This window comes from Microcoleus sp. Pol12B3, assembly GCF_036701355.1.
Lineage (GTDB): Bacteria > Cyanobacteriota > Cyanobacteriia > Cyanobacteriales > Microcoleaceae > Microcoleus.
In genome coordinates, this window is the sequence record NZ_JAUBQS010000018.1 from 57,672 (window position 1) to 115,342 (window position 57,671).

General features: G+C 47.4%; 39 protein-coding genes (1 of these 39 only partly in view). 23 read left to right on the forward strand and 16 right to left on the reverse strand.

The window, feature by feature from the left end:
• Window positions 1-159: 159 nt before the first annotated feature.
• Together QUA53_RS11615 and QUA53_RS11620 are read left to right on the forward strand one after the other, a co-directional pair.
• Complete coding sequence (locus tag QUA53_RS11615; RefSeq protein WP_333097240.1) at window positions 160-792, forward strand: transaldolase family protein; 633 nt, start codon at window positions 160-162, stop codon at window positions 790-792.
• A 71-nt stretch (window positions 793-863) separates the two neighbouring features.
• Window positions 864-2,549: a calcium-binding protein gene (locus QUA53_RS11620; protein ID WP_333097238.1), complete on the forward strand. Its 1,686-nt coding sequence runs from the start codon at window positions 864-866 to the stop codon at window positions 2,547-2,549.
• Between the two features lie 132 nt (window positions 2,550-2,681).
• On the opposite strand, the gene QUA53_RS11625 is transcribed toward QUA53_RS11620, so the two are convergent.
• Both QUA53_RS11625 and cax read right to left on the reverse strand, forming a co-directional pair.
• Window positions 2,682-4,751, reverse strand: a complete 2,070-nt coding sequence (locus QUA53_RS11625; RefSeq protein ID WP_333097236.1) for a serine/threonine-protein kinase — start codon at window positions 4,749-4,751, stop codon at window positions 2,682-2,684.
• A gap of 1,114 nt (window positions 4,752-5,865) precedes the next feature.
• A complete protein-coding gene (gene cax, locus QUA53_RS11630; RefSeq protein ID WP_333040146.1) occupies window positions 5,866-6,987 on the reverse strand; it encodes a calcium/proton exchanger in 1,122 nt (373 codons plus the stop codon).
• A 55-nt stretch (window positions 6,988-7,042) separates the two neighbouring features.
• Between cax and QUA53_RS11635 the strand changes: the two genes are divergently transcribed.
• From QUA53_RS11635 to QUA53_RS11670, 8 genes are all read left to right on the forward strand, one after another.
• On the forward strand, window positions 7,043-7,174 hold the full coding sequence (locus QUA53_RS11635) for a hypothetical protein (RefSeq protein ID WP_333097234.1): 132 nt from the start codon (window positions 7,043-7,045) through the stop codon (window positions 7,172-7,174).
• A gap of 128 nt (window positions 7,175-7,302) precedes the next feature.
• Window positions 7,303-8,097 carry an SDR family oxidoreductase gene (locus QUA53_RS11640; RefSeq protein ID WP_333097233.1) on the forward strand — a complete coding sequence of 265 codons (795 nt, stop codon included), beginning with the start codon at window positions 7,303-7,305 and terminating at the stop codon, window positions 8,095-8,097.
• A gap of 158 nt (window positions 8,098-8,255) precedes the next feature.
• Window positions 8,256-8,651 carry a hypothetical protein gene (locus QUA53_RS11645; RefSeq protein WP_333097232.1) on the forward strand — a complete coding sequence of 132 codons (396 nt, stop codon included), beginning with the start codon at window positions 8,256-8,258 and terminating at the stop codon, window positions 8,649-8,651.
• The gene (locus tag QUA53_RS11650; RefSeq protein ID WP_333097231.1) at window positions 8,648-9,862 is read left to right on the forward strand and encodes a divalent metal cation transporter; all 1,215 of its coding nucleotides are present in this window, start codon (window positions 8,648-8,650) and stop codon (window positions 9,860-9,862) included. Before QUA53_RS11645 ends, QUA53_RS11650 begins: the two co-directional genes overlap by 4 nt.
• 1 nt (window position 9,863) lies before the next feature.
• The gene (locus tag QUA53_RS11655; protein ID WP_333097229.1) at window positions 9,864-10,223 is read left to right on the forward strand and encodes a hypothetical protein; all 360 of its coding nucleotides are present in this window, start codon (window positions 9,864-9,866) and stop codon (window positions 10,221-10,223) included.
• The gene (locus tag QUA53_RS11660) at window positions 10,223-10,564 is read left to right on the forward strand and encodes a hypothetical protein (protein ID WP_333097228.1); all 342 of its coding nucleotides are present in this window, start codon (window positions 10,223-10,225) and stop codon (window positions 10,562-10,564) included. Before QUA53_RS11655 ends, QUA53_RS11660 begins: the two co-directional genes overlap by 1 nt.
• Window positions 10,565-10,905: 341 nt before the next feature.
• Window positions 10,906-12,105: an FAD-dependent monooxygenase gene (locus QUA53_RS11665; RefSeq protein WP_333097227.1), complete on the forward strand. Its 1,200-nt coding sequence runs from the start codon at window positions 10,906-10,908 to the stop codon at window positions 12,103-12,105.
• 254 nt (window positions 12,106-12,359) lie between these two features.
• Complete coding sequence (locus QUA53_RS11670; RefSeq protein ID WP_333097226.1) at window positions 12,360-13,175, forward strand: alpha/beta hydrolase; 816 nt, start codon at window positions 12,360-12,362, stop codon at window positions 13,173-13,175.
• Between the two features lie 297 nt (window positions 13,176-13,472).
• On the opposite strand, the gene QUA53_RS11675 is transcribed toward QUA53_RS11670, so the two are convergent.
• Window positions 13,473-13,625: a hypothetical protein gene (locus QUA53_RS11675; RefSeq protein ID WP_333152257.1), complete on the reverse strand. Its 153-nt coding sequence runs from the start codon at window positions 13,623-13,625 to the stop codon at window positions 13,473-13,475.
• Window positions 13,626-14,240: 615 nt separating this feature from the next.
• Here QUA53_RS11675 and QUA53_RS11680 point away from each other — a divergent pair.
• Both QUA53_RS11680 and QUA53_RS11685 read left to right on the forward strand, forming a co-directional pair.
• Window positions 14,241-17,009 carry a DUF3536 domain-containing protein gene (locus QUA53_RS11680; RefSeq protein ID WP_333097224.1) on the forward strand — a complete coding sequence of 923 codons (2,769 nt, stop codon included), beginning with the start codon at window positions 14,241-14,243 and terminating at the stop codon, window positions 17,007-17,009.
• A gap of 277 nt (window positions 17,010-17,286) precedes the next feature.
• Window positions 17,287-17,520 (forward strand): ferredoxin-thioredoxin reductase variable chain, encoded by a 234-nt coding sequence (locus tag QUA53_RS11685; RefSeq protein WP_006635793.1) that lies wholly within the window; start codon window positions 17,287-17,289, stop codon window positions 17,518-17,520.
• A 284-nt stretch (window positions 17,521-17,804) separates the two neighbouring features.
• Here the strand turns inward: QUA53_RS11685 and QUA53_RS11690 are convergent, their stop codons facing one another.
• The 4 genes from QUA53_RS11690 to QUA53_RS11705 all read right to left on the reverse strand — a co-directional run bounded on the left by QUA53_RS11690 (window position 17,805) and on the right by QUA53_RS11705 (window position 21,134).
• The gene (locus QUA53_RS11690; protein ID WP_333097222.1) at window positions 17,805-18,038 is read right to left on the reverse strand and encodes a hypothetical protein; all 234 of its coding nucleotides are present in this window, start codon (window positions 18,036-18,038) and stop codon (window positions 17,805-17,807) included.
• A gap of 141 nt (window positions 18,039-18,179) precedes the next feature.
• The gene (locus QUA53_RS11695; protein WP_333097221.1) at window positions 18,180-18,974 is read right to left on the reverse strand and encodes a YdcF family protein; all 795 of its coding nucleotides are present in this window, start codon (window positions 18,972-18,974) and stop codon (window positions 18,180-18,182) included.
• Between the two features lie 181 nt (window positions 18,975-19,155).
• Window positions 19,156-19,482, reverse strand: coding sequence for a hypothetical protein (locus tag QUA53_RS11700; RefSeq protein ID WP_333071845.1), 327 nt, complete (start codon window positions 19,480-19,482; stop codon window positions 19,156-19,158).
• Window positions 19,483-19,568: 86 nt separating this feature from the next.
• A complete protein-coding gene (locus QUA53_RS11705; protein WP_333097219.1) occupies window positions 19,569-21,134 on the reverse strand; it encodes an AAA family ATPase in 1,566 nt (521 codons plus the stop codon).
• 148 nt (window positions 21,135-21,282) lie between these two features.
• Between QUA53_RS11705 and QUA53_RS11710 the strand changes: the two genes are divergently transcribed.
• Together QUA53_RS11710 and QUA53_RS11715 are read left to right on the forward strand one after the other, a co-directional pair.
• Window positions 21,283-22,299 carry an adenosine kinase gene (locus QUA53_RS11710; RefSeq protein WP_333097217.1) on the forward strand — a complete coding sequence of 339 codons (1,017 nt, stop codon included), beginning with the start codon at window positions 21,283-21,285 and terminating at the stop codon, window positions 22,297-22,299.
• 468 nt (window positions 22,300-22,767) lie between these two features.
• Window positions 22,768-23,220, forward strand: a complete 453-nt coding sequence (locus QUA53_RS11715) for a hypothetical protein (RefSeq protein WP_333097215.1) — start codon at window positions 22,768-22,770, stop codon at window positions 23,218-23,220.
• 86 nt (window positions 23,221-23,306) lie between these two features.
• Here the strand turns inward: QUA53_RS11715 and QUA53_RS11720 are convergent, their stop codons facing one another.
• Complete coding sequence (locus QUA53_RS11720) at window positions 23,307-27,173, reverse strand: S8 family serine peptidase (RefSeq protein ID WP_333097213.1); 3,867 nt, start codon at window positions 27,171-27,173, stop codon at window positions 23,307-23,309.
• 573 nt (window positions 27,174-27,746) lie between these two features.
• The gene (locus QUA53_RS11725) at window positions 27,747-28,727 is read right to left on the reverse strand and encodes an ABC transporter ATP-binding protein (RefSeq protein WP_333097212.1); all 981 of its coding nucleotides are present in this window, start codon (window positions 28,725-28,727) and stop codon (window positions 27,747-27,749) included.
• Between the two features lie 110 nt (window positions 28,728-28,837).
• On the opposite strand from QUA53_RS11725, the gene QUA53_RS11730 reads away from it, so the two are divergent.
• Both QUA53_RS11730 and QUA53_RS11735 read left to right on the forward strand, forming a co-directional pair.
• The gene (locus QUA53_RS11730; RefSeq protein ID WP_333097210.1) at window positions 28,838-29,044 is read left to right on the forward strand and encodes a hypothetical protein; all 207 of its coding nucleotides are present in this window, start codon (window positions 28,838-28,840) and stop codon (window positions 29,042-29,044) included.
• Window positions 29,045-29,198: 154 nt separating this feature from the next.
• The gene (locus tag QUA53_RS11735) at window positions 29,199-29,711 is read left to right on the forward strand and encodes an ARC6/PARC6 family protein (RefSeq protein WP_333097208.1); all 513 of its coding nucleotides are present in this window, start codon (window positions 29,199-29,201) and stop codon (window positions 29,709-29,711) included.
• Window positions 29,712-29,814: 103 nt separating this feature from the next.
• Here QUA53_RS11735 and QUA53_RS11740 read toward each other — a convergent pair whose 3' ends face one another.
• The gene (locus QUA53_RS11740; protein ID WP_333097206.1) at window positions 29,815-30,744 is read right to left on the reverse strand and encodes a phosphoribulokinase; all 930 of its coding nucleotides are present in this window, start codon (window positions 30,742-30,744) and stop codon (window positions 29,815-29,817) included.
• 233 nt (window positions 30,745-30,977) lie between these two features.
• Entirely contained in the window at window positions 30,978-32,621 is a 1,644-nt protein-coding gene (locus QUA53_RS11745) for a GTP-binding protein (RefSeq protein WP_333097204.1), read from the reverse strand.
• Between the two features lie 585 nt (window positions 32,622-33,206).
• Here QUA53_RS11745 and QUA53_RS11750 point away from each other — a divergent pair.
• Window positions 33,207-35,132 carry an ATP-binding protein gene (locus QUA53_RS11750; RefSeq protein ID WP_333097202.1) on the forward strand — a complete coding sequence of 642 codons (1,926 nt, stop codon included), beginning with the start codon at window positions 33,207-33,209 and terminating at the stop codon, window positions 35,130-35,132.
• 252 nt (window positions 35,133-35,384) lie between these two features.
• Window positions 35,385-35,915 carry a hypothetical protein gene (locus QUA53_RS11755; protein ID WP_333097200.1) on the forward strand — a complete coding sequence of 177 codons (531 nt, stop codon included), beginning with the start codon at window positions 35,385-35,387 and terminating at the stop codon, window positions 35,913-35,915.
• 118 nt (window positions 35,916-36,033) lie between these two features.
• Here the strand turns inward: QUA53_RS11755 and ilvD are convergent, their stop codons facing one another.
• Window positions 36,034-37,719, reverse strand: coding sequence for a dihydroxy-acid dehydratase (ilvD, locus tag QUA53_RS11760; protein ID WP_333097198.1), 1,686 nt, complete (start codon window positions 37,717-37,719; stop codon window positions 36,034-36,036).
• Between the two features lie 413 nt (window positions 37,720-38,132).
• Between ilvD and QUA53_RS11765 the strand changes: the two genes are divergently transcribed.
• Both QUA53_RS11765 and QUA53_RS11770 read left to right on the forward strand, forming a co-directional pair.
• The gene (locus tag QUA53_RS11765) at window positions 38,133-38,975 is read left to right on the forward strand and encodes a pentapeptide repeat-containing protein (protein WP_333077249.1); all 843 of its coding nucleotides are present in this window, start codon (window positions 38,133-38,135) and stop codon (window positions 38,973-38,975) included.
• Window positions 38,976-39,055: 80 nt separating this feature from the next.
• Window positions 39,056-39,919 (forward strand): sulfite exporter TauE/SafE family protein, encoded by an 864-nt coding sequence (locus QUA53_RS11770; RefSeq protein WP_333097196.1) that lies wholly within the window; start codon window positions 39,056-39,058, stop codon window positions 39,917-39,919.
• Between the two features lie 83 nt (window positions 39,920-40,002).
• Here the strand turns inward: QUA53_RS11770 and QUA53_RS11775 are convergent, their stop codons facing one another.
• On the reverse strand, window positions 40,003-40,803 hold the full coding sequence (locus QUA53_RS11775) for a hypothetical protein (RefSeq protein WP_333097194.1): 801 nt from the start codon (window positions 40,801-40,803) through the stop codon (window positions 40,003-40,005).
• Window positions 40,804-41,033: 230 nt separating this feature from the next.
• Between QUA53_RS11775 and QUA53_RS11780 the strand changes: the two genes are divergently transcribed.
• Both QUA53_RS11780 and QUA53_RS11785 read left to right on the forward strand, forming a co-directional pair.
• Window positions 41,034-41,360, forward strand: a complete 327-nt coding sequence (locus QUA53_RS11780) for a hypothetical protein (RefSeq protein ID WP_333077206.1) — start codon at window positions 41,034-41,036, stop codon at window positions 41,358-41,360.
• 59 nt (window positions 41,361-41,419) lie between these two features.
• Entirely contained in the window at window positions 41,420-41,959 is a 540-nt protein-coding gene (locus tag QUA53_RS11785) for a GIY-YIG nuclease family protein (RefSeq protein WP_333097192.1), read from the forward strand.
• Window positions 41,960-42,213: 254 nt separating this feature from the next.
• On the opposite strand, the gene QUA53_RS11790 is transcribed toward QUA53_RS11785, so the two are convergent.
• From QUA53_RS11790 to QUA53_RS11800, 3 genes are all read right to left on the reverse strand, one after another.
• Entirely contained in the window at window positions 42,214-43,536 is a 1,323-nt protein-coding gene (locus tag QUA53_RS11790) for a response regulator (protein ID WP_333097190.1), read from the reverse strand.
• A 105-nt stretch (window positions 43,537-43,641) separates the two neighbouring features.
• On the reverse strand, window positions 43,642-47,829 hold the full coding sequence (locus QUA53_RS11795; protein WP_445304942.1) for an ATP-binding protein: 4,188 nt from the start codon (window positions 47,827-47,829) through the stop codon (window positions 43,642-43,644).
• A gap of 344 nt (window positions 47,830-48,173) precedes the next feature.
• Window positions 48,174-53,681: a PAS domain S-box protein gene (locus QUA53_RS11800; RefSeq protein ID WP_333097189.1), complete on the reverse strand. Its 5,508-nt coding sequence runs from the start codon at window positions 53,679-53,681 to the stop codon at window positions 48,174-48,176.
• A 229-nt stretch (window positions 53,682-53,910) separates the two neighbouring features.
• On the opposite strand from QUA53_RS11800, the gene QUA53_RS11805 reads away from it, so the two are divergent.
• Window positions 53,911-57,671, forward strand: partial view of a sugar-binding domain-containing protein gene (locus tag QUA53_RS11805; RefSeq protein WP_333097187.1) — the 5' portion only. 52 nt of this gene lie beyond the right edge of the window; only the first 3,761 of its 3,813 coding nucleotides appear in the window; it begins with the start codon at window positions 53,911-53,913; the stop codon falls past the right edge of the window.

Sequence of the window (57,671 nt, forward strand, 5' to 3'; positions counted from 1 at the left end):
ACTACCGATGATGCACATCACTGAAGTGTTATATTTACTTAACAGTAATATTTCCGAGATTCTAATATTGTTAAAGACTAACAATTAATTTCGCTCGGATTTATATCAATCTGCAAGCAACCGTCTGGAAATTATTAACAAACTGAAGGTGTAGAGCCGATGGCAATTTATGTTGATACTGCAATTGTAGCGGAAGCCGCACGGGCCAGCAAGTTCGGATGGATAGCGGGAATTACTACTAATCCGACACTTTTGGCAAAAAGCGAGTTATCTCCCGAGCAAACCCTTAAACAACTGGCACAACTTATTCCTGGGGAAGTGTATTATCAGCTAATGGCATCTGATGTTGATGGCATGGTAGCAGAAGGAAAAGCGGCTTTTGAATTAATTGGACAGCAAACAGTGTTGAAAGTTCCAGCAACGGCTGCGGGTTTCCAAGCAGTAGGGCATTTGTCACCGGAAATTCCTTGCGCGGTGACGGCGATATACAGCGCATCACAAGCAGTTGTCTCAGCAGAAGCGGGTGCCAAATATGCGATCGCCTATGTGAATCGCGCCACCAGATTGTTGGGAGACGGTTTTGCTTTAGTCCAAGATATGGCAGATGTCTTGAAAAAAACAAATACTGAAATTTTGGCAGCTAGTATTAAATCGCCCGAAGAAGCGGTAAAGACTTTATTAGCTGGCGCCCATCATTTGACATTGCCTTTTGACGTGTTGCAAGCAATGGCAGTTCACGAATTATCCCAGCAAACAGTTGATGAATTTGCCAAAAACGGGCGGGGAATATGAGCTTGCCTATCTTGTGTACTGTGAGTAACATTAGGAAATCTCCTTCCTTCTACTCTTAAATATGAGAGCTTATGACTATTACTCGCGTCTCTGTAGACTCAGCAGGCAATCCGGGGAACAGCTACTCGCTGTTCCCCTCCATCTCAGCCGACGGGCAGTTTGTGGCGTTTGGATCTATTTCCACCAACCTCGTGCCGGGGGATACTAACAATCAAACCGACATCTTCGTGCGGGACTTGTTAACCAATACCACCACCCGCGTCTCTGTAGACTCAGCAGGCAATCAGGGGAACGGATACTCTTTCTTACCCTCCATCTCAGCCGACGGGAGGTTTGTGGCGTTTTCTTCTGATGCCTCCAACCTCGTGCCGGGGGATACTAACAATCAAACCGACATCTTCGTGCGGGACTTGTTAACCAATACCACAACCCGCGTCTCTGTAGACTCAGCAGGCAATCCGGGGAACAATAAATCCGGTTCACCCTCCATCTCAGCCGACGGGCGGTTTGTGGCGTTTTTATCTAATTCCACCAACCTAGTACCGGGGGATACTAACAATAACGACGACATCTTCGTGCGGGACTTGTTAACCAATACCACCACCCGCGTCTCTGTAGACTCAGCAGGCAATTACGGGAACCGTGACTCGTATAACCCCTCCATCTCAGCCGACGGGCGGTTTGTGGCGTTTTTATCTAATTCCACCAACCTAGTACCGGGCGATACTAACGATAACGACGACATCTTCGTGCGCGACTTGTCCACCAATACCACCACCCGCGTCTCTGTAGACTCAGCAGGCAACCAGGCGAACCGCTACTCTTTCCCTCCCTCCATCTCAGCCGACGGGCGGTTTGTGGCGTTTTCTTCTGATGCCTCCAACATAGTGCCGGGGGATACTAACAATACCGGAGACATCTTCGTGCGGGACTTGTTAACCAATACCACCACCCGCGTCTCTGTAGACTCAGCAGGCAATCCGGGGAACAGCAACTCCTTCTCTCCCTCCATCTCAGCGGACGGGCGGTTTGTGGCGTTTTTATCTGATGCCACTAACCTCGTGCCGGGGGATACTAACAATCAAACCGACATCTTCGTGCGCGACTTGTTAACCAATACCACCACCCGCGCCTTTGTTGACTCAGCAGGCAATCAGGGGAACAACTTCTCCAATTACCCCTCTATCTCGGCCAACGGGCAGAAAGTGGCGTTTTCATCTTTGGCCGCCAATCTCGTGCCGGGAGATACCAACAACGGCCCAGACGTATTCGTTGCTGACATCGGCAACACTCCAGGCGGCATCAATAACTCTCCAAACGCCATCAACGGCACTCCAGGCAACGACAACCTGACAGGCACTCCAGGCAACGATCTCATCAACGGTTTGGCAGGCGATGACCTGCTGACTGGTTTGCGGGGCAATGATATCCTTAATGGCGGCGACGGCAGCGACTACCTGTCTGGTGGCAAAGGTTTTGACACCCTCAACGGCGGTTTGGGCGACGATAATCTTGTCGGCGGCGCGGGCAACGATGTATTTGTTTTAGGTGCGGGGTTGGGAGTTGATACAATCTCTGATTTCGGCAACTCTCAAGATACCATTCAATTAATTAATGGCTTGACTTTCGGACAACTATCAATTTCCGCTGGAACTAACGGCACATTAATTGGATTAGCTAGCAGCGGTGAAGTTTTAGCTGCTTTGACAGGCGTTGCTCCCAATCTCATGGGCACTGAAGATTTCATCTCTGTTTAGAGATAAAAGGAAATTTGAGAATACCCTTCGATTATATGATGGTTAAGTCACCGGAGATGATATAATTGCTACTTGGTTATTAGTTATTTGCACTCTTCTAATCACAAATAACCAATAACCAATAACTAATAATTATGGCATTCGCCAAATCTTAATAGTGCGATCGGGACTGCCGCTCACAAAAGTCTTGCTATCTCTGGCAATAGCAACAGAACTCACAAACTGACTGTGACCAGAAAGAGTGCTTCTTTCTTTTCCCGTCTTCAAATCCCAAACTATAATATCTCCGCCCCCGCTAATCAAAGTGCGACTGTCCGGGCTAAAGGCGATCGTCCTCACCGAACTCGAATGCCCTTTAAAAGTGCGGGTGCGCTTCCCGTCTTGGACGTTCGACAAGCGGATCGTATTGTCGGTGCTAGCGCTAGCCACAATTTTCCCGTTTGGGCTAAAAGCCACAGCATTAACCGCGCCCCCGTGACCTGTGATAATTCTTCTGACTTCTCCGGTGCCGAGATTCCACAAACGCACAGTCTTGTCATCGCTGCCGCTAGCCAGAGTTTTACCGTCCCGGCTCAAAGCGATCGCGTTTACTCCTCCGGTGTGGCCGCTCAAAGTCCGCAACCTGCTGCCTGTTTTGACATTCCACAAGCGAATAGTTTTGTCATCGCTGCCGCTAGCGAGAGTTTGACCGTCCCTGCTAAAAGCGATGGCGTTGACGGCGGCTTTGTGAGCGGGAATCGTCCGCATCCGCCGCCCCGTCTTCAAATCCCAGAGAATCACATTCTTGTCGCCGCCGCTGGCCAAAATCGAGCTGTCCGGGCTCACCGCCAGCGTGTTAACAGATGTTTTAGAAGGCACCGACTTGAGAGGCGGCACCAGGAGGCGTCCCGTCCTCACATTCCAAATTTTAATCGTCCCAATGCTGGCGCTGACCAAAGTTTGACCGTCGGGGGACAGGGCGATCGCATTTACACTCCCTTTATTATCCAAACTTCTTTGCAAAAACTGACTGCTAGGTAAACTAGAAAGCAGCCACACCGGGTTTGCCGGAAACACCCCGTAACGCAGCGAACCGTATATTTGAGACGCGCCAATACCCAGCATCAAAACAGCCGTGCCCGCCAGCAACTTCTGTTTCCAATCAAAAACATCTTTCTCGGTCTTGTTCAATCCCGAATTCAGAGGTCTGAGGCGGTTTACAGAAGTCTGCTTCTTCGCCCCACCCTCCCCGGCAGTTGCGCGAATTTTAGTTTGCCCCGTCGTCGGCAACTGAGTCGGCAACTGGCTTTCCGCGCCATCAAGATTAATTTCCTCCAAGCACTGCAAAACCATCTGCGGACTTTGAGGTCGATTTCCTGGAAAAGGTGCCATCAGATAATCGATTACATTAGCCACTGCGTCGGAAACCTGAGGAGCTCCTTTGCGCCACATTAATCTGCCCGTGCGCGGGTTCTCTGGAAAGGCAGTCGGCGGCTTTCCAGTCAGCAAATAAACAAAAGTGCGCCCCAGAGCAAAAAAATCTGACTGCGGAACAGCCTTGCCATTAGTTTGTTCGGGCGGCGTGTAGCCGGGGGAAACAATACCAGTCACATTTTGCCCCTGACCCACCTTAGCGAAATAAGTCGCCGACACTTCCCGAGCAGTCCCGAAGTCAATCAGCACTAACTGCCCGTTTGGCTTGCACATAATATTGTGCGGCTTGATATCCCGATGGAAATAGTTGAGGCGGTGAACTTGGTCTAAAATTTCCGACAGTTGTTTGAGCCAGTTCACAGCTTGTTCTTGACTGATGGGGCGGCCCCGATGTTTCAGCCAGTCTTGCAAATTGGCCCCAGCAATTTTCTCCATCACCAAACAGTGAAAAGACTCTGTGCTGTGAGCTGGCGTAAATGTAAAATAACCGTCGCGATCGACTTTTGGAATACCTGGATGTCTGAGCCTGACCAATACGTCGGCTTCTTGCTTAAACAGTTCTACAGCTTTGGGATGTTCTTTGAGCAGGACTTTGAGCACTCTTCGGGCGCCGTTGTCGTCCACTTCAAATGTTCTGCCAAAGCCGCCGCCTCCGAGAGGCGCGACGAGCCGATATCGACCTTGCAACAAAAGTTCAGACCCGCAGTGGATACACACGGATTTGCCAGAGTTGGCTGGATCGGAAGGATTCGGGCATTTGGGATTGAGGCAATAACTCACAGAAGCCACATAACCCTGATTGAGGTTGCTCTATCAAGTTTTACTTTGACACTGCTATACAAAACTTGGCTAAACTTATCTAAGCTTCACCATTCAACTAGAAGTATTTTCTAGAGGGTCTGATTCCTGCTTCTGCCAAGAGAGTCGGCTCTTACTTGTCCACAGGCGTAAATTCGGGTGGAGCAGCACCCTATTTTTGAAGTCTATACAACTATTTATTATTGTGGAAGCTTTTAGCCATTGTTTAACCATTATTTTCAACCAATTTAACGAATCGTGGTATCCCGTTCGACCTTTTTATAGGCTGGTTAGTTTTAAATCGACCGTCGTTTACGGCTACAGAAAACTTGGCTAAACTTATTTAAGCCTCACCATTCAATCAGAATTACTTCTGAAGGGTTTGTTTCCTGCTTCACCCAAGGGAGTCGGCTCTTTCTTGTCCACAGGCGTCAATTCGGATGTAGCCCACCCTAATTGAATTAATTTTAGTTGAAGCTTTTAGCCGTGAGTCATCCACTATTTTCAACCTATTTAACGAAACGCGGGCTCCCGTTCGACCTTGTGACAGGCTGGTCAGTTTTGACTTGCACGCTCGGTTTACTCTCCCAGATTATTAAGCCTTTTTTTCGGCATTGATTTAATCATACTGCCCAGAATGTTAATCAGTCAAGTTAAGTATGACTAACTTTGGTGAACTTTTTGGCTATTTAGTCCAACTCAATTGTCAACTTATGACGATCGTAGCACACCCAGTAAAAGACTCATGAGTACCCTTGATTTAAATCTTGCAGCGTCTATGAAGTCAAGGGAGGTTTTAGTCTCGCTTGACTTCAGCATCCCGTGTTTTTTTATAACCGGGGGCACTGCGATCTAACGATCGGGTTGAGGCCAAAGCTTTTGTTGTTTGTCATAGCCGATCGAGGTCACAAATCCCTGATGAGAGCACATAATGTACAAACACACCAGAACTAATAACTAGAGAGCAGCTACATTTCAATTGTACGATCGCAACCACCACTCTCGAAGAAAGAAGTGAGAGTAGGCGAGTGGAAGAGTGGGCGAGTGAAAAAATCTGCCTTCTTCTTGATTCCCTCTTCCCTCTCCTTCAGCAGAAGAAAGCCTTTTAAACAAGTCCCTCAATTACCGGATGGAAGTAGAACGCCAGCGCCAAAACCGTATAAGCTGCCAACAGCAAAGTACCTTCTAGCCAGTTAGAGTTGCCGTCAGAACTGATAGAATTGGCGATTAGCACCGACACAGCAACCGCTACAAGTTCAAACGGGTTGAAGTTCAAGTCCATCGGTTTGCCCAAGACAAAACCTGCCAAAACCAACACCGGGGCCACAAACAAAGCAATTTGCAAACTCGAACCCACGGCCACAGAAACCGACAAATCCATTTTATTTTTCATCGCCACCGTCACCGCCGTCGTATGTTCGGCAGCATTACCAATAATCGGCACTAAAATCACCCCGGTAAACAGTGATGTCAGCCCCAAACGCGCCGTCGCTTCTTCCAGAGTACCCACCAACAGTTCCGACTCGACAGCTACCATCAGGGTACAGGCCAACAGCACCCCAATCCACAGCGGCAGATTGACTTTGTGGTCAGGACTGTCTGGTGCTAAGTTACTTTCGGCTAATTCTTCAAGCATTTCTATTTCTGCTACCCCTGCATCGTACAGATAACTGTGGGTTTTCATCGAAAACAGCAGTGTCAGCACGTAGACAACAATCAGCACTACAGCAACAGCGCTAGAGAGGTTCTGCATAGTTGCCGGAGGGATGCCAATAGAGGTGGCATTAACAGCAGTTGGCACCAAAATGGCAATCACGGCTAAGTTCATCGCTGAAGCATTCAATCGGGCGACTGTCGGCTGAAAATCTTGTTCTTTGTAGCGCAAGCCCCCCAGCAGCATCGCCAATCCCATCACCAGCAGCAGGTTGCTCATAATTGAACCGGTGATGCTGGCCTTGACAACATCTATTAGTCCGGCGTTGAGGGCGACGATGCCGATAATCAGTTCCGTGGCATTTCCGAAGGTAGCGTTCAGCAAACCCCCCAAGTTGGCACCGAGGACGACGGCGATTTCTTCGGTTGCCGTCCCCATCCACGCGGCTAGGGGGATGATGGCTAAAGCCGACGTGATGAAAATTGTGGAGGATTCCCAGCCGAGAAAGTGTCCGGCGATGGAAACCGGGATAAATAACAGCAGACTGGAAATTATTGTATTTGTGTTTAGCATTTAAATTCTCAAAAGCTGCCAACCGTCAATCATAACCTGCGGGAAAATTTTAAAGATGGGTTGGGTTAGGGAATTGGGGGTGCTTCAATGCTGGGGGGCGATCGCCCGCTGGGGGGGCGATCGCTTTTGTTACGGACTGTGTGAGGTCAACGCCTGGTTAAAAATTCACTTTAAAACCACCCAATAGAATCCCGATGCTGCACAAACAAAGTCCGCCTCGGCAGACTAAAATACCTCTTAGACAACAACAAAAATTGAACTAAAACTATAAAGTCCGCCTCGGCAGACTAAAATACCTCTTAGAGAACAACAAAAATGGAACTAAAACTCTCTGGTAAAATTTCACTGGTAAGCGGCTCAACTGCCGGAATCGGGTTGGCAATTGCTACAGAACTCGCCAAAGAAGGTGCAACTGTTATCGTTAACGGACGGACTCAAGAGCGGGTAAAAATGGCTATCGACCAAATCAAAGAAATTGCTCCAAATGCCAAACTTCAAGGTGTCGCTGCCGATTTGGGAACGGCAACGGGAGCCGGCGAATTATTTCACCAAGTCCCGGAAGTTGACATTTTGGTAAACAATTTAGGAATTTATGGCGCTAAAGCATTTGAGGATATTTCCGATGGCGAATGGATGAATATTCTAGAAGTAAACGTCATGAGCGGGGTGCGGCTGGCTCGACAATATTTGCCATTAATGCTGAGCAAAAATTGGGGGCGGATTATTTTCATTTCTAGCGAATCGGCGCTCAACATTCCAGCAGAAATGATTCACTACGGAGTTACGAAAACGGCGCAGCTTTCTCTCGCGCGCGGTTTGGCAGAGACTACTGTTGGCACCAATGTGACTGTTAATTCTGTGCTGGCGGGACCGACGCGATCGGAAGGAGTAGAAGAGTTCATTCAAGGATTGGCAGAAAACCAAAAGGTGACTCGCGAACAAGTGGAGAAAGAGTTCTTTGAAAAGACTCGCCCTTCTTCGCTGATTCAGCGTTTTGCGGAGACTTCGGAGGTGGCTGCACTTGTCGCATTTATTGCCAGTCCGGTATCATCTGCTATAAACGGGGCTGCTTTGCGAGTGGATGGCGGTGTTGTGCGATCGATCGTTTAGCCGGATTTGTAAGATCGCGATCGTAAATCAGAACACCTTATTTTCTAGGACTAATGCCAATCTACCTAAAGAGATAAATCTCTCTAAGGATGCTGTTAAGTGTCGATTTGAAGCAGGAAAATATTAGTAAAACTGCTTAGAGGAGTCGAGCGCCACCCATGAAAAAAGCTTTACTCGCCAGTCTGCTGCTGGTGCTAGCTGGCTGTAGTCAGTCGTCCTCCCATCATAAGTTGGTCAAAACGCTGAAAACGGTTGAATCTTGGACAGCGACCGCTCGTATGGTGGGAGAGACTTGGCAACAGGGTAGCATTCCCGACCTCTACGCTCAACAGACCTTGGAAAAGAGCCAGCAGGAAATTGCCAAGGAAACTAAAGATTTGACTGACTCTGCTACTTTGCCAAGACAGATATACCAGTTACAGCAAACGCTTCAGCAGATGACAACGGCCGTCAAGCAGCACCGCAAAGCCGCGATCGCCACACCTCTAGCGCAGCTTGCAACTGAACAACAGCAGCTTGAAACATTGGTCAAAGCCCAGGGAGACCGGCCGTGAACAAGATTCGGGAAATTGCTTTGGGTATTGTCACCAGTATTGGCGGCTTCCTAGATGTGGGAGCGATCGCCACAGCCGCAGAAGCAGGCTCTAGCTTCGAGTTTCAGTTGATTTGGACGATCGTTCTAGGCACGATTTGTGTCATCGCTTTAGTCGAAATGTCAGGTCGCCTCGCGGCAGTCAGCAAACACACTTTGGCAGATGCCGTTCGCGAACGATTGGGCTTCAATTTCTTCATATTCCCGTTGATTGCCGAGGTCATCGTCGATTTTTTAGTGCTGGGTGCTGAAATTGGCGGCGTCTGCATTGCGCTGCAACTTGTAACAGGCATTAGCTTTCAATGGTGGGCGCTACCCGTTTCCTTTGCAATCTGGCTGTTGCTTTGGAAGGGCACTTTTAGCTTAATTGAAAACGGCGTTTCCTTCCTAGGACTGATTACACTGGCGTTTGTGGTGGCAACCTTCAAGCTTCGTCCAGCATTACCTGCGGTTGCTGAAGGACTTTTGCCAACTATACCCCAACAAGACACCGCCCATTATCTGTTTATTGCCGTCAGCATCCTCGGCGCATTAATTAGTCCCTATTTGTTTTACTTCTACTCCTCTGGTGCCGTTGAAGATAAATGGGACCGATCGCATCTCGGTGTAAATCGTGCAGTTGCTGGGCTAGGCATGGGGTTTGGTAGCCTCGTCTCGCTGGGAGTGCTGATTGTGGCGGCACAGGTATTGCACCCGCGAGGAATTCAAGTAGACAGCTACGAACAAGCAGCTTTGATGTTGACCCAACCTTTGGGATATTGGGGATTTGTGCTGTTTGCTGCATCGCTGGGCGTTGCTTGTTTTGGAGCGGCTTTGGAAGTTAGCTTAGATACGGCTTATATTGTGGCGCAGGCCTTTGGTTGGAACTGGGGTGAAAGTTTGCATCCCAAAGAGGCAGCCCGTTTCAGCTTTGTTTACACAGTGTTTGTATTTCTGGCATCACTGCTGATGGTGGTGGGAATCGATCCGTTGCAACTAACTTTATTTTCAATGGCATTGACTGCCGTAATTTTACCGCTGACGATTATCCCGTTCTTGGTGTTGATGAACGATCGCGAGTATGTGGGCGACCATTGCAACGGCTGGATCAGTAACAGTATTACCATTTTCACACTTGTTCTGACTTTTGTCCTAGCGATCGTCGCCATTCCATTAGAAGTGCTTGGAGGTTGATATGGATGTAATTCGAGATGTCCTAGATAATCAGATTGTCGATCGCAACCAACGCAAGATGGGCAAGGTTGATGGCATTGTTGTAGAAATCCTAGAGGGGCAACCGCCGCGACTGGCGTATCTTGAAACAGGAGTCACCACCTTAGCGCATCGACTTCATCCCCGTTGGGCGCGTTGGGTTGCCGCGATTGCCAGCAAGTGGGGTGCTCGACACACCGAACCGTTTCGCATTGCTTGGTCGAAGGTGCGAAACATCGGCATTGATGTGGAAGTGGATCTCGATGCCGAACAAACTCCCGCATTAGCCTACGAAGTTTGGCTGCGCGAACGGGTTATTAAACACATTCCAGGAGGAAGTTGATGGCAAGTCGCGAACTACATTTAGAACTGTTGCTGGGTAAATGCGTATTTGATTCAACGGGCAATCGCGTTGGACGCATTGAAGAGGTGCGTGCCCAGCAGCAAGGCGACGATTGGGTAATTGTAGAATATTTGGTGGGCATACCGGCGATCGTGGAGCGTTTGTCTGCCTGGAATTTAGGCGCAGGTTTGCTGCATCTTTTGGGTGCCAGCAATCTACATAAGGGATATCGTATTCCCTGGGAGCAACTCGATTTATTAGATCCAGAGCATCCCCGCTTAATTTGCACGATCGATGCGCTCAAAGAGATTTCCCAACAGTTAGAAAGAGATGCCCACTAGCCATAAATTTTTATGGTCAGTGTGGAGGCATTGGCGATAGATTTGAGGTTTAGCCTGCAATTTATCGGTTAGACAGCGGTTTGAATGTTTTCTGTGGCAGCCGAGGCATCATATCACTATCGATATAATGTTTGGTTGCCGATAGAACTTACGGGTTTCTCCAAAGATTCTGTAGTAAATGTATCTCAAGTTGTTACCGTTAATAAAACATTTTAGTCTAACAAATACTGTCTTTACTAGAATATTTTTCAGCAGAAGTGTATGAATAGTTGCGGGCAGTGCTTTATTTCTTAGGATGGAAATTAAACTGGAAATACATTAAAAAGCAATGGGGAATGGCAATGAGGCAAGTTGTAATTGTGGGATCGGGGCCAACTGGTGCGGCACTTGCCTTGCTGCTGGTGAAACGAGGTATTGCCACAACCTTGGTTGAGGCGGCAAAAGATTCCTACCGAATGTTTCGCGGTGAAGGGTTAATGCCCAGCGGATTGGATGCGATCGCCCAAATGGGCTTATCCAGTATGCTAGAAGGTGTTCCCCACCGACAAATTGATGCCTGGGAGTTCGTTGTGGGCGATCGGCAACTATTTCGAGTTGATGAGCCAATGGGGTCAAATCGACCTTGTACGCTGGTATCGCAACCGCCTTTGCTAGAAACACTAATTTCAGAAGCTCAGTTGCATCCAGAGTTTGAATTGATCTCAGGTATTCCCGTAAAAGATTTACTGTACAGGGACGATCGCATTGCGGGTGTAAAGCTAGGAGATGGGCGAGAGATTCCTGCTGCACTTGTGATTGGCACAGATGGTAGAAACTCGGTTGTACGACAACGTGCAGAATTAGAGTTAGTAAAACAGCAGAATAGTATAGATGTTCTGTGGTTTAAACTTGCCGCTCATCCTCGGTTTGTGGCGGATAATGTATTTTATTCCATCCTGAATGGCGGTAGCGGATTCAGTGTCTTTCATGGGGCAGAATCAGGAAAGCTTCATCTGGCTTGGGTGCTATCTGCAGATGACAAAACTGATCGGAAACACACAGACTGGGCAGAAACTTTCGCATCGCTATCTCCTGGGTGGATGGCAGAACATTTCCGCAACAGTGCCGATACGATCGAATCTCCGATGCGATTATCTGTTGTGGTTGGTCGCTGTCCGCGCTGGCATCGACCAGGAATCCTACTTTTGGGGGATGCGGCACATCCTATGTCTCCGGTTCGCGCTCAAGGAATTAACATGGCGTTACGCGATGTAATTGTTGCGGCCAATCACCTTGTACCTTTATTGAAAGCAGGGGCTAATTACGAGGATATTGACTTAGCATTATCGCGGATTCAGGCAGAACGCGAACCCGAAATTATTCGCGCCCAACAACTTCAAGCACAAGAAGCGTGGAAAGGCGAACAACTCCGAAACAATGTATTTATACGTTTATTAATGATGCAAACGGCTCCGTTTTTGGGTGAAAAAATTAAACAATTTTGGGTAAAAGGACAGTATGAATTGCGCCAAGGAGTAACAGAGGTAAAATTGGTTGTGTGAAAAGAGGAAATTGAAACCTGACTTACCCGTCCCAACCAAAGAAACCGGGTTTTTACCTTTTCTGCGATGCTCTAATATCAATTCCGGTTGTATCGGAATGATTAAACCACAGAGGGCACAGAGGACACAGAGAAAGAGAAGAGAGAGATAATAATTCCGATGTTAACGGATTTGATATCACCGAGTATTTTTGCGAAAAATCCGGTTTCTGACTACCCGTGGGTCCATGACTATCAAACTTAGGAGAAAATTTTATGCGATCGACAACTATCAAAGGACCGATCGGCACTATTCACATCATCGAAGCCAGCCCCCCTGTCACCGCTGCGGACTCGGAACTGCTGCCGGTGGTGTTCGTGCACGGTATGGCGGTTTCCGCGAGCATCTGGGAGGCGCAGCTTGCCCATGTCGCCCGTACCCGACGCGCGATCGCCCTTGATATGCGGGGACACGGCGATTCTGCACCGCCGGAGGACGGCAACTATGCGCCCGCCTCCTGTGCAGGGGATGTTGTGGCGGTACTGGATGGGCTGGGACTCGATCAAGTGGCGATCGTCGGGCACAGTTTCGGTGCCTGTATTGCCCTCGCCACAGCAGCTAGCGCACCGCACCGCATAGCGCAGTTGATTCTGGCAGATCCACCTGGAGATTTTACCAAGGTGCCTGCAGATGTGCGCGAGGAACGCATCGTTCCCTACCAGAGGGCTCTGGAGACGGATGATTGGCGGGCTGCTGTGGAAACCAGCTTCAATGAGGCGCTGACAGGAAGCAGGGCCCAGACGCGCGATCGGGTTCTCGCTTGGTTGGCGGCGACTCCACAGGATTGTCTGTCTGGAATGTCTCGCGGGATGTTTGCCTTTGAAGCAGTTGATGCTCTCGATCGCTACCTAGCAGCCCCTGGAACACGAGCCCACGCCATTATTGCTCCCTCAAACACTTTTCCCTTCAGCCTCCACATCCTCCGTCCCACACTGACGACAACTACGATCCCCGACACCGGACACTGGCTGATGCTGGATGCACCAGAGGCCTTTGCTAGGGAACTTGATATCTGTTTGGAAGGTGTTTAATATATATAGCAATCCTAAATCATTTGTGAATCTCTTACCATTAAACTGAGCCAGGTATCTCTTAAAATTGTTTGAAGTTAACATAATTAGGTTTCTGCTTCCCTTAATTAATTTATTGATTTAAGGCAAATTCCCCACTCAACTCTAGTAAAAAATCGCGGCTGCGATCGATTAAAGCTTTCTCTAATTCTCGCTATTGCGCTTCTTTGCCTAAAAAGTACTGCCCGCACTTGATATTGCACAATACCTTCCTTAAGTTCTCGCAAAAAATCATGATAATCTTCAGCAATTGACGAACTATCCGCCAGAACTCACCCTCGGCAGATTTTCCGGAATCATCGCCTCTAACTTGGCACTCTCGGCAAATTGCCTCTCCAACTTCGCCGTCAAATGCAGCATCTTCTCGTCCAAACCCTCCTCCTCCTGCTCCTCCTTCCCCTCCGCCCTCACATACCTCTCAGGAGTTAAAACCTAACACTTACCGTTTTGCTTTTTTGTTGCCTTTTGACTCCGCACAAGTGTTACAACTCTTCTGGAAAGTACATTTGCAGCAAATCTCCCCCGCCCTAACCCAACCGGCCTAACTTCTCCAGAACTTAGGTAAAAAGCACCTAAAGTATGATGCGAAACTCAGGCAAAACTCTTATTCTATAAATCGATCGGGCATTAAACCGATATCCACAACCGCCAAGATTTATTGCCAAAAATTAAATCTTTCCGGCGAAAACTTGCTATTTACTGAATAAGACTTTAAAATCCAGCTATGTAAATCAAAATCTCAATGAGCAGCCCTGCAAGCACGAACCCGAAATGGGTCGCAAGTGCCAAAAAGCAGCAAAAGCTACCTTTTTTAAGTCTTTCAACAGCAAAGCATTGGCAGAAAAACCCAGGGATCGACGGTTGGCATCTTGGAACGAATGCTTTGCTCGCAATACTACAAATGTATCAAAACTTGTCAGCCAAATTTAGCCCTAACAGATGCCTAGCTGTAACTCTTGCTGCGTAAGGTTTCAGTTTGTTATTAGGCTGGTTTTATTGTCTTTAACTACTTGAGGATTCGATCGCATGATTTCGATTTCTACAACTCAATCTGATGTGGTACCTTTGTCTTCGCCAACCGTAACTGCTGCAACCCAAAGCAGTGCGGCGGCTGCAACTGGGGTGTGCGTGACGGTTCACGGTCACTTTTACCAGCCGCCCCGGGAAAACCCTTACCTGGACGCGATCGAACGCCAAGCCAGCGCCTCTCCCGCCCACGACTGGAACGAACGGATTGACATCGAGTGCTACCGCCCCAACGCCTTTGCCCGCATACTCAACGATCGCGGGGAAGTCACGGGGATCGTTAACAACTACGAGTACATGAGCTTCAACATCGGGCCGACCCTGATGAGCTGGCTCGAACGCTACGACGCGGAAGTCTACCAGCGGATTCTGGAGGCAGATCGCAAAAGCTGTCAGCGCCTCAACGGTCACGGCAACGCGATCGCCCAAGTATACAATCACATCATCATGCCGCTGGCTAACGAGCGAGACAAATACACCCAAATTCGCTGGGGGATCGCAGATTTTCGCTCCCGGTTCGGTCGCGAGCCCGAAGGAATGTGGCTCGCCGAAACCGCCGTAGACTACGCCACCCTCGAAGTTTTAGTCGCTGAAGGCATCCGCTTCATTGTCTTAGCCCCCTCCCAAGCCGAACGCTGCCGCCCGCTAATCGGGCAAAACCACGAAGGAGAACCAGCGGAAAATTCCGAATGGCACGAAGTCGGCGGCGGTCAAATCGATCCGACTCGCCCGTACCGCTGCTATTTGAAACCAGAAATGCGGTTAATGGCTGACCACCAACTCTCGCCACTGAGCTCTCACCATTTTGGCCGCAGACACTTCCAAAATTCCGAAGCCCCACCTGCCAACACTCCCTACATTGATATCTTTTTTTACGACGGCCCCATCTCGCGGGATATGGGCTTCAATGACGTTCTCAGCAGCAGCCACCACTTGGCAGGCCGGTTGGGTCAAGCAGTACGGGGAGACCACCGACCGGCTCAATTAATCTGCGTGGCGACGGACGGCGAAACTTTCGGCCACCACAAAAACGGTACCGAAAAATGCCTCGCCTACGCCTTCACAGAAGAGTTCCCCCGCCGAGGCTGGACGGTGACGAATTTTGCTCATTATTTAAGTCAAAATCCGAGCGCTTGGGAAGTTGAACTCAAACCCGTAACGGCCTGGAGTTGCTCTCACGGGGTCGATCGCTGGCAAGATGATTGCGGCTGCGGTGGCGGCGGCGAGTGGAACCAAAAATGGCGCCGCCCTCTCCGGGATACTCTCAATTGGCTGCGCGATCGACTGATTCCGATTTACGAAGAAGCGGGGCGCAAGCTGTTGTGCGATCCCTGGAAAGCCAGAGATGAATATATTGAGGTCATCCGCGATCGATCGCCCACTAATGTTGACAGTTTCCTCGAACGCCATCAAGTGCGCCCCCTCGATGCCTCCGAACAGGTGGACGCCCTGCGACTGCTGGAAATGCAGCGCCACACCCTGTTAATGTTCACTAGCTGCGGCTGGTTTTTTGAAGAAATCTCCCGGCCAGAAGGCGTGCAAATTCTGCGCTACGCGGCCCGGGCGCTGGAATTGGCGGGCGAAGTTACCGGCGTGCAGCTAGAAAAGGATTTTGTCGATCGACTAGCCCTCGTACCCAGCAACGTTTACTGTTTCACAACAGGGGCCGAAGTTTACCGCCAACTGGTGGTGACAGCCCAAATTAGTCTCCGACAAGTGGCGGCCCACTACGCGATCAGTTCTCTGTTTGCCAAATATCCCCGCGAACAGCGAGTTTACTGCTATCAGGCCGAGCAGCAAGATTTCCAAATTCAGCGCATGGGATCGATGACTCTGGCAGTGGGTCAATTGCAGTTAACCTCGGAAATTACGCGGGAAACAGAGATTTTTGTGTTTGCTGCGCTGCACCTCGGCGGCTGGGACTTCCACTGCTGCATTCAGCCTTTTGGCAGCCGCCGGTCTTACACTATGCTCAAAGAGCGGTTGTTTGGAGTTATGCAAGAAGCTTCGGCGGCCCACGCGATTCTGGAAATGGTGCGGCTGTTTGGGGATCAGTCCTTTAGCTTGCGGGATTTATTCGCTGAGGAACGCCACCGGATCGTCCAGTTGCTGAGTCAGGAAAATTTGACTCGGTTGGATCAGCTTTACACTCAGGTTTACCGCGAAAATTACGGGGTGATGATGGCGTTCCACCGAGACGAGTTGCCGGTGCCGGTAGAGTTGCAGGTAGCTGCTGAGGTGGCTTTGGGACACCGCTGTTTGACGGCGGCCAAGGCCCTGGAAGTGGAAACGGAGGATCTGGAACCGCTGCTGGCCGAAATTGAGGCGATCGCCACTGAAAGCGGCCATCTCCGCTGTCGGTTGAACGTTCCCGAAGTCAAGGAAATTTTGGAAAAGCTGGTTTGGCGATCGCTTGACGCGCTGCTGCAGGCAGGATCGGGCGTGGATGAGCGCTCGCCTGTCAAGTTGGAAGCTGAGATATGCACGATCGAGCGTTTGATTGCGGTGGGCGATCGGCTGAGTCTGGGTTTGTGTTTGGACAAATCGCAGGAACTGTATTTCGATTCTCTGTACAGTCAAATTGTGCCTCTGTGTTTGGGCTGGCTGCAACGGCAAGATGCCTCGGCGGGCGAAACTGCGGGGGCTGCTGTTGCCTTGGAGATTGCACGTTCAGGCGGCGGCTGGGAGTTGTCTTCGATCCGGCAGTTGCTGGAGTTGGGTCAAACCTTGGCTGTTGATGTTGAGTGCTGGTTAAATCAGTTAAGTTAACAGTTTCCCGATTAGCCTGCATCTATTCCCGCCCATGAGAATCCGCCCGATCGAGCTTTAAAAGCCGATCGGGGCTGCGGGTTCAACCGAGAATGGATCGACATTTTAGCTGACGTGGATCGCGGCTGGGGATCGAAGCACCGACAGGGAACCGCCAACTTTGTTTAAGTTTTCGCTCTACTTGTGGGAAGATAAGAAAACTGTCGGCAAAGCCTATAAGTGTTAAGCACCCGTAAGCTTTGCAGAGTTTTGAAGAGAGAACACTAAATATAAGTCTATGAAAGTTGGCGATCGCGTTTGCATTAAAAACTCTGTTGTTGTCTACCACCATCCTGAAAATCGCAGTCAACCATTTGATATTAAGGGTATGGAAGGAGAAGTCGTGGCGATCGTTCACGAATGGCACGGCCGACCTGTCAGTGCTAATTGGCCGATTCTAGTACAATTTGACAAAAAATTTCGAGCTCACCTGAAAGAGGATGAGGTTGAATTGATATCTTCGGAAGTCTAGCTGTCTCAAAAGTTGAAGCCGGAGCCCAAAGACAATATCAAATCCCGTCAGTCGATTTTAGATTTTAGATTTTAGATTTACTCCACAGATGAATCTGGAAGCTTGAACTAGGGTCTAAAATTTTCCGCCGATAGCGACTCCTGTCGGAAAGCAAGTATCCATTTTTGGGCGGGAGTCATATAGCTGTTGTACAGTTTGTAGTTAGGACTTCAGGTTTTTCTGTGGCTTTTAGTCGATCTGCAGGGCTAAACTCCTTACTACAAACCATCTTTTTTATTTAACCCTTAATTTTTCGACCGTCCGCGGCTAAACCAACCTAAAATATTCCAATCTCCCTGCATTTTCTGCAATTCTTGCTGATGCTGCTTGGCTGTAGCGTAATACCACTGGCAGTGAAGTTCTAGTTCTTGACGGTACTTAATTTCATAGTAAAACTCGCGGACAATTTGGTGTCTCTGAAAAATTTCGGCCGCGGGAGTCGGTTCTGGGGCAATGTTTTGCAACTCGTGGGGCAGCATGATTGTTTGGGGGCGAGTGTGGCTAATATTGGCTGTATTGACTTTAAGCTAGCACACTGAATCAATTTTGGATTTGGGAAGTGACTTAACGGTTGAGACTACTTAAATTCTTCCACCCAAAATCCCAAATCTCAAATTATGTTAAAGCCATCCCCGCAGGCGATAAACGATTATGCCGATGTATTCTTTCAAAGCTTTAGTTGACTGGTTTAACTCATAGGTATCCGGCAATAAATTCAAGGCGACTGCTTGCCAATTTCTTTCGGATGCTGCGATATCCTGCTGGGTTATCTGAAAGTCTGTTGGCGCTGCAATTGCTTTTATTCCCTGACGCTGGAAAATTAAGAGCGATCGAGTCATGTGCATCGCCGATGTCACTAGCAAAACAGGTCCTTTTATGCCTTTAGCATTTAAAATTTTCCGCACGTTGACGGCATTTTGATAAGTGTTGTGTGAATCGGGGTCTTGCAGAATTGCTGATGCCGGTACACCCATTGTTTGGGCAATTTCTGCCATGTCTGCCGATTCTGGAGCCCCGCCGCCTTTCCAATCTACTCTACCGCCGCTGAGAATTAGCAGGGAAGCTTTGCCTTGCCGGTAAAGTCGGGAACCGTAGATTATTCGATCGCCCGCTTCCGCTAATTCTACCCAAGGACGGGGAGGTAAAGCTGCTTTGACACCGCCGCCCAAGACGATTATCGCTTCAGCTTGTGGGAGTTCGGCGGTTGGTAAGTTTTGCCATTCGAGCGCTCGAACTAACGATTTTGAAACCCAACCGCTACTTCCGAGGAGTAAAATAATTAGAGCCGCAGCAATTGGCGCCGCCGCCCATTTGGGACGCTTCCAAAGTGTGATTAAAGCCGCCATCATTAACAGGCAACTCAACCCCAAAGGATAAATAAACAGCGGCAGGAGTTTCGAGAGAAATACAAACATTAAGCAAGTAATTCAAATTGCTCGTTAGCGGTAATGGGTAATGGGTAATGAGCGATCGTTAGTCGCTAATCTGTAATTAGTAATTTAAGTGACGGGAGTGGTTAATTTTTAGTATAGAGTTGTGAATTATGAACTCTTTAACTTAAAGCTTACAACTCAATACTCAAAACTATTTTCGGTGCTAGCGACGATCCTCTGGTCCAGATAACCAGCCAAACAATGTAGCAGCATCACCCCTAGAGGTTTTGCTATATTTATGGCCCTCCCTTTGCACTACTTCTTTGTTGAGGATAGCATCGGAGGTTTTGTCCTTGGAATTCATATTCGGGTTGAGTAGTAATTCGTTGTGCCACCAAGCGACAATTAAACCTGCTGCCACGCCACCGATGACACCAAGGCCCAGACTCAGGGGCAGCGTACATCCTACTAAGCGAAACCCAACGGTAAACAACACAAACCATATCAACGCGGGGCTAAACCCCTTCGAGTCTCCGGTAAATTTTGGCATAAGCTGCAACTTTTTTTTGTAATAAAACAGAAAGATATTTACAATATTACCAGAGAATCAAATTGCCAAGGGCGATCGCTCTGCAACTACTGCCCACAAATCACGTTTAATTGTACCTCTAACTCTTGCGGGGTATCTACAATCGTTACAGAAATTTGCTCTAATTCCGTAAAAGGTTCAAAAGCTGATTGCTGCGAACTCAATAGTTCGGCTGTCGCGTCGGCAATATCGCCTCTGCGCTGTTGCAGTCGTTCTCGCAATACTTCAATTGGTGCGGTGCAGTAAATGATTTGCAGGGGCAACCCGTGGGATTGAGCCTGATTAATTGCATCGGTTCTCGCTTTTTGGCAATCGAACTTTGCATCTAAAATCACATTCCAACCTCGTTCAGCCAGAATTATCCCCAACTCTAACAATCTACCATAAGTCTGTGCCGTCATTTCATCCGAGTACAAATCTTCCCCCCCGCGTTCGTTTAAAGAAATTCCGCCTAAATGTTTGCGAACAGCATCGGATCTAATGTGAATTGCCCCTGTGCGGCGAGCTAAATATCGAGCTGCTGTACTCTTGCCAGAACCCGACAAACCCGACATCAAAGTTAACTTTCCCCGGTGTGGTTTTGTGTATTGCCAAGCCAGTTTATAGTAATGAGCGGCAGTTTGTGAAATCTCTGCTTTTTGGGCCGTTGAAATAGCGGCATCGTCCAACATTAACGAAGTTACTTTTGCTCTAACATAAGCTTGACGGCTCAAATACAGAGGCAACAGTTGCAGTCCTTCCCAATCCCCTGTTTGTTCGATGTAAGTATTGAGAAAAGCGTTGCCTAAGTCTCTGCGCCCGCGCGATTCCAAATCCATTACTGTAAAAGCCACATCGTACATGACATCAACAAAGCGGAAAGGCTCGTTAAATTCAATGCAGTCGAACAGTAATATTTTATCTTGCCAGAATGCTATATTCCGCAAGTGCAAATCTCCGTGGCACTCGCGAATTTTATTATGGGCAATCCGCAGGTTAAATAACTCTTGATTTTCTGCAAAAAACGCATCAGTATAATTTTTTGTTTCCTCATATTGTGTCTGAGTCTGCGGGTCGCCGATATATTTTTGGGAAATCAGGTAATTGTTTTCTATTGCTGTACGAATCTGACTGACTTTGCCAAATGTGCGAATGTAGCTGTTACTAACTGCCGTGCTGTGAAACTTTGCTACTTCCCGCCCTAAGTCTGCCATAATTTGCTCTGTTAACAGTCCCCTATCCAACAAACTAAGCAACAGCGACTCTTGAGGAAACTCCTGCATTTTTAATGCGTATTCTACAGCAACTTCAGCCGGAGTTATAGCAGGTAAGTTGCTGCCAAATTGAAACGAATCCCCAATTTTAATAAGGGGCAAAACTTCTATATAAATTTCCGGTGCAGTGCGTCGGTTCATCAGCAATTCTTGGGTGCAAAAATGCTGCCTTTTCTCCAAGGTTGAATAGTCTAAAAAACCAAAATTGACGGGTTTCTTGATTTTGTAAGTATAATCTCCTGTCAGCAAAACAAAGGAAGCATGAGTCTGAATTAGCTGCACTGGTTCTGTCACCCCGTGCGGGTAAAAGCCGGGCTGCAACATTTGCTGAATCAGAGGTGGGAGACAAGTATCAGTCATATCGATTTTATATTTTAGATTTTGGATTTTGGATTAAATCGATTTGGGCTTGTTGGGGATTTAGATAAAGATAACTTAAAGAAAATAGATGTTGAGTTGAATTCGATTTATTATAAAGTTGATAATTAGTGTAAACCAAAAATTACTGATGACAGAAAACAATCAAGATTCCCGTTCCGTGGATGTGTTTGGCGTGGGAAATGCCCTGGTAGACATCCTAGCATTGGTAGAAGATGAATTTGTACTCGGCCACGCGCTGAATCGCGGCGGGATGACGCTGATGAATTCGGAAACGCAGGGGGGGATTTTGCACGATTTAGAACACAATTCGCTGCAAATGCGATCGGGCGGTTCGGCGGCAAATACGATGATAGGTTTGGCTCAGAGCGGCGGTAAAGCGTATTATTCGGGGAAGGTTGCTAAGGATACTAACGGCGAATTTTACCGCCAAGATTTGCTGGCGGCGGGGATTGATTTTAACGTGCATCCTGCTGCTGAGTCGAACGGGCCTACGGGTACTTGTGTAGTGCTGACTACGCCGGATGCGGAACGCACGATGTGTACTAATTTGGGGGTTTCTACTACTCTGGCTGCGACTGATATTGATGTCGATCGACTGGCTCACTGCAAGTACAGTTATGTTGAGGGCTATCTTTGGGATGCTCCAGACCCTAGAAAGGCTAGCATTGAGACGATGGAACAGTCTAAGCGTCTGGGTGTGAAGGTGGCTTTTACTTTTTCGGATGGCTTTTTAGTCGATCGCTTTGCTGATGATTTTCACAAGGTGGTTTCGGAATATTGCGATGTAATTTTTTGCAATGCTGATGAAGTTCGGAGCTTTTTTAAGGAGGAATCTTTGGAAGAGTGCGCTCGGAAAATGAGCGAAATTTCGGATTTGGCTTTTATCACTAATGGGGATAAAGGCTGCATGGTGGTGGAGAACAAACAGATTGTTGATGTGGCTGGATTTCCGGTAAAGGCGATCGATACTGTGGGTGCTGGGGATGCTTTTGCGGGCGGTGTTTTGTTTGGAATTACTAACGGTTTGAGTTCTACACAAGCGGCTCGTTGGGGCAATTATTTGGCTTCTTTGGTGGTGCAGATTCACGGGCCGCGTCTGGAGGGTTCTCAGGCTCATCTTTTGAGTAAGGTGATTTCTGGTTAGCAATTGAAATAAAATGGGCGATCGCTCTTTTTTTGATAAAGAGCGATTCCCTACCCTACCCTACGGGGAAAGGGATAGCTTCGCTTCAGGCTCTTTTTTGAACCGCAGATGAAGGCAGATGAACGGAGATCAACGCCGATGGAGCAAGGGCGATCGTGTTAAAATCAGTGAAAGCTTAATTAACCGCACTTGAAATGCTAACAACTACATCGTTTACGGAGATAGTAAATAGGGATTGAATCACGAATCAATTGCTCTCATGATTGCCCATAACTTATTCAGTCAGACTTATTTTAGCTGTTTTTTTTTGCACTTGACCACCTTTTATGGGTCAGATAATCCATAGAGTGTTTACTTTTCCAACTTATTAAACCAGCCCTAAGTAGGTGTAATGTACACCGTGCGCCTTCTACAAATAGAGTTAGCACGTAATTCCTAAACCTTACTTAATCAGATAGGGAGGTTCAGATGACCAAAATCAATTCCGATCGCACTACTGCAACAATTGGGATCGACGTTTTCGCTCAATCAAATGGGCAGTATGTTTGTCAGATTTCATCATCTCTGAGCGATCGCCCCGACGATCGCATGAATTTTTACGGACAAACGAAAGAACACGCGATCGCGATTGCTTTAGAACATTTAGCCGACGAGTATCGGGAAAAAGCAGAAGAGTCTCAAAATATAGATTCGCTTGCGGTGGAAATTTCAGATTCTGGAGAACCAATTAATAAATATTATCATGTGATTGTACACTACGAAGAAATTTCGGAAGCAGAATCTAAATTTGAGGCAGTACACAATACAATGATGGGAAATACGATAGTTGAGAATGCCAGAATTGCAGCCATTGAGATTTCTCCCGATATTGAAATCGAGCCGTTAGAGCGATCGGGACTTACGCGCAGACACTATCTGTAAGATACGCACTGCGCGCCTTACCCTACACCTCAACGATCGAAACGGGAGTTAGTTTGAGGCTATCGACTAGAAGCGATCGCATAATTTCAAATACCCATTAATCCAGGTTTCGGAGGCAAATACGGACCGAATACCCCACCTACTACACCTATTGTTTGTGGTATTTTTCTGCTGTCTCCTGATAAAAGAGTTTTGCCCTTCACATTTAATTTAGACGAACCAGAACCATCTAGCATCATTACTTTATTAGCTCCAAAATTTTTGAGAGTATCACCAGCATTATTTTGAGTGGATTTGTCAGAAGTAAACAGTAAAACACTCTCATTAATCCCATCAGAACCATGAAGATCGCCAACACCGATGAATGTTCTTCCCTGTTCCGTATTCCGTGATGCTCCATACTCTATAGGATCGTAGCTGACCAGAATATTTTTGGCTGAAGATGAATCGAATAAATTCCGATCGTAGTCCTGGATAGTTGCCCGATTGCCGAACAATTCTAACATTAGTAAACTGTCTGCATCTTCTTGAGTTTTAGCGCCAGTGCTTACTACTTGTCCATCAATTTTTAGAGAGTGAATAACTTGAGCGCTTGTATCTCCGAAGAAGCCCCCGAACCCAAAATTATTCACTTTACTCAAAAATCCCTGATCGAAGTATTGACCATTTGTAACAGAGAAAGGCCGAGGATTTTTTCCGGAAAAATCCGACCAAGCTTCATCAATAGTTTGAGTCCTAAACTCAGGACTATTGCCCTCCTCAGTAATTTCTCCATGAAGGAACTTGACGGAGGCTCCCTTGCTTAGATCTACAATTTGTACGTAGTCAGAGCCTCTGCGATAAAAATCAATACCTATTGCACTAGACAAAGACTCGAAGCCATTGGGAATAGTTCGCGGTTTTTCAGGTTTTGTACCGCTTTCAGTGTTACCGCTGTTGCTATTTTCTCCAGGCTTGCTGTCGCCAGGATTGGATGGTTTACCAGGCTCTTGGTAAGCAGTCGCCTTACTGCCATTCCAATAGATGTGACCGCCTTCAAAGTATTGAATCTTATTACCGTTACCCCGATCGATCTCCCCGCTTCTCGGAACTCCCAACCTACCATCAAGCCCGCCTGTTTTCAAATATTCTTGACGGATCGCACCGTAAATCGGAAAAGTTCCTTTAGGACTGCTGACGATCGAACCGCGCTCGAATAGTTGATAGCTGACATTGCCTGAATAGTTGGTAACATCTGAATTAGGTTTGCCGAGCGTATTTTGATATTTGTCGTAAACCGGATAGAACTTGTCAGCAATGTTGTGACCGTTGATCGATCTTGAATTAGTTGAATTAGGTGACGGTTGCTCTGGCTTTTCGATCGAATTATCACCGCCATCAGATGCCGCTACTTCTACAGGAACCTCTATTTTTTGACCTTTAGAAATTACGTTGGGATTGGAAATGTTGTTGTGTTTGGCAATGAATTTGTAGTAATCGGGAGCAGCGCTTCCCATTGTTTCTCTGGCAATTTCGCTGAGACTATCTCCGGCTTGAATCGTGTAAGGTTGCCACTCATAAGATTTGCCGTTAAATCGATCTGCCGTAGCTCGTTCCATCGGTTTTACGAGCCCTTCGTAACCCCAAGTTTCAGGTGTTGCGAATTCTGCGCGAGTGCTTTCTTGCGGTGCTGTTTCCTTCGCTAACTGCACGGCTTTATCTAAATCCAACAATCCAAAACCTGTTTTCCGATCCCAACCCGGTAAATTGACATCGATCGCACTTTGTTTGAGAATATCAATTACTTGCCGATCGCTCAACTCTGGATTGCTTTCCCACACAACAGACGCCCTCCCAGTCGCTTTCGCTGCTGCAAAAGAAGTTCCCGTAAGCGAATCTAGATTGTTCTCCCCCTCGGCAACTACAGCATCCAAACCATAGCCGTAACTGGAATAGGACGATCGGCGCACTCCGTCAAACGCCCCAACAGTCATAATATTGTCAAACTCCTGGGAAGCTTGACCCAAAACCGACATCACACCGCCGTCGTTGCCAGCAGCAACCACCAGCAGCACTCCATTCTGACGAGCATATTCTAAAGCCGCCCGTTCTCTGGGCGTCAACTCGTAGCGAGTCGTCACGTTGCCCTCGCCGTTAACTTGAGTTAAGTCCAGGCTGAGGTTGACAATAGCATTCTGCTGCCCCCGTGCCTTAGCTTCATGCACGAAATCTGTCAGCGACAAGTCCCACTGCCCGGAACCGCTGGCGCGTCCCAGCCAAACAGGAGCGCGATCGTTAATACCGTCAATGCCAATATTATTACCTGCGCGAGCGCCAATCAAACTCCAAACAGCCGTGCCGTGTTCGTTTTCTGCATCAGACGACACTAAAGGGTTGTTGTCACCGTCAATGCGATCGCGCCCCAGTGTCACTTTAGAATAATCAAGATCCGGATTGTTGGCAGCAAACCCAGTATCGATAATCCCGATTAAAGGCAGGCTGGGCTTCTTTGGTTCTAGAGGCGGTGCAGGATCAGCAGGCGGTTGAGTTTCAGCCGGTAACTGGGTATCATCGATCGACGGCGGTGCAGGTGCAGGCGCAGGCGCTGGTGTTGGTGCAGGCGCTGGTAGCGGTGCAGGTGCAGGCGCTGGTGTTGGTGCAGGCGCTGGTAGCGGTGCAGGTGCAGGCGCTGGTGTTGGCACAGGCGCTGGTGTTGGTGCAGGTGCAGGCGCAGGTGTTGGTGCAGGTGCAGGCGCTGGTGTTGGTGCAGGCGCTGGTAGCGGTGCAGGTGCAGGCGCTGGTAGCGGTGCAGGCGCAGGCGCTGGTAGCGGTGCAGGCGCTGGTGTTGGTGCAGGCGCTGGTAGCGGTGCAGGTGCAGGTGTTGGTGCAGGTGCAGGCGCAGGTGTTGGTGCAGGTGCAGGCGATGGTGTTGGTGCGGGTGGAGGCGGTTCTGTATCCGCAGGCGGTTTGCGCTCATCAGGCAGTTTTGATTTGACATAATCGATTAATTTCTTACCGCCTTCAGATTTAGTCCAATCCTTAGCCGGAGTGATAACTTCTTTCACCTCCACCGCTTTGCCAGTCGCACCCGTCAAACGGAAAATCACATCATCGTAGTCGTAATCTGACAGCGGAGTAATCGATCGATCCTCGATCGCGAATGTCTTACCATCGCCAGTAATATCTGCCACCTGGCCCAACAGCCAACCATCATCCTCGTCACTGCTAGATAGCGAAAACAGCGGACTTTTGTTGCCGCCAATATCAGGCTTATCAAATACTTCCTTAACCGTGCCATCTGGCACCAGCATCACAGCAAATGCTTCTCCTGGGTTCATCGAAAACTTCTTCACACCTTTGTAGGAACCGGTGTTCAGATTTACCTTTCCTAAAGTGCCCCTGAATTGAGGATCTGTGCCTTCTGTAATATCAGAAATCACGACGTGACCTAACACCGAATTACTCAGAGCCCTTCTTGCAGCTTCTTTGATAAACTCCTCAGAGCCTGGAGTAAATTTCTCCATACCCTGCAAACTAAATATGGCTAATTGTCCTTTGAATCCGCCGCCATCATACAGGAAATCAAAGCCTACTTCACCGGCGCGATCGGGCGTAAAAAAACCGGAGTCAACCTTCAAACCCGTGAGCGGGTCAACTTTTTCGTTTACGGCCAGACTAATCTGATAGTTTGTGTCGGAGGAGATGGGAGAAACTTTGAGAGTATAGTCTCCTGCGCCCAAATTCTCGGTACTGAGAGTTCCGGGATTTTTGCCGCTAGTTGAGATCGTTTCGAGCGGCTTTCCTTGGCTGTCGAGCAGTTCCATTTTCAGACCGCCGCTATAACCTTCAGCCAAGACTTGGAAACTGCCCGAAGCAGGACGATTGAAACGATAAATGTCTGTGGAATCTAGCTTACCAACGAAATCGATATTGAAATAGTTATTCTTAAGACTGCCGAGTTGAATGTTAGACATTTTTTACCCTGCCAACAAACTTACTTGTATTTTAATCAGTCGGCATAATTGAGCGATCGACTTTCAATACATCTGGGCTGCTTCCCAGATCCGGTCTCTCCCCACAACACAGATATCCGCCCATTCAAAAATTTACGATTGTAAGCTGCTACCTATCTCTCGGAATTAAGTCTTACTTTTTTCCCTGCAAGGAAACTTTAGAGACATTACTTTTTAGGCAGAATATAGTATTAGTTTTGGTTAAAGATTTTTTGAAAGAAAGCTCATTACTACCTCCTCTCTGTTGACGATACTTTATGTGTGCAAAGTTGACAAGCAATCTGAACGATTACTAGCTTGGCGAATTTATATCTCAGTCAATGAGACAGGACTTACGCACAGCCTCTAAATATAGGATTTTGTAGGCCAATCCCCCCGCTGATGAAAGCCCCTACATCTAGATATGGTGCGTAAGTCCTGCTTGATGTGTTGTGGAATTGGCAGAAGAGCCCGTTTTCTTAGTCCGCGAAGGCGGACTTTGTATGTGTAGCCGCGGTTTCAACCGCCGAGTTTCAGCCGCCGATTTTATGGACTTCAACCACTAGAATAAATCCCTCTTTCTTGCAGTTGCTGCATAAAAAACTCTTCCAAACTAGGCTTAGCCAAATTCATACCAATTAGCTGCCCTCCGGTACCGCTCAGACTAGAAAGAAATTCCTTCGGATCGCCCTGCAAATGACCGTACCACAAATCATTATCAACTTCCATATCCGGCATCCATTTTTTCAGGATATTCAAGTGACCGCCCCTACCTTCAACCCGGTAAGTTTCAGTATTACCCAAGAGTTCGTCGATCGCACCAATGCAGATTAACTCACCCTTCGCCAAAATAGCCACTCGATCGCAAATCTTCTCCACATCAGACAATATATGCGAATTAAAAAAAATTGTTTTTCCTTGATTTTTCAGAGATAAAATTATCTCCCGCATCTGATAGCGTCCCATCGGATCTAAACCCGACATCGGCTCATCCAAAAATACCACATCTGGATTGTTAATCAAAGCTTGAGCCATGCCGATCCGTTGCAGCATTCCCTTAGAATACTGGCGCAACTGTTTTTTAATTGCCGCCGATTGAGATAAGCCAACTAAGTCTAGCAAATTCGGAATTCGCTGCCGCTGAATCGAGGGGGGAATTTGAAATAACCCCGCCGCAAATTGCAAGAATTCCCAGCCCGTGAGATAATCGTAAAAATAGGGATTTTCTGGCAAATAGCCGACTCGCTGCTTCACAGTGCGATCGCCCAAAGGTCTCCCCAAAAGCAGCGCCCGCCCAGAAGTGGGGCGCACTATACCCAGCAAAGTTTTCAGCAGCGTAGTTTTCCCCGCTCCATTTTGCCCTAACAACCCGAAAGTTTCCCCCTCAGAGACAGTCAGAGTGCAATTTTTGAGCGATTCAATTTTTTCATTCATCCAGAAGCCGGTACGGTAGAACTTCCCCAGATTAAATGTTTCCACTACTGGGGTAGCTCCTGGCATCTCGGTGGAAGTGGGCGCATCTATAAGAGGTTCCATTTTCGTAAGCGAAATAAGTAGCACCTGATTATATTCTATTGCATCAGTTAAGTAATAATTGCTCTTTTTAATGTTAAACTAATATTAGCTGTACTTAAAATATTCGGAATATGGATCGTTCAAAAATTATTGCTATTATCACTGGGGTGATTTCTATAATTTTAGCAGTTGCCTACCTGCTGCTCGTCACCCTCCTCGACTTCCGAGGCGAAATGCTGCCCGCACCTCAAAGTCAGTTGCCAGTCTCCATGCCACTTCAGCAATTAGGCACTGCCAACCCGACTTTGCGATCGCCCAGGATTTATTCTCAATCGTGAGAAAAATAATACAATTAAAATTCCGAAATTTCCCCAGCACATCATGTAGACAAAATTACCGATTAATTAACGATAGGTTGAGATAATCGGCTAATAATTCTCACCTATATTTTGGCTAAATAAAGTCAATTTAACATGATGGAGGACTTTAGATATGAAACCGATAATTTTAATCGCTATCTTAACTCCTTTGTTGTTGACTCCGCCCGCCAAAGCGGAAAATATTACTTGCACCAGACAACGGATTGCAACAAATTACTGCAAAGATCATATTAGTCAAGCTCAGAATATTACTCTCGGACAAGCTTCGGATTTAATTAGCAAGTGGTTGGAGGCCAAGCAGAAAATATTTGCTCCTCCATTCGATCGCCAATTGCTGGCTAAAATGACTACAGGTATTTTGTATGCCGATACAGTCAAAGGGATAGACTATCTGAGAAAAAGCAATTCTCAGTACAGATACGGTGTCCAAAAAGTTGAATCCGTCGAACGCTTTGCAGCATCTGGGAACAAAGCCACTATTGAAGTCAGAGTCACCGAAGATGCCACAGTTTACCGAAATGGTAAAGTCGATAGTAGCAGTTTCAATACTAAGCTAGTTCGCTATACCTTAGAGTATTGGGATGGCATCTGGAAAATTGCCGACTCTCAAATTATCAGCCATTAGTCATGAGTTAGTTGTTATTTGTTACTAATGAGAATTAGTAATTGCTAATGGTGAGTGGAACTAATCACCCAAAACCAATAAACAAATAACAACTAACAACTAACTAATAGACATGAATAGCTTTCATCATGTGATATGCAACTAGCAACTGCGTCAAAGCTAGGGGGTAACTTTGCAAAACTTCACCAGTTGTACCGATCAGTTTGCCAATTTCCGGGTTGCCTTGGGCGGAGCAAAATCCCCGCAGGTGGGGCAACTCGCTGCACAAAATCATTTCCAGTTCGTTTACTTGCTCGCTGGTAGCGTGCGAGTCTACTTCCAAAACGTCAACTGGTTTGCCCATATCCCGATCGAGTCCCAAGCGAATTGCAGGTTGAAAACTATCGCTGCCTCGACCTAAAATTTCAGTAAAATCAGGGTGAGGAATTGTCGGTCTGAGCACTAAACGGACGCTTAAATTCGATTGATTGTCAGCTTCTGGCGGGTAAAAACTAACTACAACGTCGGCCGATTTGCGCTGAGGACGAATGAAGTCTTCAGAGTCCGGTTCCCGTTTTCTTATTTCTGCAAGCACCTGTTCTTCAGTATAACCGCGCTTCATGATATCGCGCTTAACTTTCCACTGAGTCCGCAACTCTTCTGGGGGAGCGAGATACACTTTTACATCGTAAGAATCGCGGATTGTTCGGGTTGCGTAACCCAGCAAACCTTCAACTATGACAAATTTGCTGGGCTTGATGTATTCCGGCGGGTCGAATGTACCTGTGGTGTGGTTGTAGATGGGTTTGAGAATTGCTTGTCCGGTACGCAGCAGGCTGAGGTGCTGCTGCATGATGTCGAGGTAATTGCAGTCGGGATGCAATGCTGTAATTCCGATTTCGGCCCTCTGCTTTCTGTCGTAGCGATGATAGTCATCAGTGCAAATCACAGTGACATTTTCTGGCCCCAATACTTGGGCAATTCCCCGCGTCAGGGTGGTTTTGCCCGCTGCGCTGTCTCCGACAATACCGAGAATAATTGGTCGATCGCTCATTGTTTTTACCCGGACGCACAATAGCAAATTTTGTTATCAAGCTTAAATCTTATCAAAATTATGTTCCATCCGATCGCTCGGTTTGATTTGATCTCCCCGGAGTCTATCCGAGGTGTAAAATTATTGTAAAATTTCTTAATAAAATTCAACAAAGCATACTCAGGGAACATCTCATTGAACGATCGCAATTACCCAATTCTCAATTCCCTGTTTGCCCAATTCCCAATGCCTCATTACCAGTCATCCTTTCGTTTGTTGTTGTAAGTTTCCCAATCATCGTATTGCGGCTGTTGATACAATGCTTCTGGTTCTATTTCTGATTCTAATTCGGCTGACATTTCTAATTCTGGTTCCGATTCCTGCTGATAAATGTTTAGAGGTTCGACAACCCGGGCGATCGCATCTTTGACAAATGCTTTGACAAACTCGTCTTTACGATTTAACTGAAACTGCCTTTGCACGACTTCGGCGATGCCGCCGTCGCCCCAATCTTGGTCGTGGCGGAAATATTCAATAAAACTTTTACCAGCAATTCGGGTTAAATAAGCGGCACTGACTGCTTGAATTGCTTTGCCCAGTACAAACCCCGCTACGCTTAACTGCAGCGCCCTTGACACTACTTGAATTACACCTTCAACTATTCCCAAACTTGCTAGGGTTTTTGCTAGAGACAATGCCAATTCTTTGGCGCGATCGATATTTAATTCGCAGCCGTAAATCTTGGCAATTTCTACTACCATTTGAGCGTTAACTGCTGCTGTCGCTAACAAATCCACAACTGGCAAAGGGGTTACGGCAATTACTCCGGCTCCGATCCACTGAAATCGCTCTACTGCTTTATCAGCTTGCCGCCTTCTTTGAGCATCAATTAACTTGCGCGCTTGGTCTCCCAAGTGCTGAGATTGCAGCAAAATATTGTCCGCAATTAAGTCTTCGCCTTCGGCTCGCAAAATCGCAGCGACGCGCCGAATTAATGGCATAATATCCGGGTCTGGCTGAAAAATTGTGCCGTCTTCTAGTACAACTTTTTGCGGATTGGCGCTAATGGCTACTACATCCATTGCTGCTACAAAACCTTTGACTCGCTGCCGCAGTCTATCGAGAATTTCATCTCTGTCGGTGTCGGGATAAAGGTCAACTTTATTAAAAACCACGATCGACCTTTTGCCAATTTCCGCCAAAGTCCGCAGCGGTTCGTACTCGGATTTTCGCAAGTCGCCGTCCAAAACAAATAAGATTAAATCTGCCCGGGCCGCCAACTGCCTCGCCAATTCTTCTCTGTAAGTCCCCGCAACTCCCGCTTCCAAGATTCCTGGGGTATCAGTAATTGCTAATTCTCGATCGATTCCTTTCAATTTCAGAGTGTAAGTTTCGCCAACTTCCGTAGTTCCCATCGGCGCGCCCACCTGTCCCGCCATCCGCCCCACCAGGGCATTCACAGCGGAAGTTTTGCCCGCAGAACCTGTGCCGAAAACAACTACTCGAACGCTGCCGCGAGCCATGCTAGCTTCAATTTCGCGAGCTCTCAACAGCAAAGCTTGCCGCGCTACTTCATCTTGAATGCGATCGACTTGTTGCCGAATTGCTTTAAGGTTTTCCGAAGCTGCTTCACTTTTGACAACAGGAACCTTCGGAGTAATCGGCCGTTTTCCCTTAACTTTCTGAGGGCGTTGCAGCAGCCTAAAATAGTAAACAAGCGCAAAAATTAGGGTTCCCAAAAGTACAATTATTAGGAAAATCAACAAATTAGCCAGCAGCGGAGAAGCAGACCACGCAACTTGACTGTAAAGCCCTGTTAAGGAACTCACCAGCCCAATAATCAACCCCAGGGCGAGGCAGAAAGCAGCAATTAAGGTTAACAGGCGCGGCAAAGGCATGAGGGGAGTGGCAAATAAAAGGGTTATGCTTTGATTTTTACATTACGCCGATAGTCATCAGTCATTGCAAATCTAAAATCTCAAATCTAAAATGCCGCAGTGCCCGTTAGCGAAGCCCTCGAAGAGGATCGTACTGCGCGAACCCGCAAATCCCGATTATGTCGCACTGCGGGCGCGATTTACGGCGTTGTAGCGCCAGCAGGACGGACAAGTGCGATGGTCCTCTTGCTGCAATTGTAGCTTGCACGATAACTCAGCTACAGCCGCTCACCCGCTGGAACCGCAGGCTGGTTTATTTGCATCTACCTACTTATTTATTCGGTGATTTATTCGATCGCAAGTGGAGCCATACTTTTTTATTAAGAATAAAATATCACATGAAGTATCCAGAAAGCCGGTTTATTCAGGTCAGTGCCTCCTAGAATGTCCGAAAGCGGAAACGAAAAACCGGGTTTATTAGGCAGGGTAAAAGCATCCTAATTCACAAAAATTATCAAATTCAGTATCCATGCGGTACTCTCAAATCAGCCGCGAGTTAAGTTAGACTGAATTGTCAGTGCGTGAATAATTCACAGGTTAGCATCTATGCAGCTCAAACATCTGAATCAGCCTTCACAAGAACTCTCTACCTCTTGCGAGCATAAGATCAAAGAGAGCCAGCCACTAAAGCCCAATTATTTCGCTCACATAGCCCGTTCCTTGGGCAACCTCAGTATTCGCGACAAAATCAGCAGTGGGTACGCACTGGCTCTTTGTGTTGCGATTGCGGGAACGACTGTCGGGATGTTGGCGGGCAATCATTACTATCGCAGAACGAACAATCAAGTACATATCGATCGAGAAAGTCAGCTTTTAAATAAGTTGCAGGTGGCTTTACTGCGAATGCAAAACAGCCAAGAGGGGCTGATTTACTGGATCGAAAAACCGCAACTTTTTAACAGCAAATATGGACAGCTACAAAACAATATTTACAATTTGAAGTTGTTGCTCTCTGACGCTAAAAATCCTAAATACCTGGAAGATATAGAAGGCATAGAAAAATTTAGACAAACTTGCGATTTGTTATCTAATTATATAAATCGACTAGAAATAGTTAATAAAAAAATTAGTAAACTGCCAAATAACCCCGCTCAACAAAGTGTTAAACGTAAGTTACTGTCGAATTTAGATCGAGATAAAATAGGGTTGCAACTAGATAGGGCGGTCAATGATATAGCAGAAATTATCGATCGCGCCCAAGAGCAAGAAGATGCTGGGCGGGAGGCTCTGCTGCAAGCGCAGGCGCTGCGGGTGCAAATAATTTTGGGTAGCATGGCATTGTCGATCGTCGTTGCAGCATTGCTAGTGGCCTTGACCAGTCGGGCGATCGCCAAACCTCTCGCCGCTGTTACTAAAATTGCTCAGCGAGTAACTGAAGAATCTAATTTTCAGTTGCAAGTACCAGTTACCAGCAACGATGAAGTGGGAGTATTAGCAGCTTCGCTGAATCAACTGATTCAGAAAGTAAATCAGTTGCTAGAAGAATTGAAATCTGAACAACAAAGCCAGATACTTCAAAATGAAAAAATGGCAACTTTGGGGCGGATGTTAGCCGGTGTTGCTCACGAAGTTAACAACCCAATCAATTTTATCTATGCCAATATCGACCCGGCGAGACATTATGTTGAAGATATTTTAGATTTTCTCAAAACTTATGAAACAGAAATTCCCACCCCCCCTGCCGCAGTGCTGGCAAAAGGCGAAGAAATAGACATCGATTTTCTCAAAGAAGATTTGATCAAAATATTTGACTCGATGCAAGTAGGCGCTGAAAGAGCCAAAGCTATTATCTTAAGTTTGAAAGATTTTTCTCGTCTTGACGATGCAGCCCCTCATCCCGTCGATTTGCACGCCTGCATAGACAGCAGTTTGCTGATTCTCAACAGCCGCATCAAACAGGGCATTGAAGTGGTGCGAAATTACGGGAATATTCCGACTGTTGAAGGCTATATGGGTTTGCTTTACCAGGTATTTGTGAACCTTCTGAATAATGCACTAGATGCTGTGGAAGAGAAAGCAAAAAGTGAGAAATTCAGGTCTGATGAGGTGAAAAAACAATCGGCTTCGGAGTCACTCCAGGAAGCATCGAGTTTTACGCCGAGAATTGTGATTGCTACAGAATACTTGGACGACGATTCAGTAGTAGTGCGAATTTCTGATAACGGTATGGGAATAGCGCCAGAGAGTCAAGAAAAAATGTTTGAAACATTCTTTACTACTAAACCGAGAGGTGTAGGTACTGGTTTGGGATTGGCAATTGGTCGCGAAATTATCGTCAAGAAACACGGCGGAACAATTAACTGTTGGTCGGAGGTAGGAACGGGGACGGAGTTTTCGATCGCCCTGCCGATTAAGCAGGAGGATTCAATGCAAAATGCGCTCTTACAACCTCCAATTGCTCGTGAATATAATTCCCTCGGCAACGAGAACGTACCAACCAAGCCCGAAAAAAGAGGAACTGTAAAAACTTAAAAATTATTCGTTTTTATCCCTGTTTCAAAAAAGAATGCAACTCCAAGCAAGCTCGCCACTTTGATGTCAGAATTCATTCCCGATTTAACATCTAAAATCTAAAATTTAAAATGGTATGAGATTGGTTACTGACTGGCTGTCGCTCCCCCACTCAATGAGTGATAATACCCAAATCAAAACTATTTTCAGTAATCTTGAAAAACAGGAGTTGCTATAATTTAAAGTTGAGCAATCACTGTACGGAGCGAAATTATGGGACTATTTGACCAAATTTTGAGCGCGATCGACAATCCCAACCAACAAGCAAGTCCCAATCAGTTGGGCAACATTATCGGTGCGGTAGAGCAGTTGAGCGGCAACCAGGGCGTCGATGCGGGCACGACTCAGCTAGCAATGTCGGTTTTGGGCGGATATGTGCGATCGGCATTGCAAGACGTGCGATCGCAGTCAGGAGACGCACAAGCTCAACAACTTGTCAACCAATTTAGCGGCACAAATCCCAATCCCCAAGCAGTACAGAGTTTGTTCGGAGCAGGCCAACTGACGCAAATAGTAGCCGATATCGCCCAAAGAACCGGTTTGAATAACGCCACAGTGCAAGCGATGATACCTGTTTTGGTGCCGCTCGTACTGAATTTGCTACAAACCGGCGGCAATGCTCAAAATCCAGCCCTGGGGGGAAATCCCGTTTTGAATACGTTTTTAGATGGAGATGGAGACGGCGATGTAGATATTACTGACGCAATGTCGATGGCTAGCCGCTTTTTGAATCAGCGAAGTTAATTTGAGAATTTTGTAACTGCAGATATCAGCGGATGGACACAGATGAAAGGAGATTGGATTTTATCTGCGTTCCTCTGTGTTTATCTGCCTTCATCTGCAGTTACAAAAAATTCCAACTTTAACCCAAACCCAAATCAGTCACAGCACCGACACTGCTAGAAGAAACCAACTTAGCGTATTTAGCCAAAACGCCCTTAGTATAGCGAGGTTTAGGAGGCTGCCAAAGAGCGCGCCGCTGCTCCAATTCTGCATCAGAAACATTGAGCTGCAACAAGCGATTTTGAGCATCAATTGTAATCGAATCGCCCTCTTTTACCAAAGCAATTGTTCCGCCAACTTGTGCTTCGGGTGCAACGTGACCGACCACCATTCCGTAAGTTCCGCCAGAGAAGCGACCGTCAGTAATTAACCCGACAGAATCGCCCAAACCGGCGCCAATAATTGCCGAAGTTGGTGCTAACATTTCGCGCATTCCCGGCCCGCCTTTGGGCCCTTCGTAGCGGATGATAATCACATCTCCGGCTTGAATTTTGCCCGCTAAAATTGCCTCTAAACAATTTTCTTCAGATTCAAATACCCGCGCCGGGCCGGTAATTTGCGGTTTCTTAACGCCACTAATTTTAGCAACGGCTCCTTCGGTTGCCAGATTTCCTCTCAGAATTGCTAAATGTCCTTGGGCGTAAAGCGGGTTGTTCCAAGAACGGATGACATCTTGGTCGGTGCGGGGTTCGGCTGGAATATCTGCCAACACTTCAGCCACAGTTTGACCGGTAATTGTCAGCGCGTCTGGGTGCAGTAAACCCTTTTCTAGCAGCATTTTCATTACTTGGGGAATGCCGCCGGCTTTGTGCAAATCGGTTGCTACATATTTGCCGCTGGGTTTGAGGTCGCACAGCACCGGCACTTTCGCTCGAATAGTTTCAAAATCGTCGAGGGTCAGTTCAACGCCGATCGCATTGGAAATGGCCAATAAATGCAGCACAGCATTGGTTGAACCGCCGATCGCCATAATTACCGCGATCGCATTTTCAAAGGCCTTGCGAGTCAAAATTTGGCTCGGTAACAACTGTTTGCGGATCGCTTCCACCACAACTTTTGCAGATTCGGCAGCGCTGTCAGCTTTTTCGGCATCCTCAGCAGCCATTGTCGAAGAATAAGGCAAACTCATGCCCATCGCTTCAAAAGCACTCGACATCGTATTTGCTGTGAACATTCCGCCACAGGAACCCGCACCCGGACAAGCTTTCTCTTCCACTGCTTTGAGTTCTGTTTCGTCAATTTTGCCCGCGCTGAATTGACCGACTGCTTCAAAAGCGCTGACAACGGTTAAATCCTGTCCGTTGTGGTGTCCTGGTTTGATCGTGCCGCCGTAAACAAAAATAGCAGGAATGTTCATGCGGGCGATCGCAATCATCGCCCCCGGCATATTTTTATCGCAACCGCCGACAGCCAGCAACCCGTCCATACTTTGGCCGTTGCAAACAGTTTCGATGGAATCAGCAATTACATCTCTCGAAACCAGAGAATATTTCATCCCTTGAGTTCCCATCGAGATTCCGTCGCTGATAGTAATCGTACCGAACATCTGTGGCATCGCGCCGGCTTCCCTTGCACCCGCAATAGCCCGCAAAGCGAGGTCGTTCAATCCCATATTGCAGGGCGTAATCGTGCTGTACCCGTTGGCAATCCCCACAATCGGCTTAGTGAAATCGCCGTCACCAAAACCGACTGCCCGCAGCATTGCTCGGTTGGGCGCGCGCTGCACGCCCCCAGTCACAGCTTGGCTTCTCAAATTTTCAGGCATTTTAAAATTTCCTTTGTCTGTTGACAGTTGACAGTTGACAGTTGACAGTTGACAGTTGTCAACTGCCAGCTCGCCCAAAAACGAATACAAGTTTCCGATAATCGTCGTGGTGAGCCCATAATTTTAGACCAAAGTTCCGGCTCCCAGATGAATCTGTGGAGCAAATCTAAAAATCTAAAATCTAAACTCGACTGACTCAGTGCCGAGCGCCGAGAGTTTTACCCTATTGTTGATTTTCTCAGAAGCTTTGATATTTGTCAGACCTTTTAGGAGGCAGTGGCACAGCAGTGTCCCGAAAGCAGTGCAAAGATTCTACAGATAGTACAGCGTGCAGAGTGAATACCGTAGTTATCTGGGATGATGTGGTAACACCCATCACTCTAACGTTTAAAAAAAATTGCGAGGCGAATGACATGGAGGCCGATCGAATTCTGAGGCAATATGCGGCCGGAGAAAGAAATTTTCGAGAGATTAACCTCGTCGGGGCCGACTTAAAAGGGGTAAACCTCAGCGAGGCTAACTTTACCAGAGCGAATTTCCAAGACGCAAACCTCAAAGGCGCTAACCTGACGGGAGCGAACTTGCGTGAGGTGAAATTGGCAGGGGTGGATATGACGGAAGCCAACCTCAGCGAAGCAAATCTCATCGGTACCGATTTGAGCCGCGCCAATCTCAGCGGGGCTAACCTGATGGGAGCCAACCTGCGCGGCTCAATGGCAAGAGAAGTCAACATGACCAAGGCTAATTTGACCGAAGCTAACTTGACCGAAGCCAACTTTACCGAAGCGAATTTGTTTGCGGCCAACTTAACCGACGCTAGCATGATTCGCATTAATTTGATGAAGGCAAATTTGAGTTGGTCAACTCTCAAAGCGGTAAACCTGACAAATGCCATCCTCAGCGAGTCGCTTTTAGAAAGAGCTAACCTGAATCAGGCAATTCTCAGCGGGGCGATGGTGAGCGGGGCCAACTTGGCTGGTGCAGACTTGCGCCAAGTAACGATGGTGGGAGCTAATCTGAGCGAAGCTAATCTGAGCAATGCTAATTTGAGAGTTGCTAATGTGAGTTGGTCAACGCTGGCAAGAGCTAATTTGAGCGGAGCTAATTTGTACCGGGCCAAGCTGTGCTGGTCTAATTTTAGCGGGGCTGTTTTGGTGGAAGCGGTTTTGATTGACGCTAATCTCAATCGAACTAACTTCCGCGATGCAGATTTGAGGCGGGCAATTATGCCCGACGGCACGACTAATGATTCTTAAAATTTGATTGTTGACTGTTAACTGTTGACTGTTGACTGTTGACTGTTGACTGTTAACTGTTGACTACTGACTAATGACTAATGACTATCACTGAATTATTGATGTTGGGTGCGGCGGGAATTTTTGCCGGAATTCTAGCTGGATTTTTGGGTATTGGCGGCGGTACGGTGCTCGTGCCTTTGTTGGTAGCTCTCAAGTATGCCCCGGTACAAGCGGTTGCTACTAGCGGTTTGTCGATCGTCATTACAGCTATTTCTGGCAGCATCCAGAATTGGCGCATGGGCTACCTCAGCTTGAGCCAAGTCGCAGGCATCGGATTTCCCGCCGTCATTACAGCACAAATCGGTGCTTATTTGGCGGGAATATTTCCGCCTTACTTGCTGTTACTTACTTTTGGGTTGTTGCTGTGGCTCAATATTTATTTGATTGAAGTTCGCAAGCACCTGACAGCTAAGAAGAAAGCGGAAGCAGAACCAGAGGAACTAGGAGTAGAAGCCGGAGAAGGAGACAATGCTCAATTACCTATTACCAATCACGAATTACCAAATAATTCTAATATTTTATTCAATCCAACGTTTGCTAAAATTGCTACCGGCAGTGCGGCGGGTTTATTAGCGGGTTTGTTCGGCGTAGGCGGCGGGGTAATTATGGTTCCGCTGCAAATTTTGCTGTTAGGAGAAAGCATTAAAACCGCAATTCAAACCAGCTTGGGCGTCATCGTCATCACGGCAATTTCGGCGACGGCGGGACACGCGGCGCGCGGGAATGTTTTGTGGGTTGTGGGGTTAATTCTTGGCGGTGGCGGTTTGTTGGGCGCGCAGGTGAGCACGCGGTTTTTGCCGAGATTGCCCGATCGTATTGTTAGTTTAGCTTTTCGATCGCTCTTGGCAGTATTATCGATTTATGTTTTCTGGCAAGCTTGGCAAAAATTTAGTAATGGGTAATTGGTAATGTGCGCGCGCAGCACCCTACGAAAGAATCCGGGAAGGTACGCGCGCAGCACCCTACGAAAAACTAATAACTAAGGCTAATTTGCTGATAGTTTCTTCACGGCGCGAGTCAGACGCTGCAAATAAGGCTTGACAATTTCTTGATTTTGTCTCTGCAATTCGGAAACTTGCTGCTGCAACTGCTGAATCTCGGTTTGCAGCATCCCTGTGTCTATTGTGGGTCGATCGAGCAAGTCCTGCAATTGCTTGAGAGAACCTTGGATTGTATCGAAGTCTACTTCGTTCGATCGCTCCTGTAACTGAGCCGTAATAGTTTTAACTTCAGTTAACTTTTCGCCCATCAATAAAAATCGGACGTTGACATTTTCCCAATCATGCTCTCTGAGGGCGCTAGTTTCCAAAATGCGGAGTTTTTGCTGCAAATCGGACAGAGTGGTGTAGATTTCCTGAGAGTCAGCCGGCAGCGCCTGGGCTTGGCGTTCGAGGGAGGCTACGGCAGCTTGTACCTCGGCGATGGCGCCGGATTCCAAGCCCTGGAGTTTCTGCCGCAAGTCGGAGACGGCGGTGTAGAGTTCCGCAGGTTCTCCAGGTAGTATCTGAACTTGCTGCGAGCGACGTTCTACTGCAGCCTGTACGTCCGTAATCGCAGAATTTGCCTTTTGTTGCATTTGTTGCTCGAAACGCTGGCGATTGGCGAGATTCAGCGAAAGTGCTGCGGTTAAGGGGGCGGCAGCGTAGACAATTTGGCCAGACAATCCTGCAGCAATCGTGCCAATCGCTGAACCAGCAACAGAGGCGTATTCTACCAATTCTAGCCAGTCCGGCTGGTTCGGGGCACTTCTGGAAGCTGGGAATGATGCTTTTTCAATCTTCTGCATAGCCTTTTAGTCGTAGTCGGATAGATGGCGATACGGACATGATAAAAGCGATCGGCAAATAAATCAGGGCTATTTGTCAAAATTTCCTGATTGTGGTATTTTTATTGACCTCGTGCCGAATACCTTCTGCCTTCAAAACGGTCAGTGTCAGGTAAAATTCAAAATAAGTCGATCGCTCAAAACACTTAACCGATAACCATTCACCGCCGTCTGTCAGGAGTATAGAGAAAATGGGTCTTAAGATTATTGAAAGTTACGATAGCAGTTTTGTCCTCGAACCCGATGCTAAAACTGCACTGTTCGGTTTGTTAACCGGTGAAAGCTTTGTCAAACAAGTAGCGCTACAATTGCAATGCTCGCGCATTGAGTTTGCCGAGTTACTTTTTCAGCCAGTCCCTTACAGCAGCGAGACGCCGAAGGGAATGCCTGCGGAATTTGAAAAGTATCACGAATCGAGCGATTTTGCGATCGTCAACGTCCCGCCTAATTTCATGTTCCAAGCCAAAATATTTAAACCCAGCCGTCTCTGTGCAATTTATCGAGTTTTCAAGAGTTAAGTAAAGGCTGGTTAATCTGTGGTTTAATCTAAAATCTAAAATCTAAAATCTAAAATCGGATGACAGAAGACATTCAATCTCTCGCCAGCTTAGAATTCATTCCATACATAGACTCTGAGGGAAAATTACCCGATTTTGTCCACGGAAAAATCGGCGTTTACGCGATTTTTGACAGCGAGAAAGTCCTGCAATTTGTCGGCTATTCTCGCGACATTTACCTCAGCCTCAAACAGCATTTAGTACGCCAAACCCAATATTGCTACTGGCTGAAAGTCCAAACTATTGACAAGCCCAGCCGCACTATTCTAGAAAGCATTAGAGAAAGTTGGATTGCCGAAAACGGTTCCCAACCCCAGGGTAACGGTGCCGATGCTGCCAAGTGGAACGATCCCATCGACACCAAAACAGTAATGACCGCCCAAGAAACAGCAAATTATGAAGGTATCTTCGCCGATGAAATTGCTAAAGATAAATTGTTGAAAAATGTCGCGCGGCGCGTGGAAAATGAAATTTTATCGCTATTGAAAGATCGCGGCGTAACTGAAGAAATCCGGTTTAATCCCAAGCTAAAAACTAGCGGATTGCTGGATTTAAAGTAAATACCGCTCACCCGGCAGTGCGCCAGGGAATGAATTCCCTGACGGACTGGCGGAATATCGGTTTTACCTTAAGTGAATACCAATAAGCTGTTGCGGCATTGAAATTGTGTGTCAAAAAAATCAAAGTCTTGTGGGGTGTCCCGCCCGCCATGAATATACAATTTAAATGCACTACAGCTTAATGCCGTTTCCCTACAGATGCTCGCGTACAATCTATGTGATATATTCTCTGGGTTTGATTAAATTTTAAAAGGTTAAAATTTAACAGATATCGGAATCTGCAAAATTAACTCGGTTCCTCGACCCGGAGCAGAAATACAACTGATTTGACCTCGATGTTTTTCCACTACAATATCGTGACTGATTGCCAACCCTAATCCAGTACCCCGGCCTACAGGCTTCGTAGTAAAAAATGGGTCAAATATCTGGTGGCGCACTTCTTCACTCATCCCACAACCGTTATCGGCAATGTTAATCACAACGGATTGATTGTTTGGAGTGGCTAATATTGAATCGTGATTGTGCAGCGCAGCTTCTGACTCAAAACCTACTGAAGTGCTGATGGTAATTTTTCGGGGAGAAGGTTGAGTTTCCAGGGCATCAATAGCATTACTTAGCAGGTTCATGAACACCTGATTTAACTCACTGGCGTAACAAGTGACTCTTGGCAGTTGGCTGTAGTTTTTAATGACTTCTATCTCACCCGCTTTGTTTGCTCCCTTCAACCGATGCTGCAAAATAACTAAAGTATTGTCAATGCCTTCATGAATATCCACTGGTTTGTACTTTTGTTCGCCAAGGCGGGAGAAGTTCCGCAAAGACATGACAATTTCGCTAATCCGAGAAGCACCTTCTGTCATCGAATTCAGCAGTTTTGGATAATCCTCTGCGATGAATTCGGGTTGAATCTCGTCCAATTCCCCAATAATTTCTGCAACGGGGTGGGGGTAGTAATGTCGGTACAATTCAACGAGGCGAAGCAAATCTCGCGCATACTCCGCCGCTAGAGCAATATTGCCGTAGATAAAGCTTACGGGATTGTTGATTTCGTGAGCAATTCCTGCCGCTAGCTGACCTAAAGAAGCCATTTTTTCTTTCTGTACTAACTGAGCTTGAGTTTTCTTTAGTTCAGTTACGGTTTGTTCGAGTTCTTTGGCATAGGATTGGGTTTGTTGGAACAACTGGCGCTGCACGAGTTGATTTGAGACGCGGGCGAGAACTTCTTGTTCGTGAAACGGTTTTGTGATATAATCTATACCACCAACTTCAAATGCTTTGACTTTATCTAATACTTCATTCAAAGCACTGATAAAAATAACTGGAATATCTTTGGTTGTGGGAGAAGCTTTTAATGCTTCGCAGACTTTGTAGCCGTCCATACCGGGCATCATGATGTCGAGCAAAATCAAGTCAGGAGGAGTTAACTCGATCGACCGCAGCGCTAGTTTGCCGTCGGGTGCGGTGCGTGTTTTGTACCCTTGCTGCGAGAGTATTTGAGCTAAAAGTTGCAAATTAGCCGGAATATCATCAACAATTAAAATATTCCCTTTTAAGACGGGAGTTGGTTCGCAATTCATATTTAGTTGGGTAAAATAACCTTTATAGGTTTGTAGTGAGTACGATCGCCCGATGGGGTTTTATGAGGACGATCGTACTCACTACAAACCTATCTCATATCCTTATTATTTTGCTTCGGGATGGATGAGAGCTAGTATTTGATTGAACTGAAACTCATTAGCCAATGTGGCTAGAGCGCTAGCTAAACCGTCATGGCGATCGCGAATTTGCTCAATTTGGATCAGAATTAACTCTAAATCGCACTCAATTGTGGCTTTCTCTAAAGCTGCCAGCCAATCTGCAGGTAAAACTGCCAGAGTCTCTGGAGTAGGAACCTCGGTTTGATTTGACTCGGGAACACTCTCCGGTTCATCGTAAATGTAACGCACTCCCAGATGTTTGTGCAGGGTGGCAAAAATTTCTGTATCTCGAAAGGGTTTGTGGATAAAGTCATCGCAATCATCTGATACAGTAACGCTTTGCCCTTCCTCGGCGTTACCGGCACTCACGGCAATAATTGCCGTAGCTTGACCTTTAACGGTGGCTTTAATGCGTTTGGTCGCTTCATGTCCATCCATCACGGGCATCCACATATCCATAAAAATTAAGTGTGGCTCAAAACTCGACCACATTTCAATAGCTTCCATGCCATTGCTGGCTTCTTCGAGTTCAAAGTTAAAGCCAGCGAGGAGTTTGATCAGCAGTTGGCGGTTGTCCGATCGATCGTCCACAATCAAAATACGATAGCGCGGCTGGTTGCGTTCCATGGCTATCACTCGACGCGGTGGCTCTACGGGTTGAGTCGCCGGGGCATCAACGGCACTGACGGGGATATCAAACGCGAAGGTGGTGCCGCGTCCTACTTCACTGCGTACAGTAATCACGCCGCCCATCAGCTTGACAAACTGTTGGCTGATAGCCAGCCCCAAGCCTGTTCCTTGCTGAGATTTGGTTCCTGTTTTGGTTTGCACAAAGGCTTGGAAAAGCTTATCTAACTCATCAGGAGCCATGCCGGAGCCAGTGTCTTCTATTTCAAAATGTAATTGGTAATTACTGATTGGTATTTGCTGCTTTTCACTCTCCCTCACCGCACTTACTCTTAGCGCAATACTTCCTTCTTTGGTAAACTTAATCGCGTTAGAAAGCAGATTAATTAAAACTTGACGCAACTTAAGTTGATCGGTTTGCACGTATTCGGGAATTTCGCTAGAGCAGTCAAATATTAACTGCAATTGTTGCTCCATTGCCTGGAGTTGAAACATCTCTTCCAAATCGTTCAACAGGCTGCTTAATTGAAAGTCTGTTGGGTTGATTGTAATGCGTCCCGCCTCTATTTTGGCTAAATCTAATATTTGATTAATTAGAGCGAGCAAGTGTTCTCCGCTGCGGTTGATAATGCGGATATTTTCCTGTTGTTCGCGAGTGAGGTTGGTAGAGCGCTGCATCAATTGGGAGAATCCCAGAATTGCGTTTAGCGGGGTGCGAAGTTCGTGGCTCATATTTGCGAGGAAAGTGCTTTTGGCAAGGTTTGCGGCTTCTGCGGCCCAGGCGGCTTGTTGAAGCTGCACTGCTTGCTTTTGAGTGGCTTCGAGCAATTGAGCTTGTTGTAAGGCGACTCCCAATTGGGTGCTAATTTGCAGCCCAATGTTGATTTCTGCTTCGCGCCAAGTGCGGGGTCCAGAATTTTGATAGCTGGCTAGCAAACCCCAAAGTTGACTGCCGCAAAATATGGGGAAAATAACGTAGGCTTGAGCTTGAAATTGTTTTAACAGTTCTAGGTAACAAGGACTCAAGCCAGCGCTGTATATGTCTTCAATTATGCGGTAAGGAACGCCTCTAGCGTACATACCGCCTTGATTTTTTTGTAGATAGGTATCCAGCACTGGTGTACCGCCGGCTTGCATAGTTTTCACGGTACAGCGAGAGTCTTCGACGAGAGTGTTTGGCACACTAAAATCGTCAGGTTGCATCAGAGATATCCAGCCGGCAGCCATTGATTCGGCAACAAATTCTCCGCTCCAATCAGGATTAAAGCGATAGATACCGACACGATCGCATTTTAGGGTTTGTCGCAGTTCCGAGGTTGTGGTTTTGAATATTGTGTCAATATCTAAGGATTGACGGATGCGATCGATCGATCGGGCGATGGCTTGTTCTCCCCGGGCGCTTTCTCGCAAAGCTGACTCGGCTTGTTTGCGATCGCTAATATCCAAGACAGTGCCGAACAAACGGATCAACTGCCCTTTTTCATCATAAACAGGTTTCCCTCGAACTTCTATGTAACTGAGCGAGCCATCTCTTCGGATCAGCCGCAGATCAATTTCAAAGCTTTGTCCTGACATAGCTTGCTCGCGCACAATTGCCAGATAGCGCGATCGATCTTCTGGATGAAAACGCTGAATTAATTGTTCGGTTGGCAGCGGTTTTTGAGTAGGATCTAGCTCATAAATGCGATATAGTTCCTCACTCCAAGTAGTTCTTTTTGTGGCGATATCGTGTTCCCAACTGCCAATACGAGCAATTTTTTGGGCTTCCAGCAGTCGGGCTTCCGCCAACTGGCGATCGCTAATGTCGCGGGCTACCCAAACCGCAGAGCTATCCGACAGCGGCGAAATTTTAGCAGCAAACCAAACTTCTTGGTTATTAATCTGCAGACTGTAATCAAAACTAATAGTTTGTTGAACTTCCAATGCCTGTAGAACTTGAGCGAAATAAATCTCCTCGCTTTCCTCATCAAAAAATTGTTCGATGATGGAGTCGATCTGATTGGTGTGATAGTTGTATTGAAAGATTCCTTTTGTAGGTATAATTTGGATAGTTTCTTCTTCCACATCAAAAATCAATACAATATCTGTAATAGACTCAAATATTTTCACAAATTGCTCAGTAGAACTGTAAAGTTTTTGTTCGAGCAATTTGCGACCTGCAATTTCAGATTGTAAGAGTTCGTTAGCACCAGCTAAGGCGTAGCTACGTTCGGAAACTTCGGTTTCTAAAGTGCGATTGTAGTCGCTTAAGATTTTTTCATATTGTTTGCGCTGTGTGATGTTATAAAAAGCATTGATGGCATAAATAATGTTTCCGCCTTCGTCGAAAATGGGTGTGGCGCGCACCTCAAAAGGAATAAATTTCCCCTCTCGATAAAGTTCTATATCTTCAAGGAATACGGTTTCGCCGCGCAGTGCTCGGAATGCGGGCAGTTCTTCAATTGGATACGGCTGGTTTTGGCGGTACATTTGATAAACTTCTACTGCTTCTTCTAAAGTCGCATCGGGGATAGTTTCTACGCCGAGCCAATGCTTGGCAGTTTCGTTGAAGTACACGACTTTACCGGAGGCATCGTGAATAGATACTCCTGCAGGTATGGCTTCGATAAATTGCTTGAGTTGGCTCTCGCTGTGCGCTAAAGCTTCATTTAAAGATTTTTGGTCTGCAAAAGCCTGTTGCAGTTGCACTGCCATAAGATTGAAGGAGTGGGCGAGTTCTCCGACTTCATCCAAGCGTCTAATTTCTAAAGGTCGATCCCATTCTCCTTTTGCAAGATTTTTGGCGGCGGTATTCAAGCGCATAATTGGTTTTGTCACCCAACGGGAAGTCAACAATCCGATCGCGATCGCCAGCGGCAGTGTACCGGTCAATAACCACAATGTGTTGCGCGTATTTGCTTGAATCGGCCCCATGAAATCAGACTCTGGCACAACCACCACAATCAACCAATCCAAACCACGGACATCTCGATAGGGAGTGAGGCGGACAAACTGCCTCTCGCCCTTGTTCGCCAGGGTCAATTTCTCGGTTGTTTGCAGGGTGCGGAAGTTACCAAATCGGTTGGCGAGTTGTCGAGCAATATCTCGCGTTCGGGCATCCTTGCTGTTGGTGGCTAGCAATGGCGTCGGTTGCTTTTTTGTTGCGGGCGTCACCAAGGGTGTTTCTAGTGTCGATGTGGCAATCAGATTGCCCGATCGATCCATAATAAAAGTTTGTCCTGAAGCCGAGAAGTGCAGCCTAGCCAGAAAGGTATTGATTGCCGAAAGTCCATTATTATCGCTGAGGCGATCGCTAATTCGCTCTGCTACTTGTTCGATTAACTGATGCGCCACATCCTCGACTGATTCCTGACTACTTTTGAAAGAAAGATAGCCCACTAGCCCAACTACACTTACCGTTTGCAAAACTAACGGAACAATCAGAACCGTTCGCAGCGGAAGCTTGCTGAAAAATTTGGCGGTTAGGCGGTTGAAGTGATAAATGGGCATGGGCGTAAACCAATTGCGCTGATAATCGTATTTTAACTGCTGTAGCGTGCCTTTCACGGCAATTGGCGCGCCCTAAAAACTGGGAAAATTGCCGCCCGGTTTAATACAGCAAACTACTAGCGAAGATTGGGCGCGGATGGGAAAATTTGATTCTGTTAGTTCTGTTTCTAGCTGTTGGAAATTTGATTCATTGTTACTTGCAAAAACTGTGATAAATTTTCTAATTGCTTTGCGTATATCGGTCATCATGTGGTTAATAAAAAGGCAGTGGTGGCGGGTTTATAAGATTGTAGATTATGGGCAATTATTATTGGTAAACCCGCCCCTAAAAGATTTAACATCATACAAATCCGAATCAAACAGAAACGATCTTATTTGTGCGTTCATCAAACCAGATCGCCTTACTGTAAATTTGTTAACTTGGCTAAAACGGCGGCGAAGAGAGCGGGTTCGATCGGCTTTGTTAAGTGTTCGTTGTAACCAGTGGCGATCGCCCGATCGCGGTCTTCTTCGCTAGCATAAGCTGTCAGCGCCACGGCCGGCAAGCGCTTGATTTGGTCGGATGCGGACGATCGCACTTTGCGGATCAGCGAGTAGCCGTCCTCAACGGGCATACCGATATCACTCACTAAAATATCCGGCGGCGACTGCTGTAAAATGTCGATCGCCTCCGCAGCCGAAGCAACCGCAGTCGCAGTCGCCCCGCACTGTTCGAGGGCAACCATCAAAAACTCGCGGTTGTCGGGTTCGTCGTCAACTACCAACACCTTTAAACCAGCCAAAATACCCGGAGGCGTTGGATGGGATTTCCTTTCTCCTCTCAACTGCGGCTGCTTACTACGAGGCTGTTTGAATGGCAGTGTCACCGTAAATGTCGCACCCTGGTCTTTACCGGGACTTTCCGCAGTCACTGTACCCCCGTGGAGTTGCACCAAGTGCTCGACGATCGCCAATCCCAGTCCCAAACCGCCCTCAGCCTTAGTTTTCGAGGCGTCTGCTTGTCGGAAGCGATCGAACACGTAGGGCAGAAAATCAGCAGGAATGCCCTTTCCGGTATCGCTGACAGTAATTTGCACGTAATTGGGTGATGAGGAATCGCTAACAGCCACCGCAGACAAGCGCAGTTCGACATTTCCCCCCGAAGGCGTAAACTTCACGGCGTTAATCAGCAAATTCCACACTACCTGCTGCAACCTCTGGGCGTCGCCCCACATCAAGCCGACTGCGGGGTCAAGTTCTAACGAAACGGTGACAGACTTGGCCTCGGCTGCCAAACGAACTGAATTATGAGCCGCCTCGATCGTCTTTACCATGTAGAACCAGCCGGGTTTCAGAGCCAGCTTGCCTTGAATAATCCGGGAAACGTCGAGCAAATCTTCCACTAGCTGGATCTGCACCTTCGACTGACGCTCGATGGCTTCCAAACCCGAAGCTAATTTATCTTGGTTGTAAGGGTGGCCGCGCAGGATCTGTGCCCACCCCTGAATCACATTTATAGGCGTTCGCAATTCGTGGGAAAGAGAGTCTAGAAACTCGTCTTTCCGGCGGCTGATCGCTTCTGCTTCCGCCCGCGCTGCCTGTTCGCGATCGAGCAACTGAGCGCGTTGGGCCTCGACTTGCTTGCGATCGCTGATGTCGGCGACGATCGACATACAGTTGATATTGCCGTTGCTGTCGCGGACTGGAGTTGCCCACAAACTGATGTCGATCGAGCTGCCGTCTTTCCTTTGGCGCTGGGTTTCCATGCCGGCGATCGCGTTTCCTTCGCGAATTTTTTTCAAATTAGCGGTGAATTCCTCCCGCTTGTCTGCGGGAACGCAGGGCACGAATTGACCTACCGCTTCTGATTCATGCCAGCCAAAAATCCTCTCTGCCGCTGGGTTCCACATTTTCACAGTCCCGTCGTCGCAGTCCAAAACGGTAATTGCTAGGGGACAAGCCTGAATCAAGGCTTCTAAAGTTTGATGGATGTGCGATCGCGCGGCTTCTGCTTGTTTGCGATCGGTGATATCGACGTTCACCCCGATCATCCGCAAAGGCAAACCCCGATCGTCCTGAAACACCTTCGCCCTGCAAGCAATCCAGCCCACGCTTTTGTCCGGGCGGCAGATGCGGAACTCTATGTTTAATTCCTCCCCGGACACCGCCGCAGCTTTTACCTGCTTTTGAGTCAAAGCGCGATCGTCTGGATGCACCATTTCCACCCAACTTTGATAGCTGTCGATACCACCGGCCGGCAGCCCGTACAAAACCTCTAACTCCGGTGTACAAGCGATATCGCCGGTTTGGACGTTCCATTCAAAAGTTCCGATTTTTCCTGCTTGCTGAGCGATTTGCAGCCGTTCTTGATTGTGTTTGAGTTCTGCTTCCACGCGGGAGATCTCGGTTAAGTCGATGTAGAATGCGACGATCGTCTCTGGTTCGCGATCGTCCGGGCACAGAGTGGTTCCGCCCATCAGAATCGGCACGCGGCTGCCATCTTTGCGGATGTACTCTTTCTTGAAAGGAGTTGCGACTCCCTTAGCCCGCAGTTCCCCGGCCGCCAGGGCGTCTAGGTGCAGGTATTCGGGGGGGGTCATGATGTCCCACCGCATTTGACCGGAGAGCAGGTCTGAGCGGGTGTAGCCGACCATGTTGAGCAGGGATTGGTTGGCGTAGGCGATGCGGCCGCTAAAATCGCCGATCGCGACTCCGAAAATATTTGACTCGAACAGCCGCCGGAATATCGCTTCGCTTTGCTGCATTACCCGTTTTGCTTGTTTGCGATCGGTAATTTCGGCAACCACGCTGCTGACTCCCAGCAGTGTTCCTGATTCATCGCTCACTGGGTAAAAGCTGATTTGCCAATCCCGCAAAACTCCCGGCTGTTGCTTGGTTTCGGCCTTAATTTCCCAGTCGAGTACGGGGGTTTGCGTCGCCAGCACTTGGCGGTAAATCGGCTCTACCATATCGGCAATTTCGGGAATCACTTCTCTGATGGTGCGCCCGATGTGATCTGCGATCGTGCGGCCGTTGATCGCAGCAAGGCATTGGTTCATGCGGATGTAGCGCAAATTGGTATCGAGAAAGCACAGCCCGACTGGTGTGGTGTTGTAAACTAAGTCGAGTTCTGCTAGTTGGCGGCGAATGCGTATTTCGTTTTCTCGAAGTTGCTTTTGGGCTTGTTTGCGATCGGTGATATCCAGCACGAAGAACGATCCTTTGTCTGTGCATCCTTGGAAGTTTCCGGCGCCGACTAAAATTGGGAAGCGCGTGCCGTCTTTGCGGATGTATTCTTTTTCGTAAGGCGCGCAACTTACTCCTGCTGCGATTTGAGCGATGGCGGCGCGATCGAGTTCTCCGTATTCCGGCGGCGTGATATCGATCCAGCTAATCCGTCCTGAAACTAAGTCTTCCCTCGTATATCCAATCATTTCCAGCAAGGCGTCGTTAGCGTCCGTAACTTCGCCGCTGGCATCCCAGAAACCGATGCCGATCATGTTAGACTCTACCACGCTGCGGAAGCGCATTTCGCTTTCCCGCAAAGCTAATTCTGTTTGTTTGGCTGCGGTAATATCTGTGATAATTAGCCCGACTCCGATTATTTCTTCTCTTTCATTTTTCACTGGGTAGTAGTTGGCGAGCCAGTAACCTAAATATCCCGGTTTCCCATCAGGTTCGCCGCTCATTTCTAAGTTTAAAACAGGCTGGCCGGTGTCTAAAACTTGCTGAATTATCGGCGCAAATTTGGCTGCATGTTCGGGCAACAATTGCCGGAAATCTTGACCGAGATGCTGTTCTATCGGGAAACCGTTGAGTTCGGCTAATACTTGATTGATACGGATGAAGCGCATTTCGCGATCCATAAAGCAAATCGCTAAGGGAGATGCTTCTAAGAGCGAGTCAATTAAGGCAAAGGATTGCGATGTTTGAGATAGTGCTTGCTGCGCTTCTGCGTAAAGTCTGGCGTTGTCTAGGGCGATCGCCACGCGGTATGCTAAATCTTCTAGCATTGCCATGTCTTCTGCACTGTAGCGGCGGCCCAACTTTGAGGTAAAGCAAGTGATGGAACCCATTACCCGCCCGCGGGCTTTCAGCGGTACGCAAGCGTGAGATCCGATATTGAGCGCTCGCAATATTTCCATTTCTGCGGCATTTTCTGCTCCTGCTGCTAGAATCTCCTCATCCACTTCGGTAATTAGTTCGGATTTCCCGCTGCGGATTACCAGCGGATAGCCGTTAACAGCATTGTCGGCGCTCAAACTTCTGATTCTCAAGTTATTGAGAGTATCAACTATAGAGGCTTCTGCGTGAGCAGCAGCGACTCGGCGCACTTTTGAGTCGGTTTCGGTCAAATGAATGCAGCACCCGTCGGCGATCGAATTTACGGCTAATTCTGCTACCTTTTGCAGCACCGTTTCCCCGTCAAACGCATCAGCCAGCATTTTGCTGACTTCTGCTAAGAATGCCGAGCGCTGCTGTTCTATTTCCGCTTTTTCCCTCGCTGTTTGCTCGATTGTTAACTGCAATCTTTGAGTTTCTGCAAGTTTTATTTCTGTGATATCGCGGGCGACAATTAAGGCCGATTCTGGTACGCCATTTTTGTCCAATTCGGGAACTACGCGGGATTGGTAACTTCGGATGCCGTTAGTTGAGAAAGCCTGAAATTCGACAATTTCTTCTTGACCTGTTTCTAACACTTTGTGCAGGGTTTCATCCCACATCTGGCACATTTCTGGCGACATTCCTATTTCTTGACAGGTTTTACCCAGGAAGAATGAAAGCGGTTTTCCTTGGCTTCTTTCAACTGCTTGATTGACATAAATATAACGCTGTTCTTTGTCAGCGCGGATAATGATGTCTGGCGTATTTTCTAGCAGCCTTCTCAGTTGCTGTTCGCTGCTTGCCAATGCTGCTTGCGCTTGTTGTCTTTCCGTGACATCTCTCACCGTGCCCACGTATCCGATGAGTTCGCCGGAGTCCGAGTACATCGGCGAGGAACAAACGTTAATCCAGCGGACAATCCCCTGTGGTGTTTGCAGGCGATACTCGATCGCATATTCCCCACCTTGCCGAGTATAATCCAGCCATCGGCTCAATACGCGATCGCTGTCTTCCGGGTGAATGCAATTCTCCCAACCGTCTCCTAAAAGTTGTGTCAAACTTAAGCCGCAAATAGCCTGACAGCGAGGGTTTGCATAGGTGTAGCGCCCCTCAAAATCTGCCATAAAAATGCCGACAGGCGAACAGGAACTTAAACAGCGAAATCGTTCTTCTTGAGCTTGCAGCGCTTCTTTAGCTACTGTTAGTTCTGCTGTGCGTTGTTTGACGCGGCTTTCTAGCTTAGTGTAGGATAAAGCCAGGGCTATTTCTGCTTCTTTGCGCTCAGTAATATCGATCCCCGTTCCTATCACATATTCTACCACACCCTCGCCATCTGTCGTCACAGTATTCGACCAAAAAATTAAGCGCTTCTCGCCGTTTTTAGTGCGCCAATAGTTTTGATATTCGCTGTTATAATTTTCGACTTTTAGCTTGGTAAAAACAGTTTTAACTGGATCAATTTCTTCGGGAATTAAGAACAAATCCCACACATATTTATTGATTACTTCTGCTGTCGAGTAGCCTGTAGTTTTTTCGCAAGCTTGGTTAAAGCGGACAATCCGTCCTTGGCTGTCGAGAACTACAATTAAGCAAGCCGTCGTGTCAATTACTTTGGAAATAATATTACGTTCTATTTCTAGTTCTTGTGCTACGGACTTTAAGCCAGCATACCAAGCGCTAACCATTGCAGCGGCCAAAAGTAAGATTGCAGGAGCTGCCTGGAAGGAAAACAGTAACAGAGTTGTCAGCAGTAAAGCGGTGCCGGCACTAAATGTAGCAATACTGTAAGATTTAATGGGTAAGGGCAAGACCTCAAACTCGCTCATTTTTGTTGACCTGTAGCGATGGCGCGATCGCACTATTGCTTATGTTGATGAAACAACCTTGTTAAAACTTAGTTAAAACTAAGTATTTATTTTTTCTATACAAAACCACATTTGTCGGTCCTGTGCCATCTTCCCAGAGACAGATTGGCAGGGGGATTTATGCTGAATCAACTGCTATCATAGATTCAGGGAAAAATTAGATTATCTAATTTCTGGGAGCAATAAGCGAGTGAATCACAAGCTGGCAAAAATTATCGGGTTATTTTTCGCAGCAGCCACCCTCTTTGGATTTGTCGGTTACGCGCTGCAAAATCCCAACTTCGCCAGCAACTCAGCGATATCGATCGGCTTCCCCAATCTTACCACCCTGGCCGCCGGGGCGATCGACAACAAACGATCCCAAATCTATCTCAACGGAACTTGGCAATTTGTCCCCGCAGTTGGCAACCCCCAAAACCCCCCCGTCTCCCCAAATTGGGGTTCCATCCAAGTACCCGGAGACTGGCAAAAAGAAAACAACGAATCCGTACCCGGAATCATCACTCGCGGCAGCGGCAAAGATTGGGAAAACTTCAACAGTAAACAACTATCAAAAGCTTGGTATCAGAGAAATATAGACATTCCCGACGACTGGACAAACCGCCGAATTTTTCTCGACTTAGCCAGAGTCAGCACAGATGCAGTCATCTTTGTCAACGGCATTAACTGCGGTGAAATCCCCTGGCCTTACGGCACTATTGAAATTACCAAAGTAGCAAAACCAGGTCAAAACACCCTATCTATTTTAGTGGTGGCAGTATCCGATGAAAAGGAAAAAGCCGTCATCATGGGCCCCACAGAAATCTACACAGAAAAATTCAACTTGCAATCGCGGGGAATCATCGGCGAAGTGCGACTTCTGAGCCTTCCCCCAGGCCCGCTAATTAGCGACGTATTCGTCCAAACTTCCACCCGAAAAAAGCAAGTTAAATTAGATGTAGAACTCAAAGACGTTGCCCAAAACGGTCAAGTTGAATTAATCGCGGAAATGCTCGACGAAGAAGGCAAAGTACAACAAAAATTCACCGCAAATGCTAAGGTTCAAGCTAAACCCATTCAAACCCTACAAGTTCAGTGGAATTGGCCAAATCCCCGTCTTTGGGATGTCGGGCAACCCAACCTTTACACCCTGCAATTAGAAGTAAAAGGCAGCGGCATAGACACGCAATACTACCAACCTTTTGGCTTCCGCGAATTTTGGATAGAAGGGCGCAAATTTTTCTTAAACGGAACTGAATTTCGGCTGCGACCAATCTTGCACTCGGATACTTGGCAAGGCGGGACATTAGAAGTTGCTGATAGCCTAATTGATGGCTACGTAAAAGCAGGTTTTAACATAACAGAAATGTGGCCTTGGAATCACGACGAACGGGGTAGATGGCACTTCAGAGAGTTATTTTCCGAAAGAGCAGACCTCAAAGGTTTTCCCATTATGGCCCCCGCTTTAGATATTAGTCCTATCGCTTGGAACGGCAAGTGGAAAAACCCTTACTGGAACGACCGCTGGAAAGCCCGAATGGTGACAGAAATGCGCCGCTACCGCAATCATCCATCAGTATTAATGTGGGCGACAAGTCCTAATTTTTTCGGCAACGCTGACGACCTAAATCCCCGTCGCATCGGCAAAAGCAAAGTAGAAGGAACTCTCAGCCCCTCAGAAAACCAGCGTTTGCGGGTGAACACTCCCCTAGGAAATGACGCTATAGGTGCGATTAAATCGGCAGACCAAACCAGACCTGTGATGGTACACCAAGGCGCCCACTTCGGTGATGTTTATGCGCTGAATACTTATTTAAATATGATTCCCTTGCAAGAACGGGAAGAGTGGATTTCTGAGTGGAGTAAAACCGGAGAAATGCCCTACATGGCAGTCGAGTTTGGGACTCCTCTGCACGCAACGATGATGCGGAACCGCAAAGGTTTTGGTCAGGTGATTCTCAGCGAACCTTGGATGACTGAGTTTGCCGCAATTTATTTTGGCAAGCAGGCTTACGATTGGGAAACGGCCGTTTATAAATCTAAAATTCGCGAGCAGTTTGTCAGCGGTCAGGAGTATCAAAACTGGCATGGTAAAAAAGAGTTAGATTTTGCACCAGCTTTTCAAAAGTTGCAGCACTTATTCAGTACAAATACTTGGCGGAGTTGGCGGACTTTTGGAATGTCTGGGGGGATGATTCCTTGGAATGACGGACATGGTTGGGAAGTTTCCGAAGCTGGTCGAAAAAAGGTGGAGATTGGGGCATTTCTACCGGGTCGCCGGGGAGTTTATTTGAAGCAAATCTCGAATAATCTTCTGAATTATTTGCAGCCGGAAGCTTACACTGTTCATCCAGGGGGCGAGGCAATTATGAAGAATAATAGCTCGACTTTGGCTTGGATTGCTGGTGCTAGCCCGGCTTTTACCGCGAAAGATCGCAATTTGTTTGTAGGCGGAAAACTGGCAAAGCAAGTAGTGTTAATTAACGATACGCGGGCGGCGCAAGAATTTTCGTTTAAGTGGCAGGTTTGGGTAGGGGGAAAAGAAGTAAAAAAAGGCGATAACAAAGGGATAATTGCTCCGGCAGGCACGTTATTTTTCCCAATAGGCGTAAATTTGCCAAATACCATTTCTAGCAAGGCTGACGGCGAAATTCGCTTGACGGCACGGGTGGGCGAGCGATCGCATTCTGATACATTTGCTTTCCGCGTTTTTCCCAAACAATCTAACATCAAAGATTCGGTGACAATTTTCGATCCAGCGGGCAAAACCTCGGCAATGTTAAAACAGTTAGGTTATCAGCTTGTACCGTGGAACGGTTCGCAAGTTTCATCGCTATTAATTATCGGTAGAGAAGCATTTTCTAGCGGGGAAAAAGTGCCGGGAAGTTTAGAAAATTTTGTGCGAAACGGCGGCAAAGCAATTGTGTTTCCTCAGCGGAGGCAATGGCTGGAAAATACGGGTTTCCGGGTTGCTGCCCACGTCAGCCGCCGCGCTTATCCAGTTGACAGCAACCATCCGGCAATTAGCGGTTTAGACAGTGAAGATTTGCGGGATTGGGTGGGGGAAAGCACGCTGGTTGAAGCTTATCCAGATACGATCCAAACTGGCCCTAATTTGAGTCCGGCAAATAAACCTTGGTACGGCTGGCATTGGGGAAATCGCGGCGGTGTCAGTAGCGCTTCTATTGAGAAGCCGCACCGCAGCGGTTGGCGCCCAATTTTGGAATCTGAGTTTGATTTAGCTTATTCGCCGCTGATGGAATTGGATTACGGAAAAGGGCGGCTGATTTTAAACGAGTTGGATTTGGAAGACCATTATTCTGTAGATGCTGGGGCGGCGCAGTTAGTGCAACAAATTGTGAGTTACGGGATGAATTCTCCGGTGGTTGGAAAGCCGGATAAAGTGGTTTTAATAGGGGGAGATGAAGATGCCCAAAAGTTGGATAGTTTGGGGGTAATTTATCAGCGTGCTAGTTCGCTTTCTAATGATGTTGGTTTGGTGATTGTGGGGAGAGAAGCGAATCTGAAAGATGCAGATTTGCGCGGTTATTTGAATGCTGGCGGGAAGGCGTTTTTCCTGCCGCGTCAAGTGCCTGCTGCGGGTTTGGGCGTGGATTTGCAGCAAGCGAAGGATTTCGGCGGTTCGCTGGCGGTTCCGAGTTGGGATGAGGTGAAGGGGGTTAGCGCCTCAGATTTGCGATCGCGCTCTTTTTATGATACTTGGTTGATTAAGTCTGGGGGAGAAGTCGGTGCTGACGGTTTGTTAAGTCGGGTAAAAGTTGGCAAGGGTGTGGCGATTTTCTCTCAGATTGAACCGGACAGTTTGAATGCTGATACTAAGACTTATTTGCGTTTTACTCGCTGGCGGCAAACCAGGGCAAATGCTCAGATTTTGGCTAATTTAGGGGCGAGTTTTAAGGCGGATGGTTCTGTGTTTAATGGTTCGAGTCGGGAGTTTTATCACTGGGATTA

Excerpts from the sequence above, each read along its gene's own strand:
- QUA53_RS11615 (WP_333097240.1), top strand. The coding sequence starts at position 160 with ATGGCAATTTATGTTGATACTGCAATTGTAGCGGAAGCCGCACGGGCC.
- QUA53_RS11620 (WP_333097238.1), top strand. The coding sequence starts at position 864 with ATGACTATTACTCGCGTCTCTGTAGACTCAGCAGGCAATCCGGGGAAC.
- cax (WP_333040146.1), bottom strand. The coding sequence starts at position 6,987 with ATGCTAAACACAAATACAATAATTTCCAGTCTGCTGTTATTTATCCCG.
- QUA53_RS11635 (WP_333097234.1), top strand. The coding sequence starts at position 7,043 with ATGGGTTGGGTTAGGGAATTGGGGGTGCTTCAATGCTGGGGGGCGATC.
- QUA53_RS11640 (WP_333097233.1), top strand. The coding sequence starts at position 7,303 with ATGGAACTAAAACTCTCTGGTAAAATTTCACTGGTAAGCGGCTCAACT.
- QUA53_RS11645 (WP_333097232.1), top strand. The coding sequence starts at position 8,256 with ATGAAAAAAGCTTTACTCGCCAGTCTGCTGCTGGTGCTAGCTGGCTGT.
- QUA53_RS11655 (WP_333097229.1), top strand. The coding sequence starts at position 9,864 with ATGGATGTAATTCGAGATGTCCTAGATAATCAGATTGTCGATCGCAAC.
- QUA53_RS11660 (WP_333097228.1), top strand. The coding sequence starts at position 10,223 with ATGGCAAGTCGCGAACTACATTTAGAACTGTTGCTGGGTAAATGCGTA.
- QUA53_RS11665 (WP_333097227.1), top strand. The coding sequence starts at position 10,906 with ATGAGGCAAGTTGTAATTGTGGGATCGGGGCCAACTGGTGCGGCACTT.
- QUA53_RS11670 (WP_333097226.1), top strand. The coding sequence starts at position 12,360 with ATGCGATCGACAACTATCAAAGGACCGATCGGCACTATTCACATCATC.
- QUA53_RS11680 (WP_333097224.1), top strand. The coding sequence starts at position 14,241 with ATGATTTCGATTTCTACAACTCAATCTGATGTGGTACCTTTGTCTTCG.
- QUA53_RS11685 (WP_006635793.1), top strand. The coding sequence starts at position 17,287 with ATGAAAGTTGGCGATCGCGTTTGCATTAAAAACTCTGTTGTTGTCTAC.
- QUA53_RS11690 (WP_333097222.1), bottom strand. The coding sequence starts at position 18,038 with ATGCTGCCCCACGAGTTGCAAAACATTGCCCCAGAACCGACTCCCGCG.
- QUA53_RS11695 (WP_333097221.1), bottom strand. The coding sequence starts at position 18,974 with ATGTTTGTATTTCTCTCGAAACTCCTGCCGCTGTTTATTTATCCTTTG.
- QUA53_RS11700 (WP_333071845.1), bottom strand. The coding sequence starts at position 19,482 with ATGCCAAAATTTACCGGAGACTCGAAGGGGTTTAGCCCCGCGTTGATA.
- QUA53_RS11705 (WP_333097219.1), bottom strand. The coding sequence starts at position 21,134 with ATGACTGATACTTGTCTCCCACCTCTGATTCAGCAAATGTTGCAGCCC.
- QUA53_RS11710 (WP_333097217.1), top strand. The coding sequence starts at position 21,283 with ATGACAGAAAACAATCAAGATTCCCGTTCCGTGGATGTGTTTGGCGTG.
- QUA53_RS11715 (WP_333097215.1), top strand. The coding sequence starts at position 22,768 with ATGACCAAAATCAATTCCGATCGCACTACTGCAACAATTGGGATCGAC.
- QUA53_RS11720 (WP_333097213.1), bottom strand. The coding sequence starts at position 27,173 with ATGTCTAACATTCAACTCGGCAGTCTTAAGAATAACTATTTCAATATC.
- QUA53_RS11725 (WP_333097212.1), bottom strand. The coding sequence starts at position 28,727 with ATGGAACCTCTTATAGATGCGCCCACTTCCACCGAGATGCCAGGAGCT.
- QUA53_RS11730 (WP_333097210.1), top strand. The coding sequence starts at position 28,838 with ATGGATCGTTCAAAAATTATTGCTATTATCACTGGGGTGATTTCTATA.
- QUA53_RS11735 (WP_333097208.1), top strand. The coding sequence starts at position 29,199 with ATGAAACCGATAATTTTAATCGCTATCTTAACTCCTTTGTTGTTGACT.
- QUA53_RS11740 (WP_333097206.1), bottom strand. The coding sequence starts at position 30,744 with ATGAGCGATCGACCAATTATTCTCGGTATTGTCGGAGACAGCGCAGCG.
- QUA53_RS11745 (WP_333097204.1), bottom strand. The coding sequence starts at position 32,621 with ATGCCTTTGCCGCGCCTGTTAACCTTAATTGCTGCTTTCTGCCTCGCC.
- QUA53_RS11750 (WP_333097202.1), top strand. The coding sequence starts at position 33,207 with ATGCAGCTCAAACATCTGAATCAGCCTTCACAAGAACTCTCTACCTCT.
- QUA53_RS11755 (WP_333097200.1), top strand. The coding sequence starts at position 35,385 with ATGGGACTATTTGACCAAATTTTGAGCGCGATCGACAATCCCAACCAA.
- ilvD (WP_333097198.1), bottom strand. The coding sequence starts at position 37,719 with ATGCCTGAAAATTTGAGAAGCCAAGCTGTGACTGGGGGCGTGCAGCGC.
- QUA53_RS11765 (WP_333077249.1), top strand. The coding sequence starts at position 38,133 with ATGGAGGCCGATCGAATTCTGAGGCAATATGCGGCCGGAGAAAGAAAT.
- QUA53_RS11770 (WP_333097196.1), top strand. The coding sequence starts at position 39,056 with ATGACTATCACTGAATTATTGATGTTGGGTGCGGCGGGAATTTTTGCC.
- QUA53_RS11775 (WP_333097194.1), bottom strand. The coding sequence starts at position 40,803 with ATGCAGAAGATTGAAAAAGCATCATTCCCAGCTTCCAGAAGTGCCCCG.
- QUA53_RS11780 (WP_333077206.1), top strand. The coding sequence starts at position 41,034 with ATGGGTCTTAAGATTATTGAAAGTTACGATAGCAGTTTTGTCCTCGAA.
- QUA53_RS11785 (WP_333097192.1), top strand. The coding sequence starts at position 41,420 with ATGACAGAAGACATTCAATCTCTCGCCAGCTTAGAATTCATTCCATAC.
- QUA53_RS11790 (WP_333097190.1), bottom strand. The coding sequence starts at position 43,536 with ATGAATTGCGAACCAACTCCCGTCTTAAAAGGGAATATTTTAATTGTT.
- QUA53_RS11800 (WP_333097189.1), bottom strand. The coding sequence starts at position 53,681 with ATGAGCGAGTTTGAGGTCTTGCCCTTACCCATTAAATCTTACAGTATT.